37 protein-coding genes and 1 pseudogene are annotated in these 45,226 nt (G+C 49.2%); 34 read left to right on the forward strand and 4 right to left on the reverse strand.

The window, feature by feature from the left end; genetic code table 11:
• The 15 genes from HMPREF1548_RS30195 to HMPREF1548_RS00485 form a co-directional block, all read left to right on the forward strand.
• The coding region (locus HMPREF1548_RS30195) for a hypothetical protein (RefSeq protein ID WP_021633631.1) at positions 1-218 on the forward strand (218 nt) is incomplete at its 5' end.
• The gene (locus HMPREF1548_RS00420) at positions 205-1,989 is read left to right on the forward strand and encodes a DUF6020 family protein (protein ID WP_035320396.1); all 1,785 of its coding nucleotides are present in this window, start codon (positions 205-207) and stop codon (positions 1,987-1,989) included. The genes HMPREF1548_RS30195 and HMPREF1548_RS00420, both read left to right, overlap by 14 nt.
• Positions 1,990-2,053: 64 nt before the next feature.
• Complete coding sequence (locus HMPREF1548_RS00425) at positions 2,054-4,609, forward strand: O-antigen ligase family protein (protein WP_021633633.1); 2,556 nt, start codon at positions 2,054-2,056, stop codon at positions 4,607-4,609.
• A 52-nt stretch (positions 4,610-4,661) separates the two neighbouring features.
• Positions 4,662-6,569 (forward strand): polysaccharide biosynthesis protein, encoded by a 1,908-nt coding sequence (locus HMPREF1548_RS00430; protein WP_021633634.1) that lies wholly within the window; start codon positions 4,662-4,664, stop codon positions 6,567-6,569.
• Between the two features lie 118 nt (positions 6,570-6,687).
• The gene (locus HMPREF1548_RS00435) at positions 6,688-7,080 is read left to right on the forward strand and encodes a VOC family protein (RefSeq protein ID WP_021633635.1); all 393 of its coding nucleotides are present in this window, start codon (positions 6,688-6,690) and stop codon (positions 7,078-7,080) included.
• 119 nt (positions 7,081-7,199) lie between these two features.
• Complete coding sequence (locus HMPREF1548_RS00440; RefSeq protein WP_035320417.1) at positions 7,200-8,324, forward strand: aminotransferase class I/II-fold pyridoxal phosphate-dependent enzyme; 1,125 nt, start codon at positions 7,200-7,202, stop codon at positions 8,322-8,324.
• A gap of 110 nt (positions 8,325-8,434) precedes the next feature.
• Complete coding sequence (locus HMPREF1548_RS00445) at positions 8,435-9,073, forward strand: sugar transferase (RefSeq protein ID WP_021633637.1); 639 nt, start codon at positions 8,435-8,437, stop codon at positions 9,071-9,073.
• Positions 9,070-10,035 carry an ATP-grasp domain-containing protein gene (locus HMPREF1548_RS00450; RefSeq protein ID WP_021633638.1) on the forward strand — a complete coding sequence of 322 codons (966 nt, stop codon included), beginning with the start codon at positions 9,070-9,072 and terminating at the stop codon, positions 10,033-10,035. The genes HMPREF1548_RS00445 and HMPREF1548_RS00450 overlap by 4 nt, the downstream gene beginning before the upstream one ends.
• Before the next feature lie 93 nt (positions 10,036-10,128).
• The gene (locus HMPREF1548_RS00455; protein WP_021633639.1) at positions 10,129-11,262 is read left to right on the forward strand and encodes a glycosyltransferase family 4 protein; all 1,134 of its coding nucleotides are present in this window, start codon (positions 10,129-10,131) and stop codon (positions 11,260-11,262) included.
• 26 nt (positions 11,263-11,288) lie between these two features.
• The gene (locus tag HMPREF1548_RS00460) at positions 11,289-12,605 is read left to right on the forward strand and encodes a nucleotide sugar dehydrogenase (protein ID WP_035320419.1); all 1,317 of its coding nucleotides are present in this window, start codon (positions 11,289-11,291) and stop codon (positions 12,603-12,605) included.
• Between the two features lie 126 nt (positions 12,606-12,731).
• On the forward strand, positions 12,732-13,709 hold the full coding sequence (locus HMPREF1548_RS00465) for an SDR family oxidoreductase (RefSeq protein ID WP_025488475.1): 978 nt from the start codon (positions 12,732-12,734) through the stop codon (positions 13,707-13,709).
• A gap of 73 nt (positions 13,710-13,782) precedes the next feature.
• Complete coding sequence (locus HMPREF1548_RS00470; protein WP_021633642.1) at positions 13,783-14,703, forward strand: methionyl-tRNA formyltransferase; 921 nt, start codon at positions 13,783-13,785, stop codon at positions 14,701-14,703.
• Between the two features lie 113 nt (positions 14,704-14,816).
• Positions 14,817-15,554, forward strand: a complete 738-nt coding sequence (locus HMPREF1548_RS00475) for a DUF2334 domain-containing protein (protein ID WP_021633643.1) — start codon at positions 14,817-14,819, stop codon at positions 15,552-15,554.
• Positions 15,555-15,737: 183 nt separating this feature from the next.
• Positions 15,738-16,847, forward strand: coding sequence for a glycosyltransferase family 1 protein (locus HMPREF1548_RS00480; RefSeq protein WP_035320420.1), 1,110 nt, complete (start codon positions 15,738-15,740; stop codon positions 16,845-16,847).
• An 88-nt stretch (positions 16,848-16,935) separates the two neighbouring features.
• The gene (locus tag HMPREF1548_RS00485; protein WP_035320400.1) at positions 16,936-18,093 is read left to right on the forward strand and encodes a glycosyltransferase; all 1,158 of its coding nucleotides are present in this window, start codon (positions 16,936-16,938) and stop codon (positions 18,091-18,093) included.
• A 129-nt stretch (positions 18,094-18,222) separates the two neighbouring features.
• Here the strand turns inward: HMPREF1548_RS00485 and HMPREF1548_RS00490 are convergent, their stop codons facing one another.
• A complete protein-coding gene (locus tag HMPREF1548_RS00490; protein ID WP_035320421.1) occupies positions 18,223-19,953 on the reverse strand; it encodes an ABC-ATPase domain-containing protein in 1,731 nt (576 codons plus the stop codon).
• Between the two features lie 209 nt (positions 19,954-20,162).
• Between HMPREF1548_RS00490 and HMPREF1548_RS00495 the strand changes: the two genes are divergently transcribed.
• From HMPREF1548_RS00495 to HMPREF1548_RS00505, 3 genes and pseudogenes are all read left to right on the forward strand, one after another.
• Positions 20,163-20,303 carry a hypothetical protein gene (locus HMPREF1548_RS00495; RefSeq protein ID WP_157065607.1) on the forward strand — a complete coding sequence of 47 codons (141 nt, stop codon included), beginning with the start codon at positions 20,163-20,165 and terminating at the stop codon, positions 20,301-20,303.
• 180 nt (positions 20,304-20,483) lie between these two features.
• Positions 20,484-21,068 carry a hypothetical protein gene (locus HMPREF1548_RS00500; RefSeq protein WP_021633648.1) on the forward strand — a complete coding sequence of 195 codons (585 nt, stop codon included), beginning with the start codon at positions 20,484-20,486 and terminating at the stop codon, positions 21,066-21,068.
• Positions 21,069-21,085: 17 nt separating this feature from the next.
• Positions 21,086-21,295, forward strand: a pseudogene (locus HMPREF1548_RS00505) (helix-turn-helix domain-containing protein); the annotation flags it as partial.
• Positions 21,296-21,607: 312 nt separating this feature from the next.
• Here the strand turns inward: HMPREF1548_RS00505 and HMPREF1548_RS00510 are convergent.
• The gene (locus HMPREF1548_RS00510; RefSeq protein ID WP_055725840.1) at positions 21,608-23,071 is read right to left on the reverse strand and encodes a serine hydrolase; all 1,464 of its coding nucleotides are present in this window, start codon (positions 23,069-23,071) and stop codon (positions 21,608-21,610) included.
• A 37-nt stretch (positions 23,072-23,108) separates the two neighbouring features.
• A complete protein-coding gene (locus HMPREF1548_RS00515) occupies positions 23,109-24,689 on the reverse strand; it encodes an ABC transporter substrate-binding protein (protein ID WP_021633653.1) in 1,581 nt (526 codons plus the stop codon).
• A gap of 359 nt (positions 24,690-25,048) precedes the next feature.
• Between HMPREF1548_RS00515 and HMPREF1548_RS00520 the strand changes: the two genes are divergently transcribed.
• The 6 genes from HMPREF1548_RS00520 to HMPREF1548_RS00545 all read left to right on the forward strand — a co-directional run bounded on the left by HMPREF1548_RS00520 (position 25,049) and on the right by HMPREF1548_RS00545 (position 31,299).
• Positions 25,049-25,978 (forward strand): ABC transporter permease, encoded by a 930-nt coding sequence (locus HMPREF1548_RS00520; RefSeq protein WP_021633655.1) that lies wholly within the window; start codon positions 25,049-25,051, stop codon positions 25,976-25,978.
• A 121-nt stretch (positions 25,979-26,099) separates the two neighbouring features.
• Positions 26,100-26,972, forward strand: a complete 873-nt coding sequence (locus tag HMPREF1548_RS00525; RefSeq protein WP_021633656.1) for an ABC transporter permease — start codon at positions 26,100-26,102, stop codon at positions 26,970-26,972.
• Positions 26,973-27,109: 137 nt separating this feature from the next.
• Entirely contained in the window at positions 27,110-28,153 is a 1,044-nt protein-coding gene (locus HMPREF1548_RS00530; RefSeq protein ID WP_021633657.1) for an ABC transporter ATP-binding protein, read from the forward strand.
• A gap of 5 nt (positions 28,154-28,158) precedes the next feature.
• A complete protein-coding gene (locus HMPREF1548_RS00535) occupies positions 28,159-29,142 on the forward strand; it encodes an ABC transporter ATP-binding protein (RefSeq protein WP_035320425.1) in 984 nt (327 codons plus the stop codon).
• 62 nt (positions 29,143-29,204) lie between these two features.
• Entirely contained in the window at positions 29,205-30,404 is a 1,200-nt protein-coding gene (locus tag HMPREF1548_RS00540; RefSeq protein WP_035320426.1) for an amidohydrolase family protein, read from the forward strand.
• A complete protein-coding gene (locus HMPREF1548_RS00545; protein WP_021633660.1) occupies positions 30,373-31,299 on the forward strand; it encodes a LysR family transcriptional regulator in 927 nt (308 codons plus the stop codon). Before HMPREF1548_RS00540 ends, HMPREF1548_RS00545 begins: the two co-directional genes overlap by 32 nt.
• A 93-nt stretch (positions 31,300-31,392) precedes the next feature.
• Here HMPREF1548_RS00545 and HMPREF1548_RS00550 read toward each other — a convergent pair whose 3' ends face one another.
• Positions 31,393-32,469, reverse strand: coding sequence for a mandelate racemase/muconate lactonizing enzyme family protein (locus HMPREF1548_RS00550; protein WP_021633661.1), 1,077 nt, complete (start codon positions 32,467-32,469; stop codon positions 31,393-31,395).
• A 234-nt stretch (positions 32,470-32,703) separates the two neighbouring features.
• Between HMPREF1548_RS00550 and HMPREF1548_RS00555 the strand changes: the two genes are divergently transcribed.
• The 10 genes from HMPREF1548_RS00555 (at position 32,704) to HMPREF1548_RS00600 (ending at position 45,069) form a co-directional block, all read left to right on the forward strand.
• Positions 32,704-34,491 carry a cache domain-containing sensor histidine kinase gene (locus tag HMPREF1548_RS00555; protein WP_021633663.1) on the forward strand — a complete coding sequence of 596 codons (1,788 nt, stop codon included), beginning with the start codon at positions 32,704-32,706 and terminating at the stop codon, positions 34,489-34,491.
• 19 nt (positions 34,492-34,510) lie between these two features.
• Positions 34,511-36,058 carry a response regulator gene (locus HMPREF1548_RS00560; protein ID WP_021633664.1) on the forward strand — a complete coding sequence of 516 codons (1,548 nt, stop codon included), beginning with the start codon at positions 34,511-34,513 and terminating at the stop codon, positions 36,056-36,058.
• 222 nt (positions 36,059-36,280) lie between these two features.
• A complete protein-coding gene (locus tag HMPREF1548_RS00565; protein ID WP_021633665.1) occupies positions 36,281-37,609 on the forward strand; it encodes an ABC transporter substrate-binding protein in 1,329 nt (442 codons plus the stop codon).
• Between the two features lie 29 nt (positions 37,610-37,638).
• Positions 37,639-38,547, forward strand: coding sequence for a carbohydrate ABC transporter permease (locus HMPREF1548_RS00570; protein ID WP_021633666.1), 909 nt, complete (start codon positions 37,639-37,641; stop codon positions 38,545-38,547).
• A gap of 5 nt (positions 38,548-38,552) precedes the next feature.
• Positions 38,553-39,365 carry a carbohydrate ABC transporter permease gene (locus HMPREF1548_RS00575; protein WP_025488487.1) on the forward strand — a complete coding sequence of 271 codons (813 nt, stop codon included), beginning with the start codon at positions 38,553-38,555 and terminating at the stop codon, positions 39,363-39,365.
• 82 nt (positions 39,366-39,447) lie between these two features.
• Positions 39,448-40,380: a nucleoside hydrolase gene (locus HMPREF1548_RS00580; protein WP_021633668.1), complete on the forward strand. Its 933-nt coding sequence runs from the start codon at positions 39,448-39,450 to the stop codon at positions 40,378-40,380.
• Positions 40,381-42,528, forward strand: a complete 2,148-nt coding sequence (locus tag HMPREF1548_RS00585) for an ADP-ribosylglycohydrolase family protein (RefSeq protein WP_021633669.1) — start codon at positions 40,381-40,383, stop codon at positions 42,526-42,528.
• 50 nt (positions 42,529-42,578) lie between these two features.
• Positions 42,579-42,761, forward strand: a complete 183-nt coding sequence (locus tag HMPREF1548_RS00590; RefSeq protein ID WP_025488490.1) for a hypothetical protein — start codon at positions 42,579-42,581, stop codon at positions 42,759-42,761.
• Between the two features lie 363 nt (positions 42,762-43,124).
• Entirely contained in the window at positions 43,125-44,225 is a 1,101-nt protein-coding gene (locus HMPREF1548_RS00595) for a glycosyltransferase (protein ID WP_035320428.1), read from the forward strand.
• A 91-nt stretch (positions 44,226-44,316) separates the two neighbouring features.
• A complete protein-coding gene (locus HMPREF1548_RS00600; RefSeq protein ID WP_242991300.1) occupies positions 44,317-45,069 on the forward strand; it encodes a polysaccharide deacetylase family protein in 753 nt (250 codons plus the stop codon).
• The last annotated feature ends 157 nt before the right edge of the window (positions 45,070-45,226 follow it).

The raw sequence follows: 45,226 nt of genomic DNA on the forward strand, positions 1-45,226 counted from the left end.
CGCGGCGGGGACAGGCAGCAGCATCCGGCAGCCGCGCAAATCAAAGACCCCGCTGCAAGCAACTGGGTATCAAACTTGCAGCGCTGCAGAGCAGCGGGGTATTTGACCCTCGCGGCAGTCGCCAAATATCCATGCAAGCATGGCTACTTGGCTCGTTGCTGGCGGGAATAAAAGCGGCTGCCTCACAGACTGAGGAAAATGAAAATGAGTATGAGTGAAGGAAAGAAAAAATTCATATCTGCCGCAGTTACTCTGGCGGGAGTGATCTGTCTTCCGCAGATGCTGATTTCTTCGGGAAAAGGGCTGGATTTTTCCAACAGCTTTCTTTCCGTGCTTGTTTTCCTGCTCTGCTTTCCGGTAATCCACAGGTCGCTTTGGAACGGAGCGAGGAGCATCTGGTCCTTTCTCATGTCACTTGTGCTGGTGACAGCATGCTGTCTGGGCAGCCGGCTGGAAGCTTTGGGCTATGTCTGGCTGACGGACTGGCATATGTGGGTGGCCATGCCATTTCTGCTTTTATTTTTTATGCTGCTCACGGACGGGCTGTGGGGAATCCTGGAAGATGCCGGAAGTTACGGAAAACAGGAAAAAGAAGCGGCAGGGATAAAAAGGGAAACGCTTTATATATTCCTGTTTTTCCTGCTGGTATGGGGAATTGTGTTGCTGGCCGTTTATCCCGGCTTTTTCGTATATGACGCCCAGGATGAGTTTAATCAGGTGGCCATGCGCCGGTTCACCACCCATCATCCGCTGCTGCATGTAGTGCTTCTGGGAGGGATTGTCAGCCTGGGAAATAAAATATTTGCATCCTATAATGCGGGAATTGCGCTTTACATGGTTTTTCAGATGCTGCTGATGGCAGGCTGTTTTACGTATATCCTGTCTTATTTCAGACAAAACAGGGCGCCTGTGTGGCTCCGCAGGGCAGGCGTGCTGTATTTCGCTTTTTTCCCTGTCATTCAGATGTATGTGCTCTGCTCCGCAAAGGATACCCTGTATTCTGCGGGGATGCTTTTAACCATAGTCCTGCTCCTTAGGCTTTTCAGGGAGAAAGCAGAGTTCTTTTCGGATCGGAAAAAAACGGCGCTGCTTTTGCTGTCCCTGTTTTCCATGGCGACCATGCGTCACAACGGTTTTTATATCCTGCTGTTAATGATTCCTGTAATTATCCTCTGTGCCGGAAAAAACTGCCGGGTAAAAGCGGCGGCGACTGCCTGTACAGCGCTGCTTCTTTATCTGCTTGTATCAAACGGACTTGCGTTTGTACTGCATGCGCAGGTGCAGGAAAACCAGGAAATGCTCACTGTGCCGATTCAGCAGCTGGCCCGTGTATATACCACCAGCCCGGAGGTGATGACAGAGGAAGAAAAGTCCGTGCTTCTGGAGGTACTGCCCCGGGAAGCGCTGGAACGATATACGCCGAAGCTGTCTGACAGTGTGAAGATTGATTTTAACAATGCAGCGTACAGGGCGGATCCGGCCCGGTACTGGAAGCTGTGGTGGTCCGTGGGAAAAAAAGCGCCTGCCGTCTATCTGAACGCCTGGCTGTTGACCTCCTACGGCTTCTGGTACCCGGATGCGGTGATCGATGTATACCGGGGAAATACTGTGTTTACCTATACCTATGAGGACAGCTCGTATTTTGGCTTTGAAACGGAACTGCCAGGCACCCGTGACAGCAAAATCCCCCTGCTGAACGAATGGTTCCGCAGGCTGAGCCTGGAATTGTTCCAGCAGAAGGTCCCGGTCGTTTCCATGCTTTTCTCCCCGGGATTTCTATTCCTTGTATACCTGTCCGGTCTGCTTTTCCTCATGCGCCGGAAACAATATAAAACCGTGCTGGCCTTCCTCCCGGTGATATTAAACTGGCTGACCGTAATACTTGGGCCGACCTATCTGGTACGCTACGTCCTCATATTCTGGCTGGCCCTCCCGGTACTGGCATATGTTGTAAGTACGGGGAAATTATGCTATACTAACAGGAATTAATAAATCGTAACTGTGAAGTTACTGGACAGTTACCAATTAACCTATAAACCATCAGGTATAATAAATGAACAGAAAGTTAAAGAAATCCCGTGCAATCGAATACATTGTACTATGCTATGCCGCAGTTCTGATACTGCTCGCAGGCCCTCTGGGAATATTTGACGGTACCCGCCAAATTGCAGGGAACGAGACTCCGGCAGGAACCTCTCAGATCATTGATCAGGATTCCAGAATTCAGCAGGTATTCATAGCGGACGGCGGCTATCTGGAGAAAATCAGTATATATGCCATGGAAGATCTCTCCCGGAAGGTAATAAATCTCACAATATCGGATGAACTGGGAGAAACGGTCTTTTCCAGGAATGTAGCGCTGGATGCTTATGAAGCACCCGGCTTCTTTACCGTTCCCGTAGAATTCCAGACAGTACGGGGCAGGGCCTATGTATGGCAGATCAGCCATCCAGAGAAGCCCATAAGCTTTGGCTGTCAGAATACGGCCGAGTCCGGACTGGGCATTTACGGAAATTATTATTATGTAGGAAGCGATCAGTCTAATCAGGAGCAGGTGGGAAACAATATTATTATGCGTTTCCAGTACGAAGATAAATGGAGCCCTGGGAAAAAAGCCGCTGCGGCGGCAGTGATTGCACTCCTTGCCGGTTTCCTGATACTTCTCGTGGAGAACTCCGCCAGAAAAAAGAAAAAGGGAAAAGAAGTACGTGTACAATGGGTTTTCCGCAGGATTTTCAACCCTCTGCTCATAATCGGCGCAGCGGCCGGGCTGGCTGCTGTTTATCCTATGGATTACTATGGAGGCGTCAGGGCTGATAAAATGGTTTATACGGCCGGCATCCTTGTGTTGACGGCGCTGCTTCTCTACGTGGTCAATGCCAGGAGAGACAGTATAGCGCCTCTCCTTCCGCCCGTCAGGGAAACGCTCCTGGACAGGGGAATGGACTGGCTGCAGTGCCTTTTCTGGGCCGGAGCGCTGTGGGGCTGTATTGATTATGTAAATGCGATGTATAATATCTACCAGGACTATGCCTACAGAAAGGTTCTGATTTATTTCTGCCTTGTCCTGCTTACCATGTGCAGTAAAAAATTTGTGTTCCATTGGGGGAATCTGATATGGATTGCTTTTTCCTCCATTGCAGGCTGGCTGTATTACCGTCCGTATGCCGGCGTAGAGGAGCTGGACAGGCTCGCCCGGTTAAATGCCATTCTGTTTGTGACTGTGGGGCTGGTGGTCATTCAGCTCATCCTGCTTTTATGGAAAAAGAAGCCGGCCTGGAAGCAGCTGTTCCTTCCTTACGCGGGGCTTGTTGCAGTATTTTTCGCCTTGCTGGTGATTTTCCGCAATACAAGAGGCTGGCCGATTTATCTGTCGGCGGCTTTCGGCCTTTTTTATGTTTTTTATCTGTCCTGGGAGAAAAGAGAGCGGTTTCTGGGGATTTTCTGTAATGGTATCATCCTGAATTTTTTCTGCGCCCTGGTATTTGCCGTGCTGCGCAGGCCGATCCGTGCCTGGGGCTTTTACCGCTACAATTTTGTATTCCATACGGTTACTGTTACAGCGGCTTATCTGACGCTGATAATTTGTGCGCTGTTTGTGAAGCTGCTGATGCAGTACCATAAATCACGCAGGCTTTATACCTGCTGGACAACGGCTCTTTTATTCGGCATGGCGGTTTCGCTGCTTTTGATGACGCTTTCCCGTACCGGATATCTGGCGGCGGTGGTAATGGGCATTGTGGTTCTCCTTTTTGTATCCCTCGTCTGTTATCGGGAACGGTTACCCGTATTCCTGGCAAAAACGGGGCTTGCGATCGTCCTCGTGCTTGCCTGCTTCCCGGTTACCTATTCGGCGGTGCGCCTGATACCGCCGCTGTATGATGATCCCTATATTTTTGAACTGGAGGCAAATGAAGAAGAGTGGGCGGTGCATAAGGGCGATCCGGCTGACTCTGAAAATTATATCACATTCCCCCGTTTTGCCTACTGCATGGATGTGAAGCTTTTCGGGGAAGAGCACAGTATTGTCAGGAAATTCGTGGATACCTTTATGGCATCCGCTGAAGAAGAGAGCAAATCCATGCCTGGCGGACGCCTGGAGGTCAGCCGGATATCAACTATGCTGGCGTCAGCAGACGGCGCCGTCGGGGCGGAAGCATCCGATGATGCCGCTTCGGGAAACGGCCCGGAGGAAACGGAGGAGGATTACTCCAACGGCCGCTTCGAAATTTTCAAGCGTTACATTTCCCATTGGAACCTGACCGGCCATGATGAAATGGGCGTGGAGCTTGCGGACGGCTCCCTCAGTGTCCATGCGCATAATACTTATCTGCAGGTAATCCACGATCACGGCCTGATTACCGGTGCGGTCTATCTGATATTGGGGGCTGTCAGCCTGATGCAGATGTTCCGTTACGCTTATTGGGCAGGCAGGAAAAAAAGGGAAGACAGCGCCGACCCTTACGCGGCGCTGCCCCTTGCCATATTCCTGGCATTTGCCGTGGCGGGGCTGGTGGAATGGCTGTTCCATCCCTGCAACCCATTGGGCTTTTCCACCATGGCAGTACTGGCGCCGCTGCTTATATTCCGCAGAGAAAAGAAAGTGTAGAGTAACTTAAAAGGCTGCCTGACAGTTAAGAAAAAGAAAAGAGTAAACGATAATGAAGGATAAAGAGAACAAGACAAAACAGCATTTTAATTATCAGTTGTTTTACCGCAGGACCGCACTCATCATATATGATATCCTGAGTGTGACAGCTTCCAGCTTTCTGGCGATCCTGCTGCGGTATGATATGCATCTGGATGAGATTCCGGATCAGTTCCTGATGCCCATCAGGAATTTCCTTCCGCTGAATATCCTGCTGACCATGGGGATTTTCTATCTCTTTCGCCTGTATCACAGCCTGTGGGCCTTTGCCGGGGAAAATGAAATGCAGAGCCTGGTCATGGCCTGCTTCCTTTCCGCCGTGGTTTCCGGCGTGGGGCTGAATCTTTTCAAGGTGTCGGGCAAGCCGGTGCCGGACAGCTACTATTTTATGTATCTGTTCATGCTTATCAGCTTTACTTTTGTCAGCCGTTTTTCCTATCGGTTTTTAAGAAGCCATAAGCACAGGCTGCAGAACAAGAAAAATAACATTTCCGTCATGATCATAGGCGCCGGGGAAGCCGGAAACGCGCTGATCAAGGAAATCGTCACAAGCAATTACAGCACCATGGTCATCCGCTGCATCATCGATGATGATAAACAGAAAATGGGCCAGTTCATCCAGGGAATCAAGGTGGTTGGCGGCCGTGATAAAATCATCGAATCCGCCGATCTGTATGATATTGATGAAATTTTTATCGCCATGCCCTCAGCGCCCCGTACGGAAATCAGGGATATCCTGGACATCTGCAAGGAAACAAGCTGTAAGCTGCGTTCCCTGCCTGGCATGTACCAGCTGGTCAACGGTGAAGTGAGCGTGAGCAAGCTGCGCGACGTGGAGGTGGAGGATCTCCTTGGAAGAGAGCCTATTCGCGTGGATTTGGATTCCATCCTGAGCTATGTGCAGAATAAGGTGGTTATGGTAACCGGCGGAGGCGGTTCCATTGGCAGCGAGCTTTGCCGTCAGGTGGCATCCCATAAACCGGCGCATCTGGTAATTGTGGATATTTATGAAAATAATGCCTATGATATTCAGCAGGAGCTGCTGCAGAATTTTCCTGAGCTGAAGCTGACCGTCCTCATTGCTTCGGTCCGCAATACGAAGCGTATCAATTCCATTTTTGAGACGTACCGGCCGGATATTATCTACCATGCGGCAGCGCATAAGCATGTGCCGCTCATGGAGGTCAGCCCCAATGAGGCGATTAAGAACAACGTATTCGGAACCTGGAAAACAGCGCAGGCCGCCGCTCTGAACGGCGCTAAAAAATTTGTCATGATTTCCACGGACAAAGCGGTGAACCCCACCAATATCATGGGGGCCAGCAAGCGGATCTGCGAAATGATCATACAGACCTTTAACAAGCACTATGACACGGAATTCGTGGCCGTCCGCTTCGGAAATGTGCTGGGCAGCAACGGCAGCGTGATTCCCCTGTTTAAAAAGCAGATAGCGGCCGGAGGGCCGGTAACGGTGACCCATCCAGATATCATCCGCTATTTTATGACCATACCGGAGGCGGTTTCCCTGGTGCTGCAGGCGGGCGCCTATGCCAAGGGCGGGGAAATATTCATCCTGGATATGGGTGAGCCTGTAAAAATACTGGATCTGGCGAAGAACCTGATCCGGCTCTCCGGCTATAAACTGGGGGAGGACATTCAAATCGAGTTTACCGGCCTGCGACCGGGAGAAAAGCTCTATGAAGAGCTTCTTATGGATGAGGAAGGAATGCAGGATACGGACAACCGGCTGATTCATATCGGCCGCCCGATACAGCTGGATGAAAGGGAATTTTTTATTCAGCTCAAGCAGCTGGAGGATGCCTCCAAAGATGAAATCGCGGACATCAGGCCGCTTGTGGCGCAGATTGTGCCTACCTATGTGTATGGCCAGAATGCGGCGGAAAATGAAGTGAAACAGTAACTTCCAGCAGGTCAGTGCATTGGCGGCAGCAAGCATCCGACCCGCCACACGATAGCTTTAACTGGCCGGATGCCTGTAACGGTCCACTTAACCGAACCGCTACGGAAAGGAAGAATAAATGAAGGTTCACCATATTGGATATCTTGTAAAAAAGCTGGAAAAGGCAGCGGAGGAATTTGAAAAGCTGGGCTATGTCAGGTTGGGGGAAATCACCCCGGATCCACATCGCAAAATCGATATCCTGTTCCTGGAAAAGGACGGGTATGTGGTGGAGCTGGTAAGCCCCAATGCCCCTGACAGCGTGGTTTCAGGGCTGCTGAAGACCTACAAGAACGCGCCTTACCATATTTGCTATGAATGTACCGATTTTCAGGAGGATCTGGAGCGGCTCGCGGCGAACGGCTATGTGCAGATTGACCAGCCCACGCCGGCGCCGGCCATTGGAAACCGCAGGGTTGTATTCCTTATGAACAGCCGGCTGGGAATGATAGAACTGCTGGAAGGCTGCTGAATAATAAAGCTCCCGAGGCAGACCTGTGATAGTCAGGAGGAAAATCCTCTGCTCGCAGAGAGCTCGCATTTTGCTTCCCAAAACTACTAGGAGGAATAAATATGGACAAAGACAGTGTAATGCAGAAGAAAAAAATATTTCTCTCTTCTCCTACCATGCATGGAGAAGAGCGTAAATTTGTGGAGGAAGCCTTCGACACCAACTGGGTAGCCCCGCTGGGCCCCAATGTCAATTCTTTTGAAAAGGAAATGGAGGAGTACACAGGCTGCGGATATGCGGCGGCGCTCAGCGCCGGAACAGCGGCAATCCATCTGGCGCTGCGCCTGATAGGGATACAGCCGGGGGATGTGGTATTTTCTTCCGACCTCACCTTTTCTGCCACCTGTAATCCCATTTGCTATGAAAAAGGGACTCCGGTTTTCATCGATGCGGAGGAGGATACCTGGAATATGGACCCTAAGGCCCTGGAAAAGGCTTTTGAAAAATATCCCGGGGCAAAAGCGGTGATTTGCGCCCATCTTTACGGGACGCCTGCGAAAATTGATGAAATCCGCGCAATCTGTGATGCCCATCATGTACCGCTTATCGAGGATGCGGCGGAATCCTTAAGCTCTACCTTCCGGGGGAAAATGACAGGCACCTTTGGGGATTACGGAATTTTTTCATTTAACGGAAACAAGATTATCACCACCTCGGGCGGCGGCATGCTGGTTTCCAGGGACGGTGAAGCAATTGAAAAAGCCCGCTTCCTTTCCACCCAGGCCAGGGATAAGGCAAGGCACTATCAGCATTCCCAGATTGGCTTTAACTACCGGATGTCCAATGTGGTAGCAGGTATCGGCAGAGGCCAGCTGCTTCATCTGGAGGAGCATAAAAAGAAAAAACAGGAAATTTACAGACAATATAAAGAGGCGTTTGCCGATATTCCGGCAATTGCCATGAACCCCCTGAATCCCGACGGGGACGCCAATAACTGGCTCTCCTGTATGACGATTGCACCGGAAAGCGGCGTGACGCCCAATATGGCCATGGATGCGCTGGAGGCGGAAAATATTGAATCCCGGCCTATCTGGAAGCCCATGCACCTGCAGCCGGTCTTTGCCGATGCCGATTTTATTACATTGCAGGAGAACGGCAGCGTGGGAGAACGTATTTTTGAGAAAGGCTTCTGTCTTCCCAGCGATATCAAGAACACGCCGGAGGATATGGAACTCATTATAAATACCATCAGAAACCTGTTTTAAAGGGATGCGAAGCTTGCAGGCCGCATTTTACGGACCGCGGCAGTGGCTGTGGTGTTCTGAAAAAAGGCGGCAGCTATGCGGCATCCGGGCAGCAGAGAAATGAGGAAACAATGTTTTACAGGAAATTCGGCAAAAGATTTCTGGATTTTTTTCTTTCTTCCATAGCGATCATACTTCTGAGCCCCATCCTTCTTGTGGTGGCGGTCCTTGTGCGCATCAAGCTGGGAAGCCCCGTCCTTTTTCACCAGGAAAGGCCGGGAAAGGATGAAAAAATATTTACCCTTTGTAAGTTCCGTACCATGACGGATAAGAGGGACGCCCAGGGAAAGCTTCTACCTGACGCGCAGCGTCTTACGAAATTCGGTAAAATGCTGCGGGCCACCAGCCTGGACGAGCTGCCGGAGCTTTTTAATATCTGGAAGGGGGACATGAGCATCATCGGCCCCCGGCCGCTTCTGGTTTCCTACCTTCCCTGGTATACACAGGAAGAGAAGCTGCGCCATACGGTGCGGCCCGGCCTGACAGGCCTGGCCCAGGTATCGGGCCGGAATTTCCTGGACTGGGATAAGCGTCTGGCCAAGGATGTGGAATACGTGAAGAAGCTTTCCCTGGCCATGGATTTAAAGGTCCTGTGGAAAACGGTAATGGTGGTATTTGATCACAGCGAGGTGGCGGAGGATACCTCCGCAGCGGAAGGAAATCTGGCTGAAATCCGTAGCAAAAGGCAGGAAAGGGAAAAGCAGGCATGATTAATATATTAATTTTAAGCGCAGGAACCAGAAATAAGGTGGTGCAGTATTTCCGGAAGGAGCTGGAAGGAAAGGGCAGAGTATACGCCACGGATTGCAGCGAGCTGGCCCCGGCGATATATGAGGCTGATGAAGCAATCCTCGTACCCCGGATTACAGAGCCGGGATATCTGGAGAAAATTCTGGATATCTGCCGGGAGAAGGAAATTACAGGCGTCTTTTCCCTGATAGATCCGGAGCTGACAATGCTGGCGGAGCACAGGGAGGAATTTTTAGCCGTTGGAACAACGCCTATTATATCCCCGGCGGAGGCGGTTGCCATAGCCTTTGATAAATACCGGATGTTTGAAAAGCTGACGGAGCTTGGAATCCCCACAGGACGCTGCTTTATGGATTTGCAGGAGTTTGAGAGGGCGGTGGAGAAGGGGGAGATTGCATATCCTGTTTTCGTGAAGCCAGCCAAAGGAAGTGCCAGCATCAATATCAATAAAGTGACCTGCCGGGAAGAAGTGGAGCTGCTTTGCAGGCATAATGAGGACATGATGATCCAGGAATACATGGACGGCACGGAATATGGCGCGGATGTGTATGTTGATATGCTTACGGGAAAGGTAACTTCAATTTTTGTCAAGGAAAAAGTAAAAATGCGCGCAGGAGAAACGGATAAATCCGTTTCGGTGAAAGACGCGAAACTGTTTGGCCTTATAAAAAAATTCGTTGAATCCGTCGGATTTTGTGGTATTATTGACATAGATATTTTTAAGGTGGACGGAACGTACTATATTTCCGAGGTCAATCCCCGCTTCGGCGGCGGCTATCCCCATGCGTATGCCTGCGGCGTCAATGTGCCCGCGCAGATTATCCGTAATCTGGAGGGAGTGGCCAATGAGGAGAATATCGGCGATTACGAAGAAAATATCTGCATGATGAAATATAATGAGATCATGATTCGGAAATTGTAACTGTCCGGCAGGCCGGCGCATTTGCCGTAAGGGTGAAGCTTGGTGTCCGGATAACCGGATGGAGACAAAAAATAGGAAAATAAGGAGAAAGCCATGGCTTCTTCCATACTGATACTGTCCAACAGCGATTCGGGGCTTTATGATTTCCGAAAGGAAGTCCTGAAGGCGCTCATGGAGAAAGGGTTCCATGTCCTTGTATCCGTCCCGGATACCGGATATGTGGAGCGGATTAAGGCCCTGGGCTGTGAATACATCCCCACCGCGTTTGAGCGGCGCGGCATGAATCCGTTTAAGGACATGAAGCTGCTGCTGTTTTACCGGAGGCTGATAAAGACGCACAGCCCCGCGGCGGTGCTGACTTATACGATAAAACCGAATATTTACGGAGGGCTTGCGGCAAGGCTCACAGGAACACCCTACCTGGTCAATGTGACGGGGCTTGGCACTACGCTGGAGCATGGAGGCGTGCTGCAGAAAATGATTGTCCTCATGTACAGGACAGCCCTGAAAAAGGCTTCCTGTGTTTTTTTCCAAAATCAGGGCAACCGGGATTTCCTGGTTCAGAGGGGCTGCGTCACCGGAAAGACGAGGGTGATTCCGGGCTCCGGCGTAAACCTGAAGGAACATCTGCCGCAGGAATACCTGGCGGATACGCCTGTGCGGTTTGTTTCTATTATGCGGCTTATGAAGGATAAAGGAATTGAAGAATTGCTGACAGCGGCGCAAAGGATACATGAAAGGCATCCGGACACCCTGTTTCAGATACTGGGAGCCTATGAAGAGGAAACCAGGCAGCTTTATGAGCCGCGTGTGAAAGCGCTGGAGGAGAAAGGCGCCATCCGCTACTACGGCTATCGGGACGATGTCCCTGAATTTTTAAAGGAATGCCAGGCAGTGGTGCATCCCTCCTACCACGAGGGTATGTCCAATGTGCTTCTGGAAGCGGCAGCAACCGCCAGACCGGTGCTTGCCAGCGCGGTGGAGGGATGCCTGGATACCTTTGAGGAAGGCCGCAGCGGGCTGGCCTTTGCACCGCAGGATGCGGACAGCCTGGAAGAGGCGCTGGAGCGCTTCCTCAGCCTTCCTTATGAAAAGCGCAGGGAAATGGGGCTGTGCGGCCGCAGGTTCGTGGAGGAGAGGTTCGACAGGAATTTTGTGGTAGCTGCATACCTGGAAGAGCTGGCCGCGGGAATAAATTTTATCCATAAAACAGACAGATACGAATGAAACAGATTCGGGAAATGAGGTCACAGATGGAATTATATGAAAAACTTGTAAACGGAGAAGAAAAGCTCTCTCTTGTGGGGCTTGGCTATGTGGGGATGCCCATTGCCGTTGCCTTTGGCAGAAAAATCAAAGTTATCGGTTATGATTTGAATGCAAAGAAGGTGGAGCAGTACAGGGCCGGCTTTGATCCTACCAGAGAGGTGGGGGATGATGTGATTAAGCAGGCGAACGTGGAATTTACTTCCGATGAAACAAAGCTGAAGGAAGCAAAATTCCATATTGTAGCGGTTCCCACGCCGGTAAATGACGATCATACGCCGGATCTCTGTCCCGTTGAGGGCGCCAGCCGTACGGTGGGCCGTAACCTGACAAAAGGAAGCATTGTCGTATTTGAATCCACCGTTTATCCGGGAGTTACGGAGGATATTTGTGTACCGATTATGGAGAAGGAATCCGGCCTGAAGTGCGGCGTTGATTTTAAGGTGGGCTATTCTCCCGAGCGTATTAACCCCGGCGATAAGGTGCACCGTCTGGAAACCATTGTAAAGATCGTTTCCGGTATGGATGAAGAGACGCTTGATCAGATTGCAAAGGTATATGAGCTTGTGGTAGAGGCGGGAGTTTACCGTGCAGATTCCATAAAGGTTGCGGAGGCTGCCAAGGTAATTGAGAACAGCCAGCGGGATATCAATATCGCTTTCATGAACGAGCTTTCCATAATTTTCAATAAGATGGGCATAGATACCAAATCCGTACTGGAGGCGGCGGGAACCAAGTGGAATTTCCTGAAGTTCTTCCCCGGCCTGGTGGGCGGACACTGCATCGGCGTGGATCCTTATTATCTTACCTATAAGGCGGAGGAAATGGGATACCACTCCCAGATCATTCTGTCCGGCCGCCGGATCAATGACGACATGGGAAGATATGTGGCGGAGAACGTGGTGAAGAACCTGATCAGGGCGGATATTGCGGTAAAAACTGCCAGAGTAGCCATTCTCGGCTTTACCTTCAAGGAAAACTGCCCGGATACGAGAAATACCAAGGTCATTGATATTGTTAAAGAACTTCGGGAATACGGAATTGAGCCTGTGATTGTGGATGAAACAGCGGATGCACAGGAAGCGCAGAGACTGTACGGCGTAAAGCTGGCGGACAGAAGTGAAGTGAAGGATCTGGATGCGCTTGTCATCGCTGTGGCCCATGAAGAATTCAGCCACATGACCAGGGAGGATATCGCCGGATATTTCAAACCTGAGCATGAGAAGAAGGTGCTTGTTGATATCAAGGGTATCCTGGACCGTAAGGATTATCTTACACAGGATTATATCTACTGGAGACTTTAAGAAGGCGCCGGTTTATGGAATATAGTGCAGCCGCGGCGGCAGGAAAGCCGGAACGGCCGCAGGAATACTGAGGCAAAAGGTAACTGTAGGATACCGACAGCTGCCGGAAAAGGAAAGGATAGGAAAATGGGTTATAAACATTTGCAGTTTGACAAAGACAGTGTATTTCTTGTAACTGGAGGCGCGGGCTTTATCGGTTCCAACCTCTGCGAAGCGATTCTGGATATGGGGTATCAGGTAAGATGCCTGGATGATTTATCCACCGGAAAGCAGGAAAACGTGGAGATGTTCCTTGACCGTCCGGGCTATACTTTCATTAAGGGTGATATCAAGGATCTGGAGATCTGCCGCAGAGCCTGCGACGGTGTGGATTACGTGCTGAATCAGGCAGCCTGGGGAAGTGTTCCCAGGAGTATTGAAATGCCCATTTTCTATGAGCAGAACAACATCGGCGGAACGCTGAACATGATGGAAGCGGCCAGGGAAAGCGGCGTAAAGAAATTCGTATATGCTTCCAGCTCTTCCGTATACGGCGACCACCCCGCGCTTCCCAAAAAGGAAGGAATTGAGGGCGAGGTGCTTTCTCCCTATGCGCTCACTAAACGCACCAATGAGGAGTATGGGAAGCTTTATAAGAAGCTGTACGGGCTGGATACCTACGGCATGCGTTATTTCAACGTGTTCGGACGCAGACAGAACCCTGACGGCATGTATGCGGCCGTTATCCCCAAGTTCTTAAAGCAGCTGCTGCATGATGAAGTGCCTACGATTAACGGGGACGGCAGGCAGTCCCGTGACTTTACCTACATTGATAATGTTATCGAAGCCAACCTGAAGGCCTGCCTGGCTTCCAGTGATGCTGCCGGGGAAGCTTACAATATCGGATCCGGCGGAAGAGAATTCCTGATAGATATTTATTATTATCTGTGCAAGGCGCTGGGCAAGGACATTGAACCGAAATTCGGGCCGGCCAGAAAAGGGGATGTGCGGGATTCCAATGCGGATATCACCAAGGCAAGAACCAATCTGGGATATGACCCTGACTATGATTTTGAAGCGGGAATCAAGCTTGCCATTGACTGGTATAAAGAGAATCTGAAATAAATACAGCCGGGGCCACTGGCTGCCTGGAAAGGCAGTCTGGTCCCGTTTGTTTTGGAAAGGTGAGGACGGATAAGTGAAATATAAAGTGGTAATATTCGGTGTAAAGGATACCACGGCGGAAATCGTGACCTTTATCCAGGAAAAAATATGTCCTGTGGATCTGGTGGTGACCATCCATCCCGACGTGCTTTCCGGAAACCAGGTTTCCGGCTACCAGGGACTGGGTTTTTTGACGGAAAAGTATGGAATCCCTGTATTCGAAACCCATTCCTATGGACTGAAGGATGAAGAAACGGCCCGGTTCTTTGATGGGAATGAATTTGAAATCGGTATTTCCATGGGCTGGCAGCGGCTGATTCCCCAGTCCGTGCTGGATCGGTTTGCACACGGTATTTTCGGCTTCCACGGAAGCTGCGGTTATCTGCCCTACGGCCGGGGGCGTTCTCCGCTGAACTGGTCGGTTATCAACGGGGACACCCGGTTTATCCTGAATCTGTTTCAGTATGATGCGGATCCCGATAGCCCGAATGTGTTTGCCAATGAAATGTTTTCCATCAATCCTCATGATACCATCCGTACGCTGCAGTACAAAAACATCCTGGCCTCCAAGCGGCTGATTCAGAAGCTTCTGGAAGCGTACAGGAAGGATGGGATCACCATAAACAGACAGTCCAGGGATTTCAGCGGTTGGTACAACAAACGGACTGCCGCGGACGGGAAAATCGATTTTCATGGGAAAACAAGGGATATTTATAACCTGGTCAGAGGAGTGACCCGCCCCTTCCCCGGAGCCTTCTGCCTGTGCGGGGAGGACAGGGTTACGGTATGGAGTGTCCACCCCTTTGACGAAATCATGGATTTCTCCGCTTATGCGCCGGGAGAAATCATAGACAGCATTGACGGAAAGCTGATAGTCCGCACAGTGGACGGTTCTCTTTTGATTGAGGAATATGAATGCGGCCGCAGGCTGCTTCCGGGAGACAGGCTGGAGTAAGGCGGTCATATAAGGGCGTGGCTGTTTCAGGTAACGGTCCAGCCCCGTCTGAACGGTTACTGTTTCTGGCCTCTTAAGGCCGGCCCGACTGATCAGTTAGGAAAGGGTTACGTATGAAGATTGCGATTCGAATGGATGATATTACGGCAGATATGAACTGGAAAAATTTCCTGGCGCTGAAGGAGCTGTTCGACAGGCACGGTATCTGCCCTCTGATCGGCGTGGTGCCGGATAACCGGGATGAAAATCTGCGTATGGATCCTCCCAGGGAAGACTTCTGGGAGTACCTCGGTAAGCTGCACGGGCAGGGCTGGGTAATTGCGCAGCATGGGCAGTATCACCGGTATACCACCCAAAAAGGGGGATGCTTTCCCTTGAACCGCTTTTCCGAGTATGCGGGCGTACCTTATGAAAAACAGAAAAGCATGATTGAGGAAGGGAAAAAAATACTGGAGGAAAAGGGGATCCGGACGGATATTTTTATGGCGCCGGGGCATACCTTTGACAGGAATACGCTGAAGGCGCTGAGAGAATGCGGTTTCAGATACCTTACCGATGGTTTCGGAAAAGCACCCTATTCCCGGGAGGGGCTGACCTTCCTCCCCATATCCAGCCGTAAAAAAGATTGTTTTAAGGACCGGGAAGGCTATACTACCCTGGTAATCCACGCCAACGGAATGAGCGAGGCGGAAATCGGCTGGTATGAAAGAATGCTTGCAGAGTATCCGGATCGGTTTATTTCCTATGGTCAGCTGCTGACGCTTCCTGTCACAAAACGCGGTTTTGCAGGAAATCTTGCAGAATATATACAGGCATCCTGCAAACGGATCCTGGTGAAGCTGCTTTCCTGAACGGAGTGAGGCTGTGAAGAGGGTGCTGTGAAGGGTGGTACTGTAAAGAGGGACACGTGAAGAGGGGCACAGCAAAGTGATGCTGTAAAGGGTGCTGCTGTAAAAAGTGTACAGTGCAGGGGTGTCATCGTGAAGGAACACGTACCAGAGACATATAAATTAGGAAAGGCGCAGAAAACGGGAATGAAAACAGTGAGAGTGCTTCAGGTTCTGGGAGGAACCAGCCTGGGCGGCGCGGAAAGCCGGGTAATGGACAGCTACCGCCACATGGACAGAAACAGAATACAGTTTGATTTTGCCGTCCACACCGGGGAAAAAGGTTTTTTTGACGAGGAAATCGAGCGTCTGGGAGGGCATATTTACCGTTTCCCCAGGTTCCGGGTGATAAACTGGCCGGCCTACCGCAGGGCCTGGAAGGATTTTTTCAGGGAACATCCCGGCTACAGGGCAGTGCACGGACATATGACAAGCACGGCGTCCATTTATCTGCCGATTGCAAAGAAATCCGGCGTGCCGCTGACGATTGCCCATGCAAGGAGCGCCGGAGTGGATCCGGGGCTTAAGGGGAAGCTGACCCGTTTCCTGAGAAGAAATCTGGGGAAAAAGGCAGATATGTGCCTGACCTGCTCCCAACTGGCGGGAGAAGCGGTGTTTGGGAAAAAAATGTGGGATGAGGGACGGGTAAAGACGGTTCCCAATGCCATCGACGCGCCGGCCTTTGCCTATGATGAGAAGATCAGGGAGCGGATGCGGCGCAGCCTGAGCATCCCTGAGGATGCTTTCGTGATAGGCCATGTGGGACGGTTTGGCCATATGAAAAATCACCTGTTTCTTCTGGATGTTTTTGCAGCGGTGAATAAAAAACTGCCGGGGGCAAGGCTTTTGCTGGTGGGCGAGGGCGGCCTGATGGAACAGGTGAAGGAAAAGGCGGCGGCGTTGGGCATTTTGGAGCAGGTGATTTTCACAGGAAACCAGGGGAAGGTCAGCGATTATTATCAGGCGATGGATTTCTTTGTGTTTCCCTCCCTGTTTGAAGGCCTTCCCGGGTCGGTAATTGAGGCCCAGGCCTGCGGGCTGCGGTGCCTGATATCCGACAGCGTAACGCCGGAGGTGCTCATTACAGAGCTGGCCGAGGCGAAGCCCCTTTCCATGGGAGCCGGAGACTGGGCTGAGAATGTGCTTTTACGGAAGGATTACAGGCGGGAGCAAATGGCGCAGGCAGTCAGGGAGGCCGGCTTTGATGTGTCGGATCAGGTAAAGCTGCTGGAAGAGATATATCTGCAGGAAAAATAGACGTCAAGGAAAAGGCGGCCGGGGATTGCGGCGGTCAGGCCAGGATTTTGCCGCAGCCGGATTTTTACATCTGCCAGGAGAAATGTTAATGAAGAAAAAAGTTATGCTTATTGTACCTATGCTGCATCAGGGAGGCTTTGAACGGGTCTGCGTAGCTACTGCGCGCCTGCTGGAGCCGTTTTATGAAGTTTATATTGTGATTTTCAGCGCCAGGGATATTGCTTATGATATCAGGGGGCTCCATGTGATCGACCTGCATATGGGGGCGGCGGAGGGAAAGCTGCTTAAGATTCGCAATGTATTCCGCAGGAGCCGGAGGGTAAGCGCACTGAAAAAGGATCTGGGAATCGATATTGCATACAGCTTCGGCCCCACAGCCAATCTGGTAAATGTGTTTTCCAGATCCCGTGGAAAGACCTGGTGCGGTGTCCGCAGCTATATGGATATGGGAAATCCCAGGCTTCTGAAGCTTTTCTGTAGCAGAGCGGATCGGATAATCAGCTGTTCCCGTACGATTGAGAAAGAAATACGGGAAAAATTCGACTGTCAGACTACCTCTACGCTTTATAATCCTTTTGATATCAAAGAGGAAGAGGAACGGGCGCAGGAGGAGGAAAGCCGACTTCCTTTTCAGGACTGCGGGCCGGTGGTGGTGTCCATGGGGCGCGAGGACGATGTAAAGGGCTTCTGGCATCTGGTAAAAAGCTTCTCCCTGGTTCATCGCAGGCTGCCGGATTCCCGGCTGGTGATTGTGGGAGAGGGCGATTTCCTGGAGTACTGGAAGCTGGCTGAGGCGCTGGGGATTTCGGATGCGGTAAGCTTCCCGGGGGTAAAGAAGAATCCCTTCCCGTGGCTGAAGCTGGGAAGTATTTATGTGATGACTTCCTTAAACGAAGGCTTTCCCAATGTGCTTGTGGAGGCCATGGCCCTTGGCAAGCCGGTGATTTCCACCAACTGCATGACCGGGCCGGCGGAGATCCTCATGGATGATTTTGAGGCTTATGTGGGAAAAGAAGAATATGTGGACGGAGACTACGGTATTCTGATTCCCAACCTGGAAACGCAGAAAAATCTGGATGCCAGGGTGATTACGCGGGAAGAGGAACTTCTGGCGGAACAGATGCTGCGCCTGCTGACGGATCAGAAGCTGCATAAAAAATATGCCGATGCGGCGCTTAAGAGGGCGGCCTGCTTTTCCAATGAAGCTTATGTGGAACAGCTCCGCGGGATGGCGGAGGATGTGTGAAAGGTAAAATTCAATTGTAATGGCTTGTAAATTCCCGCTGTTTGCGGCTGAAAAAACTGCGGTATCCACCTGAAAAAGATGGATGCCGCAGTTTTCTTATTATTTGCCTGAATGCATTTTTATAAAAAATTATAATTTCAATCCCCGGTATCTGTTAAAGCATGCAAAGATTTCCTGCCGTCTGGGAACCGCCAGATCCGTGGGCAGATAGCCGGAGCCGGCCAGTGCGGACAGGCCTTTTTTTTCAATCAGTGAAAGAAAGGAATCCACAAGCATACGCAGGCTGGTCTGACCGTTAAACATACTTTTTTCCGCCAGGGCAAGCATATAGGAAAGGGCGGCGGTCTGTTCCGAATCGGCAAGCTGTTCCAGGTAGCGCAGGTCGATGTCCTCATGTCCAATCTGAATGTTTTCCCGGCCGTGGACCTTGGTTTTCAGCCGTTCATCCCTGCGAAGCTCCGGACGATAGCCGGGAGTGCGGCGGAAGGAGGGCAGTTCGGGATCAGGGAGCAGCTGGGGCATTCCCGCTTCCGGTGTTTCCTGATTGCGGGAGGCGTAGAGGGTGGCTTCTTTTTTGGCAAAAGCGGTGATGTCTTTGGGAACATAGCGATCCATCTGGATTACCGCATCTGCGATGTAAAAATAGGAACCGGAGCTTCCGGCAACGATTACGGAAGAAATGCCGCATTTTTCATAGAGGAAACGGGCGCGTTCAATGAAGGGAGTGATAGGTTCCTCTTCCCGGCAGACCACGCGCTGCATCAGCTCGTCGCGTATCATGAAATTAGTGGCGCAGGTGTCCTCGTCTATCAGGAAAAGTGAGGTTCCGCTTTCCATGCCTTCTATGACATTGGCGGCCTGTGAGGTGCTTCCGCTGGCATCCTCCGTATAGAACGCTTTGGTATCCTTTCCGTTGGGAAGGTTATTGATGAACATGGAGATGTCCGTCTTTTTGATGCTGCGGCCATCCTCCGCGCGTATTTTCAGGGCGCTGTCATCAGTGATGACATATTCCCTGCCGTCGCCTGCGATATGGTTGTATACGCCAAGCTCCAGAGCCTCAAGGAGAGTGGATTTCCCATGATAGCCGCCGCCTACGATCAGGGTGATTCCTTTCCTGATGCCCATGCCGGTAATCGGCCCATGATGGGGCAGATTCAGTGTGATTTCCATGGAAGAGGGGGAGGTGAAGGGAATGCCTTCTTTCATGGGGCGGTCCGATACCCCGGACTGCCTGGGAAGGATGGAACCATTGGCTACAAACGCACACAAATCCAGGGCAGGTAGCTGGGTGCGGATATAATGCTGGTCCTCAGCCAGATGGATGACGCTTTGTACCTTGGCGGGGGAGAGCTTTTTGTAAAAGCAGACCGTTTGTACGCAGGCCGGCAGGAAATCAAAGAGGATGCGTTCCAGCTGTGACGCGTTGATAGTCCTTCCATTGGCCGGAAAACCAGCGGCAAAACGGAATAACAGGCCGCCGTTTTCCGGGTTGATGGTTACGGCGGAACGCTCCAGAATTTCCTGGCCGCAGCGGCTGACACTGATCAGCCCGCTTTTGCCGGAGCCTTTGGCCTTGAAGGTATACTTTTCGATCTCCTGGTAAAAAAGTCGGTTCAGGTAGTCCTGTAGCGCAACCCTTTTATAGCGGGTATCGTAAAGCCCGGCAGGAAATCCCGCGGTTTTTCCGTCAACAAGGATGCTCAGGCGGGACGGAGAGGCAAAGGGATCCCCCTGGACATGGTCAATGGATAAGACATAATTGCCGAAGGAATAGCTTCCTTTTAAGTCCTTGTAGGCAGGATAGCTTTTATGGTCGATGGCACGAAGCGCACGACGCAGGTCTTCTGAATTTTTCATGGGGTTTTTGGTCCTTTCTGTAAAGCTTTTTTGTGATATCGGGCAGATGCTGGGCTTCTCCATACATGAAATCCCAAATTATTAATTACAGGTCCGGGATATTTTCTGTAACCCAAAGGCGATTTTACGGCTTTTGGTCACTGCATGGGATGCATGTACAACTGCGTTATCTGTACTTTATCACAGGTTTGCGGGGAGTGCAAAGAAAAATGGCGGTAAAGGGAAAAGGATGCAGCTATTTAGTCAGGTCTGCTTTTTATGCGATGATTGTAGTTAAAAATGGCGGTGGCGGGTATCACCCGGACAGGAGGTGGAGAGTGGAGATGAAATATGGAAGTGATTTTATTTAATTCATAATTTATTTAATGAGAAACATTAAATATTTATTGCAAAATATAATGCGCTATGATATTGTTGAAGTGGGATAGGAAGTAAAAGCGGACGTGAAAGCAGTGGTGTGGATACACGTCCGTTGACACGTATGGGACATTTGCGGTGTTGTTTGTTTAAATAAGAATGGAGGAAAAAGGATGCAGGAAGAAAAGAATAAGAAAATATTGATTAATACACGGGAAAAAAGGAGAGATGTAGAAGAAGCCTTCGAAAGTGACGAAAAAATCAGTCAGGATCCTGTTATTATATACAGAGAAGCAGAAAAACCGGTTCGATTAACGCGTGGCTTTAATATACTGCTGGGCCTTGGCATTTTTTTGTCCGGTATTTATTCTGCGGCTTTCTTTTATTTTATTACTCATTGGCATCAGGAGGTAACTAATAGTGCGAAACCGATTGAGATTACAAGAATATTAAATAATTTGTTACTTTATTCTATAATTTTATTGTGCTTTATTATGCTTGTTTCGATTGCTATTAGTAAAAGACCTTTTAATGGTGCATTATACAGACTTGGCATATCTATAGGGATTTTAGTTACTGTTGCGTCCTTTATATTTCCCAGATTCGAGGGATATAAAGCTACTGCTAAAATACTGTCTATCAAAGGGCGCTTTTTAGTCAACGGAGACTATTTAATTATCGGACTATTAATCCTTGTCATGGCGCTCCTCATGCGCTATGGTTATAAATACCAAAGCAATTCTGATATGACCATATAAAAAATGGGAGTGAAGTTATGGCAATTATACTAAGACTGGATCGCGTCATGGCGGATCGCAAGATATCTCTGAACGAGCTTGCTTCCCGTGTGGGAATCTCCAACGTAAATCTGTCAAATCTGAAGACAGGCAAGGTTAAGGCGGTGCGGTTTTCAACACTGGATGCTATCTGTGATGTGCTGGACTGCCAGCCGGGGGATATTCTGGAATATACCCGGGGAAAAAAAGAGCCGCAGCGAGGGAAAATATCTGCGGAGGATACCGGGAAAGAGACGGAGGAGACTGTGGAAGATAAATAGCAGACAGATGATTTGAAATGGATTTTGGCAGTACCGGGAAACAACTGAACAGTTAATGGAAGGAAAAATGCCCGTCAGGTTTGCAAGCTGAAATGATCAAACTGTTATCTGAAAAATGATCAAGCTGCAACCTGACAGGCATTCTTATTAGGTTGGTTCTTATATTCTGAAAACAGCAATCCGGCGGAACGAAGCGGAGTTTTAAACTGCCGGCGGCATCCAAATGTATTGTTTATATTTTTACATTCTTACAAACCGAATCTTTTCCGTATCCGTAGGCTCCAGGGCAACCAGGAAAGCGGTTACTTTTCCATCCCTGTCATATTCCACTTCGGCTTCCAGCTGTACACCGGGAAGAACATGTTCCTCGGTAAAAAGAAAATACTGGCTGCGGCAGTGGAAGCCATGCAGGGTAAGGGTGCCAAGCTCTAGTGCCAGCCCGCCGTCCTCTTCAGTGATGGTGATGTCGCCGTAGCCGTTATCCTTGTAGGCACCGCAGATATCGGAAAGGCTGACAGGGCAGGGAAACTCCTCCGACTGCTTCGAAACCGCATCGCGTGAGGTAAGGGCTTCTGCCTGCTGCCTTTTCATATTTTCGTGGAAGGTGAGGAACCTGCTTATCCAGTCCACAGGCTCTAGCTCCAGGGCCATATCCAGAAGAGTATAGCGGAGCACTCTGGCTCCAAAAGGATTTTCGGAATTGGTCAGCACGGCGCATGCAAAATCCTTTTCCGGAACAAAGCACTGGTCGGCAATAAAGCCGTCGATATGGCCGCCATGCTGTGCGACCTTAGTTCCCCGGTAATTTTCTACGAAAAAGCCAAGGCCATAGGAGGGCGTATCAAGATAGCCCTGTAAGGGGGCGGGAATAGGATCGGAAATCAGCATTTGCGGTGTGAACAACTGACGGCACATTTCTTCAGAAATAATCTGTTTTCCGTTGGCCTTGCCATAATGAAGGAGCATGGCGTCCCAGGCTGCCAGCTGCGGGCTGGTCATGCTGATGGAGCCGGCGGGAGACATGGTATAGAGAGGGCAGTAGGGAACCTCCCTGTTGCCGGAGCCAGCTTCATCTTCAAAAAAGCGATAGCCCTTAGCGCGTCCTTCGAAGGTTTCCAACTGGGGAGCGTCGAAGGAAATGGAGCCCATTTCCAAGGGGGAAATGAGATTTTCCTGGACAAAATTTTCCCAGGAGGTGCCGCTTGCCCGGCTGATAACAATGCCGGCCAGTGTATACATCATGTTCTGGTACTGCATTTTGTAGCGGAAGGGCTCATTGGGCTTCAGGTAACGGAGCATGTCTATCATCTGTTTTTCCGAATACCGGGAAAGACGGGGATACCAGGCAAGCTCATGGCGGGGCAGGCCGCAGCGATGGCAGAGCATATCGCGGACTGTGAGATGGGAACCGGCATAGGAATCATACATTCCGAACTCGGGAATGATTTTCTGAACCGGATCGTCAAGACTGAGCAGGCCCTTGTCACAGAGAACGGCGATAGCGGCCGCTGTAAAGGATTTGGTACAGGAACCGATGGAATACAGGGTATCTGCGTCTGCGGGCACCTGGCCATCCACATCTTTAAAGCCGGCCGTAACCGTTTCATAGACTCCGTTCCGATAATAGGTAATGCTGACGGAGGGAATCTGATAACGCGTTATCAGTTCCTCCGCTTTTTGTTGGATTAAATTACGATCTAGCATGGCAACCTCGTTTCCTGCGGCGTACCGCCGCATCTGTTTATTTCCAGCTGACGTCTTTATACATAATACCTGTGATGGAAGGCGTGTAGCTCAGGTCCTTTGTCCAGGCAGCAGTGGACTGCAGATTATAAAGCGGAACATAGGCGCAGGCCTCCTGTGTCAGATCCTCAATTTCCTTGTAAATGGCAAGCCGCTCTTCTTTATCCGTGGTGGAGGCGCCCTGTTCAAACAGGGACTGGATTTTGCTGTCTGAAAAACGAGCCATGTTCAGGCCGTTAATATATTCTTCGTTAAAATAAGTTTTAAGGAAGTCATAATCGAGGCTGAGAGTCTGTCCCATATCGGCCAGGCTGAAGTTTCCGGTAATGCAGTCATTGACCAGACTGTTTCCATCCATGCTTTCAATCGTGCAGTTAATGCCGATTTCCGACAGCTCCGCCTGAACAACCTGCATCACTTTTTCAAAATAGGATCCGCCCATGGTCTTGATGCTGCCGATATCCAGCCCGTCGGGATAACCGGCCTGGGCAAGAAGCTCTTTTGCTTTTTCCGGATCGTATTCATAGGACTTATGATCCTCTGTGTAACCGAACATGTAGGAGGTTGCAAGGGTGGTGGCAGGCTCTGCCAGCCCGTCTGCAGCTACATCGATGATATCCTGACGGTTTACGGCATAGGCTACGGCCTGACGCAGCGCCTTATTGTTAAAGGGCTCTGTCTCTGTATTGAAAATCAGATAAACCACATGATTGGAAGGACGCGCAGAGGTTTCGAAGGCATCGTTTGAACTGATTTCCTCCCAGTTAGCAGAGGGAACATTCATAATATCGATTTCTCCGGCCTCAAAGGCCGTGATGGCTGTGGTATCATCCGTAATCTGCTCAAAATTCAGGGTTTTGATGGGCGCAGCGCCTCCCCAGTAGCCTTCATAGGCTTCCAGCGTAACGCTGACATCAGGAATGGCTTCTTTTACGGAGTAAGCGCCGGTTCCGCAGGCATTAAAGCCAAGTAGTCCCTGATCGTCTTTATTGGCCTCCACAAAGGCTTCGCTGACAATACCAATGGAAGCAATTTTTTCCATAAGAGGGGAGAACTGATACTTCAGGTGCAGCTCTACTGTGGAATCATCAGGAGCGTTTACGGAATCGATAGCTTCCACTTTTTCCTGCATATAGGCATTATCGAAACATCTTTCATAGGAATAAACCACATCACTTGCTTTGAGCGGCTCTCCGTTCTGGAAGGTTACGCCTTCCCGAAGGGTGAAGGTCCAGATCAGGCCATCGTCGCTTACGGAATAATCGGTGGCAAGCATGGGAACCTCTTCGGCTTTGTCATTGAGCCAGTAGAGCGGTTCATAAATCTGACGGCAGAGCATGATGTCTGAATTCAGGGACAGATTGTGGGGATCTACGGTGCTGAAGGCATCGCTGATACGGACGTTTAAATCGGTACGTCCGGAAGTCTGGGCGGTGTCTGCAGCCGCGGAACCGGCGTCCGGCGCTTCCTGCGATGCCGCGGAACCGGCGTTGTCCGAACTGCCGGAGCAGGCGGTAAGGCTGAGGGCAAGAGCTGCCGCGCAGCATACAGCGGTAAGGGTTTTCCATTTCTTTTTCATAGGTTCCTCCTCATTTGTTTGCGGCACCCGCCTCCTGTCTGGCGGATGCGGATACTTTGTAATATGTTTCAACTTGGTAAGTGTCCGGTACCTTACGGATACTGAACGGGTAACAAAAAACAAAATTACCAAACATAGTAAATATCTAACATTATACACGAAAATGTAGGGTTTGCATTTGTAAAATTATCATGAATGATATGAATAAAAGTTATAGCATACGAAGCCATAATTGTTGACAGATGCCGAATATTGCAATATTATATGACTATGTTACGATAAAGTGTTGAAGTTTGCGTTATGAAAATAATGCATATCCGTTACAGGACTGACGAATGTAAGCTTAAGGAGAATGTTGTATGTTAAAATACATATTAAAAAGGCTGCTTCTTATTATCCCCACACTGCTGGGAGTGCTGTTTATTGTTTTCACCATTATGAACTTTACGCCGGGAGATCCGGGAAGACAGATTCTGGGAATTTCAGCTAAGCAGGAGACTGTGGATGCCCTGAATCATGAACTGGGCTATGACAAACCGTTTCTGATAAGGTTTGTCAGCTATATCGGTGATTTGCTGCGGGGCGATTTGGGGACCTCCTACCGGACGAGGCAGCCGTTTACAGGAGAATTTTTCACTAAGCTGCCTGTGACGCTGAAGCTGGGATGCCTGTCCTTTGTGGTTTCTTCCATAGTGGGAATTTCCCTGGGAATCCTGTCGGCGGTAAAGCAGTATTCCATAGCGGATACCTTCAGCACCATGACGGCGATACTGCTGGCATCCATCCCCGGATTTTTCCTGGGAATGGTATTGATATATCTGTTCGGACTGAAGTTGGGAATCCTGCCCACCCACGGCATTCAGGAATGGAAGAGCTATATCCTTCCTGTGCTCACACTGGCGGCGGGGGGAAGCGCGCAGCTGATGCGCCTGACCCGTACCACCATGCTGGAAGCTATCCGACAGGATTATATGAGGACGGCAAAGGCCAAGGGATGTACGCCTGCCTGCATGGTATGGAAGCATGCCCTGAAAAATGCGCTTCTCCCGGTACTGACGGTGATGGGAACCAGCTTCGGTTCCATTTTGGGCGGCGCCGTAATCTGTGAAACCGTTTTTGCAATTCCGGGCCTGGGTAATTATATCCTGACAGCCATCAGAAGCAAAGATATTCCGGTGGTCATGTCGTCTACCGTATTCCTCTCCACCTTTTTCTGCCTGGTGATGGTGGTGGTGGATATCTTGTATGCGGTAATTGATCCCCGCATCCGGGAAAAGGTGGTGCGCTGATTCTGCTTTTGGGGCAGCATTTAACCCGCGCCGAAGCAAGGAGACAGAAGTAAGGCCGCAGAAGGCAGGCGGTTTTTTGGTGGTCTGCGTGTTTTGCAGTGTGAAAGGAATAGATTGAGGAATGAAAAAATCAGATAAAAAGAGAAGAAAAAGCAATCATGCGGCGGATGCATGGAAGCTGTTCCGTAAGAATAAGGCGGCGATGGCAGGACTGGTAGTGCTGGCGGTTTTTGTGTTTTTTGCGCTGTTTGCTGATTTGCTGATCCCGTATGAGGCAGCGATTGCCCAGAGTCCCAAGGACAGGTTGATGGCTCCGTGTATGCAGCACTGGCTGGGGACGGATGAATTCGGCCGGGACATGTTGGCAAGGATTATCCATGGAAGCAGGCGTTCCCTTTCGCTGGGAGTGGGAACTACGGCGGTTTCACTTGCGCTGGGCGGTATTATCGGGGCCTGCTGCGGTATTTACGGTTCCAGGTTTGACAGCATTGTCATGCGTCTCTGCGATATTTTAAACTGTGTGCCCGGGCTGCTGTTTGCGCTGGCCGTGGTGGCGGCGCTTGGATCCAGCATGAGAAACCTGCTGATAGCGGTAACCATCGTAAGCCTGCCGGGGTTTATCCGTATCGTCCGCTCGGTGATATTGTCCATCGTGGAACAGGAATATATAATGGCGGCCAGAGCGTGTGACAGCAGTAATTTTACCATTATTGTGCGGCATATCCTGCCCAACGCCATGGGGCCTATCATCATTCAGGCAAGTATGTCCGTGGCTTCCATGATGCTGACTGCGGCCGGGCTGTCTTTTATCGGAATGGGGGTTCAGCCGCCTACGCCGGAATGGGGCGTGATGCTGAGCACAGCCCGCGATTATATGAAGACGGCGCCGTATCTGCTTCTTTTTCCGGGAATCGCCATTGCGTTGAGTGCACTGGCTCTGAATCTGGTGGGGGACGGACTGCGGGATGCGCTGGATCCGAAAATGAAGCTGTAAAAATTCCTGGAACAGGAAACCAAAAAGCAACTGTAAAGGAACCGGACAGTTACGCCGGGAATAATGCTGGAAGGAAGAGCTTTTTTAACTTTCTGAATTACAGGCCCGCCGGGGCGGGCAGACTGGAGTAAAAAGAAATGAACGAACAGGAAACGCTGCTTTCCATACGGAATCTGAAAACCTATTTTGTAACGGAGGACGCCGTGCTGAAGGCCGTTGATGATGTTTCCTTTGAGGTGAAAAAAGGAGAAACGCTGGGCGTGGTAGGTGAAAGCGGCTGCGGCAAAAGCGTCAGCTGCATGTCCATTATAAAGCTGGTGCAGGGCGGCAACGTAAAATATGAATCCGGACAGATCCTTTTTGAAGGCCGGGATACCCTGCAGATGTCGGAAAAAGAGCTTCGGAAAATCCGCGGTAAAGAAATTTCTGTAATTTTCCAGGAACCAATGACGGCACTGAACCCGTTGTATACCATCGGGGATCAGATGAAGGAGGCCCTGAAAAACCATCAGAAAATCAGTGACAGACAGGCGCGGGAGAAGTGCGTGGAATATTTAAGAAAGGTGAAAATCCCCATGCCGGAGGAGATGATGCTGCGTTATCCCTTCAGCCTTTCCGGTGGAATGCGCCAGCGTGTCATGATTGCCATGGCGCTGCTGACCTCGCCCAAACTCATAATTGCGGATGAACCTACAACCGCCCTGGATGTAACCATACAGGCCCAGATACTGGACCTGATGAATGCGCTGAAAACGGAAACCGGAAGCTCATGCATTTTTATCACCCATGATTTGGGGGTCATCAGTGAAATGGCTGATCGGGTGGTTGTTATGTACGGCGGCAAAGTCTGTGAGACCGCGCCTACAGACGAGCTGTTTGAACAGACGGCACATCCTTATACGCTGGGTCTGATTCATTCCCGTCCGAAGGCAGACTTTGACGGGGATCGCCTGGAGGTTATTCCGGGAAATGTTCCTTCTTTGAATGATAAGCCGGAGGGCTGTCCATTCCATCCCAGATGCTGTTATGCAGACGAAAAATGTAAGAAGGAATTTCCGCCGGCCACGGAGCTTTCCGCACAGCACAGGGTGTTCTGCTGGAAATACTGTACCGATCCCAAGCAGAATCAGAAGGGGGCCGGAGAAATTCTACAGGAAAAAAACAGAAGCTTGGAAGGATGAATACAGTGAACGAGAATATATTGGAAGTACAGCACCTGAAAAAATATTTTCCTGTCAAGGGCGGATTTATCCAGCATACGCTTGGGTATATCCAGGCGGTGGATGATATCAGTTTTACCATACGCGCAGGGCGTGTTCTGGGGCTGGTAGGGGAATCCGGCTGCGGAAAATCCACGGCCGGAAGGACGATCCTGGGCCTGACCCCGGCAACCGGCGGAAGCGTGCTCTTTGAAGGCACAGATGTCTGTACTGCCTCAGGGGATAGGCTTCATGAAATACGGCGGAAAATGCAGATAATTTTTCAGGATCCCTATTCCTCCCTTGACCCGAGAATGACAGTCTATGATCTGATTGGAGAAGGGCTGCTGGCGCACAGGCAGGTGAACGGAAGGGTGGAGCTGGAGGAAAGGGTGGAAGAAATCATGCTAAAATGCGGCCTTTTCCCGGAGCAGGCACTGCGTTTCCCCCACCAGTTTTCCGGCGGTCAGAGGCAGCGCATCAGCATTGCCAGGGCGCTGGCTACGAATCCCGAATTCGTGGTCTGTGATGAAGCGGTTTCCGCGCTGGATGTTTCCATTCAGGCACAGATCATCAATTTGCTGAAGGATATGCAGGAGGATATGGGGCTGACCTATCTGTTTATTTCCCATGACCTGAGCATTGTGCGGTTTATCAGCGATGATGTGGCGGTGATGTATTTGGGGCAGATTGTGGAAATGGGCAGCAAAACGCAGATTTTTGACACGCCGGCCCACCCTTATACCCAGGCGCTGCTTTCCGCGGCTCCCGCATTTACCAAAAAAGAAAAAGCGGAGAAAAAGAGGATTCTGCTGGAAGGAGATCTTCCTACGCCCTTTAACCCGCCGGCTGGCTGCAGATTTGCGGGGCGCTGCCCATATGTGAAGGCGGAATGTAAAGAAACTGTACGGATGGAAGAACTGGAGGCAGGGCATCAGGTGATGTGCCTCAGGGCAAAGGATCTGGCGTAAACAGCGCTGTGACGCGGCTTCCCTTAGGGAGGCCGCTGCTTTATAAAAAGGAGAAAAGAGATATGCTGGTTGCGGACAGAGTGATTACAGGCGACGGAAAAACCGTGATAGAGCAGGGCGCAGTGGTAATGGAAGGACAAAGGATCAAAGCGGTGGGAAGGGCGGAGGAGCTTCGACGGATATACAGAGAAGAGGAAATCAGGCTTCCTGGCTGCACCTTGCTTCCCGGGTTAATCGATATGCATACCCACATCGGCTATTTTTACGGAGAAAAAAATGCGGACAGGCTCGCGCAGGATCGAATGCTGCGGGCTTATTTTGTAGGGAAAAGAATGGAGGATACCCTGAAGGCCGGCGTAACTACCATAAGGGATATGTCAAGCGCGGACGGCATCGGCATTACCCTGAAGGATGCAGCCAGTGCGGGCTATATCAAAGCGCCCCGTATTTTTACAAGCCTGAAGGGACTGTGCATTACCGGCGGCCACGGCTACAGCATGACCGGGGCAGTGGAGGAAGTGGACGGTGTGGATGAGGTGCGCAGGGCGGTGCGGAAAAACATCAGGGACGGCGCTGACTGTATCAAGGTACTGGACAGCGAAGCCTACCGTGGAGAGGAGTTCAGCCAGGAGGAGCTTGACGCCATTGTTAAGGAAGCGCACCGTTTTGGGATAAAGGTGGCCGCCCATGCGGGCTATGGATCTTCCATGGAAATGTGTATCCAGGCTGGCTGTGACAGCATTGAGCATGGGACACATCTGACGGTGGAACAGGCGGAACGCATGCGGGATAACGGACAGGTATGGGTGCCGACAATCTATGTTTTCCATTATGCATGGGAGCTTGTTAAAAACCAGCAGGCGGATGAGAGCCTTGGCAGCAACGCCGCCTATTTGAAGGATACCGTGGATACTTACAGGGAGCAGTTTAAAAAGCTGTATGACAGCGGCGTGCTTGTTGCCACGGGAACCGATACGGATGCCTGCAGCCACCCGAAGGCATCACCGGTAGCCAGGGAGTGCGGATTTATGGTACAATATGGAATATCCCCGATAGAGGCAGTTGCCTGCGCCACGCATAATGGCGCAAAGGCGTTGGGGCTGGGAAGCAGCCTGGGCCTTCTGGCGGAAGGATATCTGGCAGATATCCTTGCGGTGAGGGGAAATCCGGCCGGCAATATTCGTGCACTTGAGGATGTTGCTGCTGTCTGGCAGGAAGGAATGTGTGTATATGAATCTCAATCAGCTCATTTATGCCAGTGAAATTAACCGTCTCGGCTCCTTCAGCAGGGCCGCCCAGACGCTCTACATTTCCCAGTCGGCATTGAGCAAATCCATCCATGCGCTGGAACTGGAGCTGGAGCAGGAAATTTTTATCCGGACAACGGAAGGCATTGCCACAACAGAATTCGGAAGAGCCTTTCTTGCAGAGGCAGAAAAAACATTGCAGCATGTGGAACGCATAAAAAACATGGCAATTCAGGCAGAGGAAAACCGAAGCCAGCCGCTGAAATTCAGTGCCTCCTGCGGCCAGATGCTGTTTGCAAGTGAAATTTTTGCAAGGCTTCTGGCCCAATATCTGAATGCGGATACGGATTTTCAGTTTTACCAGAAAACATATTCTGAGGTTTTTACGGATGTGAGAGATGCAAGATGTGACCTGGGAATATTGATGACGCTGAATATCTACACGGAGGAGGCCTGCGCCCTGTTTGCCCAGAACGATATGGAATATCATGCGCTGGGACGGCTGAACGTGGGCGTGGCGGTGGATCGCAACAATCCGGTGAATGAGCTGGGAGTTACCCGCCTCAGGAAGGGCCTGCTTTCGGATCAGCTCCTGATCATGACCAAGGAAACGGTTTACCCCTTTACCAAGGAGGAAGGCGAGATACGAACCGCCTTTGGGAATCCCAAGGTGGTCTACGTGGCGGATAATGATACGGCGGTGAGCCTGTGCGGCCAGATTCCAGCGTATTTCTGCGTGGCCCAGAGCCATAAGATATATAATAAGCTGAACATTCCGATTTCCATGGTGATTTATCCTTATCAGAATGTGAACCTGAAGTATGAATTCGGGTGGATTAAGAAGAACCAGACGGAGCTGACACGGGTGGAGAGAGTTTTTATTAATGAGATTAAGAAGTTGTTTCATTGAGAGCAGCAGTTCGGGCAGGTTTGCATATACAAAAGGACAGCGTAATGGATGCGCTGTCCTTTTGTATATCACTGCGAAGGTGCGGAGAATGATTCAGAAAGAAATATCCAGTCCAAAGCCCGGTGCATCCAGCAGGGTAAATACGTCATTTTCACGGGTAAAGCCGCCGGACATGCCGGTCTGCTCATCAGCATAGAAGAGAAAGCTGTCACAATCCGCTTCGGTGATGTTCTTTTTGGAGGCAACCAGGCTGACACCGGCCGTGGTGGCGAGCTTGGTTTCCATCATACAGCCGACCATACAGTTGACCCCAAAGGCTTCCGCAATGGAATTGATCTGGGATGCCCGGAAAAGTCCTCCGCATTTCATGAGCTTGATATTCAGGATGTCCGCGCAGCCGCCCTTACAGGCCCTTGCAGCGTCAAGATGATTATGGATGGACTCATCCAGCATGATGCGGATACCATTCACCTTGCTCCGCACATAGGCGGAACCTTCAAAATCCCAATAGGGAAGGCACTGCTCAACAGCCTCGATGCCCACTTTTTTAAATTCAGTCAGCGCATAAATAGCATCGCTGGTATCATAGCCCTGATTGGCATCCACACGCAGGCGGATCTTGGGCCCGACGGCCTCCCGGATCAGATGCATGGCGCGGATATCCTCCTCCACATGAATACCGGCCTTTATTTTCAGGATATGGAAGCCATCCTTAAACACATGTGCCCTGGCTTCCTCCGCCATAGCCTCAGGTGTGTCAATCCCAATGGTAATATCGTTCTGAACCCGGTTAGAATAGCCTCCAAGAAGCTTGTAAACCGGCTGGCCCATCAGTTTGCCGCAGATATCGTACATTGCCAGATCTACAGCACATTTTGCGGAACTGTTCCCATAGATGCATCCGTCCATCAGCTCATGGATTTTTTCAATATCGAGTGGATTCATGCCGATAAGGCCGGGGCGGAGCAGGCTGATTACACTGACTACGCTGTCAATGGTCTCGCCGGTGACAAAAGGCAGCGGCGCGGCTTCTCCATAGCCATCGATTCCCTCATCTGTGGAAACCTTTATCAGCAGGTTTTCAGAATAATTGATTTCGGCAAAGGCAACACGGAAGGGGGAGGTAAGTTCAATGCGTACCTTTTCGGCTTTAATATCTGTGATTTTCATAAGGTTTTAACTCCTGTTTTATCGTAGAATGCGTAGCCGCCGGAAATGGCAGTAGCTCCTCCGGTGGCCTTTACTTTAGTATACTACAGCGGTTTGACGGGGATGGATTGAAATTTTTTCATGCGGGTTATGCCATGGGAAGAAAATGGGGCAGGGAACAAAAAAGTAGAATTGATACCACTGAATGATGTATAATAAAAAAACGAATGATATCATTAAAAACGGGTGAGGAAAATGAAATCGATCAGGATAAAAAATCTTTCGATTAAAAAGAAGATATTGCTGGGTTACCTGCTGATTATTTGTATTACACTTATGGTTATGTTTCTGCTGCTGGGTACATTGTGGAAGCATTTGATAAAGGAGAGTATAAGCAAATCTATCTACAGCAGTAATTATCAAATAAAGAAGAGCATAGACAACTATTTTGACAGCATGGTAAAGCTTTCCGAATTTCCTTATCTGGATTCCGATATTATGGAAATACTACGGAAGGACTATGATGGCATTGAGACGGAAAAAAGAACAGTGAGCCAGATTAATGATGTGAATGCCATCGGACCGAAGCTGTATAAACATGTTTACTATATGCATAATCAAATTGATGCTGTCTGGCTTTTCCCTGCCAATATGAATTATTACGCGTACAGAACGAATCAATCGGCGGCAGGGGCGTACAGAGTTGAGGAGGAAAGCTGGTTTCAGGAGGTTAAGGAAGGAAATGGAAAGCCATTCATCATTGGAGTGCATGAGGAAAAAGCCGTGGCAATGAAGTGGGATGTCCTTTCTGTGGCAAGGGGAATTCTGGATCCGGATACCGGAAAATATCTGGGAATGATTGTGATAGACTGTTCTGCAGATAACTTTGCGAAATTATGGGATGCTTCTGAATACAGTGAAAGCATCATAGCGGTATCGGATAAAAACGGGAAGCTGATTCTTCCGGGCGGTGAGGAAAATAAGGGAAGCATCACGGATTTTCTTGAAAAGAACTCTGAGAAATTCAAGGAAAAAGGCAAGCTGTACCAGGTATATTTTGGAAACCAGACCTATTATCTGGCGATGACGAAGCTTAATTATATGGATGGGAAGATATACCAGCTTGTCCCGATTGGAGACGCGGTCAGAAATATTGCCTATACTTTTATATTGGCGGTTGCTGTAATGCTGGCTTTGGGTATTTTTCTGGTATTTGTAAGCATCAAGATTTCGAATACAATCACACAGCCTGTTTTCCGCCTTATCGGCACCATGGAATCGGTAGAATCAGGAAACCTTTCTTTGCAGACAGAAGAATTCTATGGGGAAATGAAAATCCTTTCCCAGAAATTCAATCATATGGTAAAGCGGATTAATGCCATGTTTGAAGAGGTAAAAGAAAAGGAAAAAGAAAAAAGGGAAATGGAAATGCTGGCGCTGCAGTCCCAGATCAATCCGCATTTTATGTACAATACGCTGAATTCCATACGATGGCTTTCCGAGCTGCAGGGCGCCGATAAGGTAACACAGATGATTGACGCCCTGGTAAAGGTCCTGAATTATGTGGCGGAGGACACCAGTGAATTCGTGGATGTGGGACGAGAAGTGGAATTTATCAGAAACTATATCAAAATACTTAATTTCAGGTATTTTGAACGCTTTTCATTTATCTTCGATATACGGGAAGAAACCATGCAGTATGAGATACCGCGCTTTATTCTTCAGCCGCTGGTTGAAAATGCAGTTTTGCATGGCTTTGACAATAACGATATATGTGCAACGGTTAAAATAGACATCCATCTGGAGGAAGGAAATCTTTTCCTTTGCGTAACGGATGATGGAAAAGGGCTTTCCAGGGAAAAAATAGATGAAATACTTAACAGCGAAAGAAAATCGGAAAAACGTCTGAATAAAATCGGCATATACAATGTAAACCAACGGATCAAACTGACTTACGGACAGGAGTATGCCATTCGGATTGACAGCAAAGAAGGCTGTTTTACCAAAGTAACAGTGAGGATTCCGGCAAGGAAGAAGTCATGAACAGCAAGGCGGGTAGCATATGAAAAGGAAAATAGGGGTTTTAATCGTAGATGATGAGGTACTGGTCAGAATCGGGATCATTCATGCAGTCGCCTGGGAAGAAAACGGTTTTGAAATCATAGGAGAGGCCTCCGATGGTGAAAGCTGTCTTCAGATGGCCCGGAAATATCAGCCTGATCTGATTGTTCTGGATATTAATATGCCGGGGATGAACGGTCTGCAGGTTCTGAACCGGCTTAAGGAAGAGGGATATTCCGGTAAAGTCATTATGCTTACGTGTTATGAAGAATTTGAATATGTGAGGGAGGCCCTCCGCGGAGGCGCTGACGATTATGTGCTGAAATCAAATCTGAATGAAAGCAGCATACTGAGTGCAATTCTGCGTCTGGATTTTAACAGGCGGCCGGAAGAAGAAGAGCCGCGAAACCGGAAAATGATGGCGGAAAAATATCTCCGGCAGAAAATAGAAGGCTTTTCCTTCGGAGAGACGCAAGAGCTTACCTTCCGTACCTCCTGTTTCTGTGCCATAGCAGGAAAAATCAGGGATATGGAAAAGATAGAAAGACGCTATGAACAAAAGGGAATGGAATTATTTTACCGCTCGTTTTATTCCATTCTGGAGCAGGCGCTGCAGCACTATCAGGAGTATGATGTGATTCAGTATACAAAGGAAACAGTGGGGATATTTATCAGCTTTTCCGATACCGGGAGCATGCAGGAGATTCATATGCGCGTAAGACGTTTGATCCCCCATATTTACAATATAGTGCAGAATTATCTGGATCTGGATATGATTATCGGCGTGAGCAGCTTACATTATGGTGAAGAGAAAATCAGAGAGGCATGGAATCAGGCGTACAGAATGCTTGACAGGAGCTTTTTCGATAAAAAAGCGGTATATTTTTATGAGGATTTAAGAGATTATTATCTGAAAGCCGGAGAGTTTGATGGAAAATTAACCGAAATCGAAAACAGCCTGAAGGAATGTGTCGTGGATGGAAAAACAGAAGAAATCCGTGAAAGGATGCAGGAGTATTTTGAGGAGATCCGTAATGGAAAGATTGCGGAGCCGCAGCGTATCAGGGTGTTCTGCCAGGACATCGTGAAGCTGCTGCAGGCGCAGGAACGTAACTGGCAGGATGCACAGATACTGGAAATACTGCAAAAACAGGAAAGCCTGGAGGAGATGGAATCCCAGGTTTATATCTGGCTGGATTCGGTTATTCCTGAAAAAACAGATCAGAGTACGAACTGGCTGGTCCGCAGGGCGTGTGATTACATCAGGGAGCATTACAGGCAGGACATTTCGCTGAGCGATATTGCGGCATATCTTGAACTGAGTGAAAGCTATGCCAGCCGGATTTTTAACAAACATATGGGAAAAAACATTCCGGCTTATATTAACCAGCTGAGGATTGAAGAGGCCAGAGAACTGCTGAAAAACACGAATAAGAAAATATACGAGGTTGCAACAGAGGTGGGCTATACCTCTACAACCGCATTCCATATGGCATTCAAGAAGCAGGAGGGGATCACTCCTATTGAATATAGAAATCAGGGAAGCTGAACAAAAAAAAGAATAATAAGACAAAATTTTGAAGAAAAGAAATTGCTGCCGGCAGATTTTGCAGGGAGGGGCCGGACGACAGTTTCTTTTTTTCGTCTTTGGAACAAAATGTTTTGCTATTTGATAAATATGGAAATAGGAAAATGGCGTTGCCGACAATATAATTAATGCATAAGGACCGGTACCTTAAGGATAAAGAAAAATAATTGGAGGGAGCAGATTATGAAGAAAAAACTCATAACAAAAGTATTGGGAAGCGTATTATGCGCTGCAATGCTTTTAGGAACAGTTGGTTGTGGGGCTTCTGACGGGAAAACCGCAGAGACAGCAAAGGATACCGTACAGGAATCCGAAAGCACGGAACAGACAACACAGGCAGCGGTGGTGGAAGCAAAGAATGATACCGGGGAGGCGGTTACCCTTACAATAGGAATATGGTCGGATGACGAATCCCAGCGTCTGGAAAAGGCATTTGAAGGAATTGAAGATGATTTGGGCATTAAAATAGAATTCCTGAAATACCCCAGTGATTCTGATTTCTGGGACAATATTCCTGCCCAGATAGCGGCGGGAACAGCTCCGGATATCATATCCTGTACCAATGAACACTATCTGCAGTATATTGAGCAGGGACTGTTTGAACCCCTGACAGATTATGTGGATTCCGGCGTTATCAGCCTTGAGGGAACCTGGGAAAAGGCAATGGATGCCTGGAAAATTGATAATGTAGTTTATGGAATTCCTTATGCATTAAATCCCGGCGTATTTATTGTAAATAACAGCATGTGGAATGAGTTCGGCCTGGGAGATAATTATCCCACGACATGGGACGAGGTTCTGGATATCTGCAAAAAGGTTAAAGAAGAACATAATATGCCTGCCCTTTGCCTGAATGTTCAGGAATACCATCTGACCAATATTGCCCTTTCCTTCGGCGGCGGCTGGGATTACGGTAAAAATATCGGTGCAAAGGAAAATGCGGAAGCGCTTCAGTTCCTGATTGATGCCTACAGGGAAGGCTATATTGTTACTCCCACCGAGTTAGGCTTAAGCTGGGACGGGGCGGTTATGATCCAGCAGTCCGCTTTGTTTTCCATCGGCGGCGCATGGTATCAGGCCAGCTTTGCATCCGAAGCGCCGGATATTGAACTGAAATATCTGCCCGTACCGAAAGGCGGAAACGGGAACGGCGGCGGAACCTGCCATTCTGCGGCACTGGTTGCCCTTAAGAATTCCAAGCATCCGGAAGAGGTTGCCAAGGCCATAAGCTATGCCGTAGGCGGAGATAAATTATATGAAGCAGTAGTCGATGTGACGGAAGTTATTCCGGCCAAGGTAGAGTACTTTGACCTTTATAAAGAAAAAGTCCCGGCACTGGCTGACCTGGTAAGCTATCTTGATTCTTCCACGCCTTTCAGCTATCCGACCCAGAGCAAGAAATTTGCAGACAGCCTGATTAATCTGATGCAGGAAACCATGTTTGACGAAAGCTCGACGATGACCGGACAGGATATTGTAGAACAGCTGGCGGCAGAATATGGCGCAGAATAAATGGCTTCCCGGTAAAGAGGGTGTTTACAATGAACAAAAATAAGAAGAAATACCGGGAAAGGTATAAAAAACCGGAGGTTCTTACAGCGGTATGCTTCCTTCTGCCAGCTGTGTTTATGTGGATTTACTGGTTTTTTATACCTGCGGTAAAATCCATGCGGCTCAGCTTTTATGATTACAGCTTTATAACGCCGGAGCGCACCAGGTTTATCGGACTTGACAATTTTATCCGGCTGTTCCAGGATAAAGATTTTATCAAGGCGCTGGAGCATACCTTCCTGATGGCGGCGGTTGTCGTTGTGCTGATTGCAGTGATCGCTTTCCTGATTGCAGTATTGCTGGACGGAAATATCAAAGGCAAAACCTTTTTCCGCACGACTTATTATATGCCATATGTAATCTCTTCCGTGGCAGTCAGTATATTCTTTATGTATTTTTTTATCAAGGACGGGATTGGGACCAGGCTGTTTACGCTGTTTGGTTTTGATAACACCACCTGGTTTACGAGTACGAAATACGCATTGCTTCTGGTTATTATTATTTACGTATGGCAGCAAATTGGCTTTTACATGATACTGTATATCAGCGGACTCCAGAATATCTCGGCTGAGCTTTACGAAGCCGGGAGAATAGACGGAACCAACAAAGCGCAGGCGATTTGGTATATTACGCTGCCTCTGGTTAAGCCGACCACTTATCTGGTGATTACCCTGGGTATGATCAATGCATTTCAGATTTTTGACCAGATTGCTGCAATTTCGAAACAAAGCCCGCTGGGGTCGCCCGCCGGTTCTACGAGTACGGTGGTTACCTTCCTTTACCAGCAGTCTTTCAGTTATATGGACATGGGTTACGGCAGTGCAGCGGCCATGGTGCTTCTTGCTATCATCTTCCTGCTGTCCTTAATCCGGATGTTTATCAGTAAGGAAGGAGAGTGAATATCATGAAAAAGAAACTGCTGAAGGTTGTTTTATATACCGTCCTTATCGGATTATCACTGATATTCCTGCTTCCTATATTGTATGTGTTTTACAACTCTCTGCTGCCGTACCGGTATGTGCAGACATGGGCGCCTGTCAGTGTATGGACATTGGATAACTTTAAAGAGCTGTTTACAAAATATCCTATAATGAGGTGGTACTGGAATACCTTTGCCTCTACGGCGATTGTGGTAGCGGGTAATCTGATATTCCCCACCATGGCGGGATACGCCCTGGCCAAGCTGAGATTTCCGGGGAAAAAGATAATTTTCGGCGCATTGTTGATATCCATGATGGTGCCGTTTCAGTTGACAATGATACAGATGTATATACAGCTTGCCAGGCTGAACATGCATAATACCATCTGGGCGATTACACTGCCGTTTCTATCACAGACCATGTTTTTATTCATGGCAAGACAATTTTTCTTCGCTGTGCCGGGAGAGCTGCTGGAGGCGGCCAGAATTGACGGATTAAGCCATGCTGGAGTATTTGCCAGAATTGTCTGCCCCATATCAAAGCCGTTGTTTGCATCCATTGCGATTCTGAATTTTACCGGAACCTGGAACTCCTATATGGTTCCTGCCACATTTATTAACAAAGTGGATAAATATACGCTTGTTGTAGGGCTGCAGACCGTAAATATGACTTATTTCCAAAAAACGAACCTGACACTGGCCGGCGTTGTCCTGTTATCCTTCCCTGTAATTCTTTTCTTTATTTGCACACAGAAGGAATTTGTGAAGGGGGCAATGAGCTCCGGAATAAAAGCTTAAGTAAAAAGCGCTGCCGGTAAGCCGGCCGCGCTTTTTTGACAGAAAGAACGATTTAAAACACAGCAATAGTAGGAGAAAATATATGAAAAGTATGAGTATAAGCGACAGCAGACGTCTGCAGATGCTGGAATGGCGGGAAGGAATATTGGATACCGTTTTGGATACGGATACGGCAACGGAGGTGGATGATCCCTTTGCAGTCAGTTATCTGCTTTTGTCTCCGGAACGTTTTCGGGTAAAAGCAATCTATGCTGCGCCTTTTGCCATGAATGAACGAACACAGGATCCTGCGGCAGGGATGGAAATGAGCTATCAGGAGATCCTGCGGATTATGAAGCTATGCGGGAAACTGGGATGCTGCGAGGTAAAAAGAGGCTCCTGTTCTTACCTGCCAGGGAAAGATATTCCTGTGGAATCGAAAGCGGCTCTGGACCTGGCGGAGCGCGCGATGTGCTACTCATCTGACAATCCGCTGTATGTGATTGGAATCGGGGCCGGGACCAATATCGCATCCGCGCTGCTTTTGAACCCGGAGATCAGGGAACGTATTGTTATAGTATGGCTTGCCGGAAATGATTTTACCGAATCGCCAAATACCTATAATGTTTATCAGGATGTGAAAGCGGCGCAGGTGATTTTTGATTCAGGAGTACCGCTCCTGCATGTGCCATGTAATTATGTCACTTCGCATATGCTGACAAGTGTACCGGAGCTGGAAAGCTGTCTTGGAAACAGGAATGACCTGTGTGATTATCTGATTTCCATTGTTAAGACATATGGAAAGGATCATTTTGCCTGGGGAAAGACCATCTGGGATATCGGTGCAGTGGGATGCCTGATGGATAAGGACTGGAGCATAAGGGAAATAACCACAGCACCCATAATAACGGATGAACTGACCTGGAGCAGAGATTACACGAGGCATCTGATTGGCAATATAAAGGAAGTTAACAGAGACAGAATATTCAGGGATGCCTTTTTGAAAATGGGAAGCCTTGAAGACAGGGGAAAATAGATGAAGCAGGATTTTATAGAAAAAATATACGCGGGCTGGCTGGCAAAAATTATAGGTATTCGTCTGGGCGCACCGGTGGAAAGCTGGACTTACGAAAAAATACGTACCGTTTATGGAGAAGTAAACGGGTATCTGGCAGATTACCGGGATTTTGCGGCAGATGATGACAGTAACGGCCCGATCTTTCTGATACGTGCCCTGGAGGACTGCGGAAAAACAGAGGAAGAGGCTATAACGCCGCAGGATGTGGCGGAAGCACTGCTGAATTATGCGCCTTATGAACATGGATTTTTCTGGTGGGGCGGATATGGGGTTTCAACAGAGCATACTGCCTACCTGAACCTGCGCCACGGGATTACTGCGCCCCGCAGCGGTAGTGCCAGGCAGAATGGGAGGACGGCGGCAGAACAGATAGGCGGACAGATTTTTATCGACAGCTGGGGATTGGCAGCGCCGGGAAATCCGGCGCTTGCGGCATCACTGGCCCGGAAGGCCGCCAGCGTCACCCATGATGGCAATGGTGTTTATGGGGGGATTTTTGTTGCGGTGTGCATCAGCTATGCTTTTGTTGAGAAGGATATCGTTAAAATTATCAGGAAGGGTCTGTCCTTTCTGCCGGAGGACTGTGAATATGCGGAAACAGTGAAGGCGGTTATGGCCTTTTGGGAGAAGGAAAAGAACGGCTGGAGATTATGTTTCCAATATATTTTCAACAATTTTGGCTATGATAAATATCCCGGAGTCTGTCATATCATACCCAACATTGCAGTGATGATTCTTGCATTGCTGTATGGGAAGGGTGATTTTTCAGATACGATCAATATCTGTACCATGTGCGGATGGGATACGGACTGTAATGTGGGAAATGTGGCGGCAATTATGGGAGTCAGAGGAGGACTTAATGTAATAGACAGCAGAAAATGGAGGCAACCGGTACATGATTTTCTTGCATGCTCCAGTGTTATTGGTTCTTTAAATATTATGGATATCCCTTATGGCGCCTCTTATATTGCCAGACAGGCGTACAAGCTTGCAGGGGAAGAGGTTCCAATGCCGTGGAAACAGATTTTTGAAGAGCGCATGGACAGCTGCCATTTTGAATATCCCGGATCCACGCATGCCATCCGAATGAAAGTATGTAATATGGATGATGGGAGCGTTTCACAGAGAGAAGGCACTCTTCTAAATACAATTGAGACCGCATTTTCCGGAAGCCGTTCTTTGAAATGTGTTATAAAGCCGGTGGCCAGAGGGGAAAAGGTAATGGTTTATAAAAAGACCTACTGCCGTCCTGCTGATTTCCATGACAGTCGTTATGATCCCGCTTTTTCACCGCTGATATATCCGGGACAGACACTGCATGCTGCGGTGAGAGTAAACGGAGAGGAGTATGGTGTAAAGGCTTGTCTGTATGTGCATGGTGATAACGGCAGCAGGTATTATTATGGAAGCTGGAAAGAAATTACGCCGGGATGCTGGGAGGCCTTAAGCTGGACGATTCCCGGGCTGGATGGGGAACTGCTGGACGAAGCCGGAGTCTGTTTCCTCACAGGAACGGCAGAGGAGGGAGACGATTTCTGCTGTTATCTGGACGATCTGTATTGGGATGGTACGCCGTCCTATGGGATTGATTTTGCTTCGGAGAGAGTGGAAGTATGGCCCGGGCTGCATCGGGAAATCAGCCAGTTTACCAAGCTGAAGGGAAGGCTTACCCTGGAGCAGGGAAGGCTTCACCTGTCATGCAGTGATTTCGGGGAGGCCTATACGGGAGGATGGAACTGGACCGATTATATGGCGGAAGGATTTCTTGCCGCCCATACAGGTGAGATTCATTTGCTGCAGGTCAGAGTACAGGGCGCGTTGCGATCCTATGCCTTCGGTCTGATTCCGGAGGGCAGAGTGGGGCTCCTGAAAAATGACAATGGGTATCAGTTGCTATGTGAAGCGTGCTTTCCCTGGGAAAAGGAGAAGGAGTATCGTCTGGCTGTCCGGGTAAAAGGAAATCACATGACGGCTGCAATAGATGGTAAGGTTTTGCTGGAGTATGAAGATAATGATAATCCATACTTATATGGCTGCATTGGGACGGCGGTCCGTGAGGGAAGCCATTGCAGCCTGCGGAAAATATGGGTGGGCAGTGGGGAATAAAGAAAACCAAACCGGACATACTATTCCCAAAACAGAAAGGCGGAAAGAGTATGGACAAGAATGGACAGAATTTATCCGGTTCCAAAACGAAGAACTTAAGCGTATATGACGATGGCAATATTCCCGAAGTGGATTTGCCGCTGCCCGATGACAGTACGCAGGATGTCATTCCTGATGAGGTGCCCAGGAAAGATGGCCCTGGCGGAGAAAACAGCAATAAAAACAATGACTGACTCAGCCCCGCTGCACAGGGGATAAAAAGGCGGAATGGAATAGAGACAGCCTGCAGGCGGATACCACAGCATGAAGCATGCCGGTATCCGCTTTTTAGTTGATTCCAGAGGTAAAGAAACGTCAGGAATTTCAGTGATATCCCGGTATCAGGCCCTGGAAGGAGCTGTTGTTCATACACACAGAAATGAGGCAAAACAGGCGTTTGTTTGAAAACAGTCCCTTGTAACCTCCCTTCTAATGTGGTAAACTAAGTTGAATTTGTGTACCCAAATTAAGGAAGTGTTAATTCTGCTCATGAAGGATGGGCAGGATCTTCCCGGAATGTTAATGTAGGAGCAGCCGGTGCACGGATGGGAGCAAATATGCGTAAAATAATCTTTCATATAAACAGCCTGGAACAGGGTGGGGCTGAGCGGGTTATTACCAATCTGGCCCACCAGTTTGCGGCTGAGGGTTACGAGGTCTATATCGCTACGGAATGGTATGCAGAAAATGAATTTCGTATTGATAAGAGTATTACAAGAGTTCATGTGGGCCTGAATGCGGAGGAAGAGGGCAAGGGCAGAATCGCCAAGCTGAGAATCCGTGAGAAGAGGCTGCGGGCTTTTATAAAAAAGGTGAGGCCGGATGTGGTGGTGGCGTTCTGCCATAAGGCGAATTACCGCGCTATAACGGCTGCATTGGGAACGGGAATCCCGGTCATTGTTTCGGTCAGAACGGATCCTGTCGGGCATTATGACAAATGGGATGATAAAATCCAGATCCCTCTTCTGTTTCCAAGGGCAGCAGGTTGCGTGTTCCAGACGGAAGGGCAGCGGGATTTTTTTCCGGTCAAGGTACAGCGGAAATCACGTATCATACTGAATCCGCTGAATAATAAATATCTGGATATTCCCAAACCGGAAACAAGGGTAAAAGAAGTGGTGCAGTCAGGCAGGCTGGTGGATTTCAAAAACCAGCTTATGTTGATCCGTGCTTTTGATAAAGTGCATCAGAAGCATCCCGACTATGTACTTAAAATATACGGCGGCGATTCCAGGGACGGCACGAAGGAGCTTCTGGAGCAGCTGATTGCCGAAAGAAAAGCCGAAGCTTATGTGTTCCTGATGGGGGCCAGTGATTCCCTGGAGAGGCAGTTGGTGAACGCTTCTGTTTTTGCGTTTTCCTCTGACTGGGAGGGGCTTCCCAATGCGTTGCTGGAGGCGATGGCTCTGGGGCTTCCCATTGTGTCCACTGACTGTCCCTGCGGCGGTCCCAGGACAGTGATACAGGATGGAGTAAACGGCCTTCTAGTGCCGATTAAGGACGAGGACGCGATGGCGGAGGGGATCTGCCGTCTGATAGAAAATCCGGAGCTGGCGGAACGCCTTGGAAGCAAGGCCAGGGATATCCGAAAAATTGCCAACAGCAAGGCGGTTTTTGAGCAGTGGCATGATTATATAGAATCGGTATGCAGACACTGACAGCTGTCTGTGCGGCAGCTGTAACTGGTATGGCTGCGGACATAAGAGAGATACGAAAGGATTCCCGCCTGCGGTAAGGGCGGACAGAGAGGTGCAAGAAAGTATGTTTTCCTATGCGGATTATAAAGAGATCATAAGAATTATCAAAGAAAGCGGCAGGGCCTGTAATTTCAGGCAGGCGCAGGAAAAGGATAAATTTATTATCATGCGTCATGATGTGGAATTCAGTGTGGATCGTGCTTTTGCGCTTTCCAAGCTGGAGCTTTCCATGGATTTTACTTCCACTTATTTTTTCCAGTGGACGAACAATTCCTACAATATCCTGTCCAAGAAAAATATGGATATGATTAAATATATGCATGAAAGAGGACATGTTATCGGCCTCCACTTCGCTTTGAACGGCCTGACTGATATGGAACTGGTGCGCAGGAAGATACTGCAGGAAATTCATGTGCTCAGTGAAATGCTGGGCTTTGAAATCACAGAGTTTTCCATCCACAGGCCTTCGGCGGATGTGCTTCGGGAGAATATCAAATTCCCCGGTATCATCAATGCTTATCAGGATGAATTTTTCACCTTTTCAGAAAATGTAACAGCGGATACGCCGCTTCATGTAAAATATATTTCCGACGCCAAGCACAGGTGGAATTATGGGGTGCCGGATGAAGAAACGCTGCTGGGATATGACAGGGTACAGATTCTGACCCATCCTTATTCCTGGACGAAGAAGGGGCATGATAATCTGGAGAATTTCAGGACGCTGCTTCAGGAGCGTAATGCAGAGCTGATGGATACTATCGATAACGAGTGTAAGCACTTCGCCAGCATCCGCGATTCGTTGTAGGGCGGCGGCTCCCCGTCCGTCCCCGGAGGCCCCGGCTTTTGTTTGTCTCCTGTCTGCCGTCTGTCTGGCCGGGGCGGGGTTTTTGCTGGTTCGGCCTCAAAAATGGGATATTTCTAACAGGCTCCGTTTTCCCTGCGGCTGCCAAAATGGCGGAACT

The organism is Clostridium sp. KLE 1755, assembly GCF_000466465.2.
Classification (GTDB): Bacteria; Bacillota; Clostridia; order Lachnospirales; family Lachnospiraceae; genus Eisenbergiella; species Eisenbergiella porci.

What these genes read in the sequence shown, in the direction of transcription:
- HMPREF1548_RS00580 (WP_021633668.1), top strand. Translation starts at nt 39,448, where the DNA reads ATGAAAAGTATGAGTATAAGCGACAGCAGACGTCTGCAGATGCTGGAA.
- HMPREF1548_RS00500 (WP_021633648.1), top strand. Translation starts at nt 20,484, where the DNA reads ATGCAGGAAGAAAAGAATAAGAAAATATTGATTAATACACGGGAAAAA.
- HMPREF1548_RS00575 (WP_025488487.1), top strand. Translation starts at nt 38,553, where the DNA reads ATGAAAAAGAAACTGCTGAAGGTTGTTTTATATACCGTCCTTATCGGA.
- HMPREF1548_RS00440 (WP_035320417.1), top strand. Translation starts at nt 7,200, where the DNA reads ATGCAGAAGAAAAAAATATTTCTCTCTTCTCCTACCATGCATGGAGAA.
- HMPREF1548_RS00520 (WP_021633655.1), top strand. Translation starts at nt 25,049, where the DNA reads ATGTTAAAATACATATTAAAAAGGCTGCTTCTTATTATCCCCACACTG.
- HMPREF1548_RS00485 (WP_035320400.1), top strand. Translation starts at nt 16,936, where the DNA reads ATGAAGAAAAAAGTTATGCTTATTGTACCTATGCTGCATCAGGGAGGC.
- HMPREF1548_RS00435 (WP_021633635.1), top strand. Translation starts at nt 6,688, where the DNA reads ATGAAGGTTCACCATATTGGATATCTTGTAAAAAAGCTGGAAAAGGCA.
- HMPREF1548_RS00515 (WP_021633653.1), bottom strand. Translation starts at nt 24,689, where the DNA reads ATGAAAAAGAAATGGAAAACCCTTACCGCTGTATGCTGCGCGGCAGCT.
- HMPREF1548_RS00525 (WP_021633656.1), top strand. Translation starts at nt 26,100, where the DNA reads ATGAAAAAATCAGATAAAAAGAGAAGAAAAAGCAATCATGCGGCGGAT.
- HMPREF1548_RS00480 (WP_035320420.1), top strand. Translation starts at nt 15,738, where the DNA reads ATGAAAACAGTGAGAGTGCTTCAGGTTCTGGGAGGAACCAGCCTGGGC.
- HMPREF1548_RS00540 (WP_035320426.1), top strand. Translation starts at nt 29,205, where the DNA reads ATGCTGGTTGCGGACAGAGTGATTACAGGCGACGGAAAAACCGTGATA.
- HMPREF1548_RS00595 (WP_035320428.1), top strand. Translation starts at nt 43,125, where the DNA reads ATGCGTAAAATAATCTTTCATATAAACAGCCTGGAACAGGGTGGGGCT.
- HMPREF1548_RS00530 (WP_021633657.1), top strand. Translation starts at nt 27,110, where the DNA reads ATGAACGAACAGGAAACGCTGCTTTCCATACGGAATCTGAAAACCTAT.
- HMPREF1548_RS00490 (WP_035320421.1), bottom strand. Translation starts at nt 19,953, where the DNA reads ATGAAAAATTCAGAAGACCTGCGTCGTGCGCTTCGTGCCATCGACCAT.
- HMPREF1548_RS00465 (WP_025488475.1), top strand. Translation starts at nt 12,732, where the DNA reads ATGGGTTATAAACATTTGCAGTTTGACAAAGACAGTGTATTTCTTGTA.
- HMPREF1548_RS00545 (WP_021633660.1), top strand. Translation starts at nt 30,373, where the DNA reads ATGAATCTCAATCAGCTCATTTATGCCAGTGAAATTAACCGTCTCGGC.
- HMPREF1548_RS00430 (WP_021633634.1), top strand. Translation starts at nt 4,662, where the DNA reads ATGAAGGATAAAGAGAACAAGACAAAACAGCATTTTAATTATCAGTTG.
- HMPREF1548_RS00460 (WP_035320419.1), top strand. Translation starts at nt 11,289, where the DNA reads ATGGAATTATATGAAAAACTTGTAAACGGAGAAGAAAAGCTCTCTCTT.
- HMPREF1548_RS00565 (WP_021633665.1), top strand. Translation starts at nt 36,281, where the DNA reads ATGAAGAAAAAACTCATAACAAAAGTATTGGGAAGCGTATTATGCGCT.
- HMPREF1548_RS00550 (WP_021633661.1), bottom strand. Translation starts at nt 32,469, where the DNA reads ATGAAAATCACAGATATTAAAGCCGAAAAGGTACGCATTGAACTTACC.
- HMPREF1548_RS00420 (WP_035320396.1), top strand. Translation starts at nt 205, where the DNA reads ATGAGTATGAGTGAAGGAAAGAAAAAATTCATATCTGCCGCAGTTACT.
- HMPREF1548_RS00555 (WP_021633663.1), top strand. Translation starts at nt 32,704, where the DNA reads ATGAAATCGATCAGGATAAAAAATCTTTCGATTAAAAAGAAGATATTG.
- HMPREF1548_RS00445 (WP_021633637.1), top strand. Translation starts at nt 8,435, where the DNA reads ATGTTTTACAGGAAATTCGGCAAAAGATTTCTGGATTTTTTTCTTTCT.
- HMPREF1548_RS00590 (WP_025488490.1), top strand. Translation starts at nt 42,579, where the DNA reads ATGGACAAGAATGGACAGAATTTATCCGGTTCCAAAACGAAGAACTTA.
- HMPREF1548_RS00585 (WP_021633669.1), top strand. Translation starts at nt 40,381, where the DNA reads ATGAAGCAGGATTTTATAGAAAAAATATACGCGGGCTGGCTGGCAAAA.
- HMPREF1548_RS00510 (WP_055725840.1), bottom strand. Translation starts at nt 23,071, where the DNA reads ATGCTAGATCGTAATTTAATCCAACAAAAAGCGGAGGAACTGATAACG.
- HMPREF1548_RS00425 (WP_021633633.1), top strand. Translation starts at nt 2,054, where the DNA reads ATGAACAGAAAGTTAAAGAAATCCCGTGCAATCGAATACATTGTACTA.
- HMPREF1548_RS00570 (WP_021633666.1), top strand. Translation starts at nt 37,639, where the DNA reads ATGAACAAAAATAAGAAGAAATACCGGGAAAGGTATAAAAAACCGGAG.
- HMPREF1548_RS00455 (WP_021633639.1), top strand. Translation starts at nt 10,129, where the DNA reads ATGGCTTCTTCCATACTGATACTGTCCAACAGCGATTCGGGGCTTTAT.
- HMPREF1548_RS00450 (WP_021633638.1), top strand. Translation starts at nt 9,070, where the DNA reads ATGATTAATATATTAATTTTAAGCGCAGGAACCAGAAATAAGGTGGTG.
- HMPREF1548_RS00495 (WP_157065607.1), top strand. Translation starts at nt 20,163, where the DNA reads ATGGCGGTAAAGGGAAAAGGATGCAGCTATTTAGTCAGGTCTGCTTTT.
- HMPREF1548_RS00475 (WP_021633643.1), top strand. Translation starts at nt 14,817, where the DNA reads ATGAAGATTGCGATTCGAATGGATGATATTACGGCAGATATGAACTGG.
- HMPREF1548_RS00560 (WP_021633664.1), top strand. Translation starts at nt 34,511, where the DNA reads ATGAAAAGGAAAATAGGGGTTTTAATCGTAGATGATGAGGTACTGGTC.